Here is a 57671-nt window from a genome sequence, read left to right on the forward strand (position 1 = left end):
ACCTGAGCAGAACGCAGCCATCATCGCAGCCTTTCCCGGGCGTAAGGTTGTCTATCTGGGAGACAGCGAATAGGCCCACGGGCCTATTCGGCCGCGTGCTGATTTTCACTCGGTACGAAGTTGCGCCGGAAATCCTTGGCAAACATCGTCCGGGTGAACCGGCCCAGCCCCGAAGCATGTTCGCCAAAGGTCTCGATGCGGGTCAGCAGGGTGGCTTTCACCCTTTGATCAACCTGGGTCTGGAATTCGCGGGGCGCATCGAACTGATAGTCCTGCAGCACGCCCTCATATCCCGAATTCCGCCAAGCCTCGAGATCGAAGGACGAGCTCCAGACCGGTTCGTGTTCAAGGGTTTCCGAGAAAGGCACATGCAGCATCACGGCGCTGTAGTAATTGATGATCGTGCCGAGCATTTCGTGCGCTTCGTGGTCATCCTTGTCCAGAAGGTCGCTGATGGCCCGTTTCAGGAAATCAAGTGCTTCGTCCAGCACGATGAACCGGCCAATCATCGAATATTTGCTGAGCAGATTGCCCCCCAATTCGCCGCTGATCAGATCATCATAATTTTCCTGCGCCCAGGCGACACAATCGGCGCGGGTTTCAAACAGCTCCTGCTGGTTTTCCTCCAGATAACCGGCCACCGCATCCCGGAAGGGTTTGGGGGCCTGATCGAGAATGTCCTGCATATGCTTGACGATCAGGAAGGGTCGGATGCCGCGGGAGCGCGCCAGCCGGAAGGCTTCTTCGAAATTGTCTTCGTAATAGAAGATTGTCAGCAGCAGATGGAAAACACGGGTGTCCAGATAATCCTGGAACGAGAAATTCTCGGACTGGACCACCATTTCCTCGGTCTCGACCACGGTTGGGCCGGTATATTTGCCCAGGCATCGGGCAACCACGCGATGGAGGGTTTTGAAGCCGAATTTCTCGCGACTGTCGGGGTTGGCCAGCGGTGCGCCGTGCAGCAGCATCAACTGGTGCGCCGCGACCCGGCTGACGCCGGTTTCGATCAGCTGATCGACGGCATCCATGAAGGATTCCCGGGTTTCACCGGGCATGCACAGGATCAGCTCGCCATAGGATTGCATGCCTTTTGAATGCAGCTCCTGCTGTACCTCGGCATAGGTGTCCAGGCTGATATTGTCGCGTTTGATGTTCTTCAGAACTTCCGGATTCAGAGACTGAACCGACGAGGTCATCGGCAACCGGCCCTTGGCTTTGCGCATTACCTTGATGATCCGGTCGCCGCGGTTCTTGCCCGTGGTTGTCCGGATGTATTTCGGCCAGTCGTACCGTTCCATCAGATGGCCCAGGTAATCGGCCACCTCTTCGTCCTGCACGTACATGCCGAAATTGTCGTCCGCGAAACAGAGCGGGCTGGCATGGTTGATGCGGGCGACGATGTAATCCAGATCGGCCTTGGTGCGTTCAAACGAATGGCGGAAGACCTTCGAATTCGATTTGACCGCCGAATTGCAGAATGCGCAGGTGAACGGGCAGCCCCGTGCCAGTTGCATCAGTGCAAACAGGCCGGTGTCGAAGAACTTGTCCATCAGCCCGGCCAGATAGGGCGAGGGGATTTCATCCAGATCGCGGATGCGGGGCGGTTCGTCCCCGCGCAAAATCTCTCCGGTTTCAGGGTGCACATAAAGCGCGCCATCGACGGCTTCCTCCCACATGCCTTCGCGGCGGGCACCGACATCGATGAACCGTTGCAGCGTGCTCAGGAACGCGCGCTCGCCCTCATACGTGGGGCCACGCACATGCATGTCGATCTGCGGCATGGTCCGGATCCAGCTGTCCTGCTCGTCTTCGGTCAACGGAAAGTTGGGGCCACCCATCAGGGTCAGGCTGTCGGGGTTCACTGCCTTGGCATAGTCGGCAAAGGACAGGGCCAGATGGTGGTTCCAGGAATAGCTGGAAAAACCGATCACATCCGGGGCGGCCGTGTCGATGGCCGTCTTGAGCTCTTTCGGATCACGAAAGATCGCGACCTCGATCGCTGTCGGGCTTTTCGCATAGGCCTGGGCGAAAGTCGCAAGATTTCCGACACCCAAGGGGTAGGTGTCCGATGTTGCAGTAACGAGGTTATGGCCGAGATCGGCAAGGTAAAGACGCATTAGTTAACTATCCTCGCGGTACAGTACTTATGTCAAATTTCAGACTCCATGGTCAGTTCGGTCGTCAGTGGCTATTGAGCCAGAATATTATATTTGAGCATTTTTCACACCTCCTGTTGCCAGGGAAAGCGATCTGTCAGCACCCGGGAAATCAGGATGAAGGCCAAGACTGCGGCCGGTAGGACGATTATCCCCTGCGCAGTGATTGGTTGAACCCCCATGGACAACAGGCCCTCCAGCGATAGGGCATTGAATGCATAAACCACCAGATAGGACAGGATATAAAAGGGCAACCGACCCAAACCTCTGGTGTCGAACACAAGCCGCGCATGGGTCATGAAATTCCACAGAACCCCACCGGAAAACGAGATAACGAGCGCGACTTGTGGGGGTAAGCCAGACAAGCTGAGAATGGTGAAGAGCGCATAGCCGAACGCCGTGTTCAGCACGCCCACCATAGCGAAGCGCATGAAAGACTTTTTTCGGGGTACAAGCAGTTTCTTCATGTTTGCGCCCCTTCGGATCTAAGAATGTCGGCCACGCCTGAAGTGATGTCATGTTGCGGTACAAAGCCGGCTTCATGCCGCAACCGACCCACATCTGCTGCCAGCCGGGCCGGGTCATCTGCTGCTCGGGCGATCGCACCCAGCCGGATCAGATCAGGGTGGGACATTTGTTTCGCAACCTCTTCAATCAGATCCCGGACCGGGATTGCAGTGCCGCTGGCGACATTGACCGGGCCGGTTACATCAGTTTTCAGCACGCGTAACAAGGCGCGTGCCAGATCGTCGACATGCAGGAAGTCGCGCTCCTGCAGGCCATCGGTGCAATCTACGGGTTGGCCCGCTTTGAGGTTCGAAATCAGGTCGCCGAACAACCGCCCCGGCGGTTCGCCCGATCCGTAAACAAAAAAGATACGGGCCCAGGCCAGGGACAGGCCAAGCGCGTCCTGCCCCGCGCAAAGGGCCAGCCCGGTTCCGGCTTTGGCCGCCCCGTAAAGGGTGCGGGGGTGCAGAGGGCTGGTTTCGGTCAGCTCCGGCACCGACCAGTCATATTCGGCGCAGCTTCCGGCGCAGACCGCGCGCTGGCCGCCTGTACGCGCGAATTCCCGCACCAGATGCAATGTGGCGGCCATCCAGTCCAGATTGGCCCCAGAGGTCCAGCGGTCGCGCGCCCCGTCATGCCAGGCCAGATGCACCAGATGACTGGCGCGGGCTGTTTCAAGGGCTGTTGAGGTGGCGTTGGGGTTCAGCAGATCGCAGGGGATGTCGCTTGCCGGGTTGCGGCCCAGCGTCACCACCTCATGGCCCGCCTCTGTCAGAGCCGTGGCTGTCGCGCGTCCGATCAATCCGGTTGCGCCGGTCAGCAGAACCCGTGCCATCAGCTGATCCTGACCTCCGGCACGGCGGTCACGAACCGGGTGCCATGCGCCTTCAGGTCGGACAGTTGCCCGATGACCTCGTCCCGGATGTTCCAGGGCAGGATCAGCACGTAATCCGGCGGCGTCTCGCGCAGGGCTTCGACCCCATGTACGGGGATATGACTGCCGGGCAGCAGCGTGTTCTGCTTGGCCGGGTTGCGATCAACGCAGTAAGAGATCAGGTCGGGGCCGATTCCGGCATAGTTCAGCAGCGTGTTGCCCTTGGCGGCGGCACCATAGGCGGCAATGGTGTCCCCCTTGGCATTTGCTTCGCGCAGAAAGGCGAGCAATCCGTCGCGCAGCGCTTCGACCTGAATGGTGAAATTCATATAGCCCTCAGGCCGGTCGAACTGCGCCGCAGCCTCATCCGCGCGGACCTTGGCCAGACCGGGCCCTTCGGGATGGCTGGCACCCTCAAGGCAGGCGAACACCCGCAGCGAACCGCCATGGGTGGGCAGTTCTTCGACGTCAAAGACGCGCAGGCCCGCCTTGGCAAAGATCTTTTCCACCGCCAGCAGCGACAGATAGGAGTAATGTTCGTGATAGATCGTGTCGAACTGCACTTCTCTGATCAGGTTCAGAAGATGCGGGAATTCGACCGTATAGACCGCATCGCCGGTCAGAAGCGTGGCGATCCCGGCGACGAAATCGTTGATGTCAGGCACATGCGCCAGCACATTGGCCGATGCGATCAGCACCGGAGGTTTCTCGGTCGCAGCCACCTTGCGGGCCAGCGCCTCGCCGAAGTAATCGACCAGCGTACGCACGCCTTTTTCTTCGGCTGCCGCCGCCACGCTGCCCGAAGGTTCGATCCCCAGAACGGGGATGCCTTTCTCGACGAAATACTGCAACAGATACCCGTCATTCGAGGCGATCTCGATCACCAGATCATCCGGTCCCAGATCAAGCCGGTCGACCATCTGTTTGACATAGGCCCTGGCATGGGCCAGCCAGCTGTCCGAATAGCTCGAGAAATAGGCGTAATCGGCATTGAAGATCTCATCCGCCGGTACGGCGTCTTCGACCTGTACCAGATAGCAGTCGTTGCAGACCCAGGCATGCAGCGGATAGCGCGGACAGGCCGTGCCCGCGCGCTCGGGCGGGACATAGGAATTGGCCAGCGGCGAAAGCCCCAGATCGACCAGCGTCTGGGTCAGGGCTGCGCCACAGCTCCGGCAAACGGGGTGTGTCATTGCGGCATCCTCCAGCGCAGATCCTCGCTCAGCGTGCCACTGCGGATATGCTCTTCGAGCGCTTTCAACCGCATCAACGGAGATGACCTGAAATCGGCATCGCCAAAGTTGATGTCGTTCAGCAATTGCAGCAGATCCCGGATGGTGCCTTCAAGCGTCTGAACCGGCTGATGTTCGGGTGCCAGCTGTTTGTAGAGCGAAAAGTCGACCTTGTAGGAACGGTTGTCGGGTGAGGCGTCGGGATTGATCGAAAAACTGGCCCCGGGGACCGCCTCGGCCACGGTCTGCGCCAGATCGCGGATCTGATAATTCCACACATCCGACCCGGCATTGACCGCCAGCCATTGGCCTCCGGCATCCTCGGTTCGGGTGATGGCCCAGTCGATGGCTCGGGCCATGTCGCGCACGTCGATCAGCGGCCGCCACGGGCTGCCGTCGCTCAGCACCGTGATCTTGCCAGCGGTGACCGCACAGGCGGCAAAATCGTTCAGCACCAGATCCAGCCGCAGCCGGGGTGACGGCCCGCAGGCGGTGGCGAAACGCAGCGCTGTACGCAGCATCCCCGGCGTGTCCATGGCCGCCAGCGCGCGCTCGGTCCCGATTTTGCTGCGGGCATAGGCGGTCAGCGGGTTCAGGGGCGCGTCCTCGGATCTGGCATCGCCTTCGGCGAAACCATAGACCGAACAGCTGGAGGCGAAGACAAAGCGCGACACCCCGGCTTCGGCGGCCAGATGAGCGGCCTGCACGATGGCATCCTGATTGATTTCCGTGGTGACTGTTTCGAACCGGGCACCCATCGGGTCGTTCGAGATGGCCGCCAGTGCAACAATCGCATCCGCCCCCTGGAACAGTGACGCATCGATATCGCGAATATCCGCGATGATCTGCTGGTTCAGAACCCGCTCGGGCCACGCATCATGCGTGGTCAGCCGGTCCGAGAAAAACCCGGGATCAAGGCCGATCAGATTGGCGTTGGGATAGGATTTCCGCAAGGCCGCTGCCACGACCGGACCAATATAGCCCAGATTGCCAAGCAGGATGATTTTCGGAGCGGAACCCAGCGTCATTCCCAGACCTTCCATGGAGCATTGCCTTCCTGCCAGCGGGCTTCGAGTTGACGGCGGTCGCGCAGCGTATCCATCGGTTGCCAGAATCCCTTGTGGCGAAACGCCATCAGATCGCCGTCTGCGGCCAGCGTTTCAAGCGGAGCGCGTTCCCAGATTGCGCCGTCCCCGTCCAACAGATCACCAACCGAAGGATGCAGCACGAAGAACCCGCCATTGATAAAACCACCGTCACCGCCCGGTTTTTCGGCAAAACGTTCGATCTGATCGCTGGCCAGCTCCAACGCGCCGAAACGCCCCGGTGGCACGACTGCGGTGAGCGTGGCACGTTTGCCGTGGCTTTTGTGGAACGCGACCAGCGAACTGATATCGACATTCCCGACCCCGTCGCCATAGGTCATGCAAAAGGCCTCTTCATCCTTGAGCAGATGCATGACACGGCGCAGCCGCCCCCCGGTCTGGCTGTCCTCGCCGGTATCGACCAGCGTCACCCGCCAGGGCTCCGATTTGCTGTTTGCAATCTCAAGCCCGCCATTGGCCAGATCGATCGTGACGTCCGAGCTGTGCAGGAAGAAATTCGCGAAATATTCCTTGATGACGTATCCCTTGTAGCCCAGGCAGACGATGAAGTCTGTGATGCCATGGGCGGCATAAATTTTCATGATATGCCAGATGATCGGTTTTCCTCCGATCTCGACCATGGGTTTTGGAATCCTGACGGTTTCTTCGCTGAGCCGGGTACCTAAGCCGCCGGCCAGAATAACGCACTTCATAAAATCGCTCCCTCGTTAACAACGAGACTGGCTACCAATTTACTCGTTTTAACCCAGACCCGTGACATCTGAGTTACTGCAAACATTCGCACGCATTAGGACGGCAGCGTTGCCACCCTGTCAAGATTCACAAAGCGACGAGTCGTGAGGTGCTGAATTTCCCGCTGCTGTGGCGCTTAACCATACACAATGCGGTCGAAGCCGCGACATTGTTGATGCGCCCTTATGGCCTGTCGATACAGTGAAGGACATCACAGAGGTGGTCCTTAAAAGCGGTCATATTGTCGGTGGAATACGCCGCACCCGAGTTGCGCGTGTCCCATGTTGCCTTCACATCCGGAAGGGGCGTTGGGGCCGTGCTGCGTCAGTCAGAAAACATCTTTAGGATTCAGGCCGTTGAGGAAAGTACATACTGCTTCAGACAGTGTGAAAGAGCAAAGGTTTCACACAGGTGATCCGGTTTTGGTCTGCCGCGGGTTTACCGACAAGGGCGTGGGTGCCGCGCGTCAAACCTGGCGGCTGATCGTTCCGTGCAGAAGGAAGGGACCTCAAAACGCAGAGGGTCCGTTTCGGGGACTGACAGGATTTTGTTGTGAATCTCGGATAACCTCTTGTAGCTTTAGGTCAGTGTTTTGGTATGGGTGTTAGTCATTTGAAAAAAGATATTGTTCCCGTTGTCGTCATTGGTGGTGGTCCAGCAGGGCTGACAGCAGCCTATGAACTTCAGAAACTGAGCGACACGCATGTTCCCCGGGTGTTCGAAGCCTCGGACATGGTTGGTGGCATCTCGCGAACCGAAACGCACAAAGGCTATCGCTTCGACATTGGCGGGCATCGGTTTTTCACCAAGGTGCGCGAAGTCGAGGATATGTGGCACGAGGTGATGGGGGATGATTTCATCACCGTGCAACGCCTGAGCCGCATCTTCTACCGCAACAAATTCTACGATTACCCGCTGCGTATCTTCAACGCCCTTGGCAATATCGGCCCCTACGAGACCTACAAGATCATCGGCAGCTTCATCAAATGGAAGATTCGTCCACGCCAGCAGGAAGACACGTTCGAAGACTGGGTCGTCAATCGCTTTGGCGGGCGGCTTTATATGCATTTCTTCCACAGCTACACCAAGAAGGTCTGGGGTATTCCGCCGTCCGAAATCCGCGCCGACTGGGCCGCGCAGCGGATCAAGAACCTGTCTTTGCCCAAGGCGGTCTGGAACGCGATTTCCGGGGCCAATGACACCGCCAGCCTGATCGAGGAATTCCAATATCCCCGCCTGGGCCCCGGCATGATGTGGGAAAAGACCCGTGACTTGATCCGGGAAAAAGGCGGATCGGTCGAAACCCATTCCGAAGTGATCCAGGTGAACCGTGATGGCAATCGCGTCACTTCGATCGATGTGCGCCACTGGACTGAAGATGGCGAAAAACACACCGAGCGGGTGGAGGGTGAAGAGTTCGTCAATTCGATGGCCGTTCGTGATCTGATCCATGCTTTTGATCCGCCGCCACCACCCGAGGTTGTCGAGGCGGCAGACCGTCTGCGGTATCGTGATTTCCTGATCGTGACCCTGATCCTGGATCACGCGGATCCGTTCCCGGACAACTGGATCTACATCCACAGCCCGCAGGTGAAGGTGGGTCGCATCCAGAATTTCCGCGCCTGGTCCGCGGAAATGCTGCCAGATCAGAACACCGCATCGATCGGGATGGAGTATTTCTGCCAGAAAGGTGACGGGTTGTGGTCGTCAAGTGACGAGGATCTCAGGCATCTCGCCAGTGAAGAGCTTGAAAAGCTGGGTCTGGCCAAGGCCAGCGATGTCATTGACCACGCGGTTATCCGGCAGCCCAAGGCCTATCCGGTCTATGACAGTGAATACAAGGACGCCCTAGACACGGTCAGCGACTGGCTGAAGACGCTGGAAAACTTCCAGACCGTGGGTCGCAATGGTCTGCACCGCTACAACAACCAGGATCATTCCATGCTGTCGGCGATGTACGCCGCGCGCAATATTCTGGGCGAGGATCATGACGTCTGGGATGTCAATGTTGAGCGCTCTTATCACGAAGAGTTTGAAGCCAAACCCAAGAAAAAGGCGGCGCCGCAATCCGCCGTCCGCAAAAGCACGGCTCTCTGAGGAAGGGGCAGCCCTTCAACTGTGGACCGCAGCGCCCACAGGTTTGTTGGCAGAGGACGGTCGGGGCCGGAATCTGTCCGGCCGGATGCTGACGTGATCGCGTAATCTGTTGATTTCGCGATCTTCATCCTGATGATCCAGCCGGCATCGCAGCCAAACCTCGGTCAGCAGCAACCGCAGCCGCAGATCCGGACCGGCCTCTTCGATGGTGTTCGCCATCTGTGTCCGGGTCAGGCTGAAAAGATCCCCCAAATGGGCGTTCCTGAAGTATTCCGGCCGGATCTCAAGCCGCTGAAACACCGTCGTCCAGAACCCGATCTTGATGCGCTGGCTCAGGGTGTTGGGGATGTAGCGGTTGGCAACCTCGCGGACCACCCATTTGTCGCGGATGAAGGGGTGTGCCTTTTCGAAAACGAACGGAGAGCCCCTGAGTTTGTAGCGTGCCGGCAGATTGATCCCGAACCGGGCAACCTGTGTGTCCAGAAACGGGAACCGCGCCTCGATCCCGGCAGCCATGCCCATTGTATCGTTGCGATGCAAAAGCGTTCGCAGATGGTGGTGCATGTAATCCAGGCTCCATTGCCGGCCTCTTTCCTGAAACTTGCGAGGCAGCTGTGCCAGGCTGTCGGCTACGGCCCGCTTGTCCTGCGCCATCTCGCGACCATTCAGGATGTCGCGGACGTTTTCCATGTTTCCCATCCGGTCAGGTGCCAGGATCGGGCCAACCCCCGGTATTGCGCGTATGGCCGAGCCCAACCCGCTGATCATCCTTTCATACCCGTCTGTCAGGCGTTTGCGGCCAAGCCAGGGGTAGCCCAGAAACAGCTCATCCGATCCTTCGCCTGACAATAGTCCCTTGATCCCTGAATCCGCCGCGAGCTGGGCGATCATCATCAGTGGCGCGCAATTGGGATGATAGGAAAACGGGTATTCGTAGTGACACATTACGCGCGGGATCATGTCGACGAAATTCTGCTCTTCAGCCTCGATGACATGCAGATCAAGTTTCAGGCTTTTGGCCAGTTCCGAGGCGGCGTCCACCTCGCTCCAGGTGCCTTTCACATTGGCGTGGAACAGGGCGATATTCTGGTGCTGGGCCGCTGCGATGGCAACGATCAGGGATGAATCCACCCCGCCTGAGCAAAACGCGCCAACCGGTGCATCCGCGAATAAATGCGAGGCCACGGATTTATGCATGAGATCCGCATATTCATCGACGATATCGGCAGCCGACAGGCCATCGAGGCGGGTCATCTCATCAAGGTCGAGAAAGTCGGTCAGGTGGAAGAAAGAGGCGATGTCGATATTGCCCGATCCGTCATGCCACAGGTAAGTGCCGGGCGTCAGGCTGCGGATCCCCTGATAGAAGGTCGGGCCGCTGGTCGGGCCTCCGAATTTCATCAGGTAAGCCGCGATCGAGTTGACATCGGGTTTCAGGGTTATCCAGGGTTCGAAGGCCTTGATCTCTGAACCGAACAGAAAGGCGGGGCCTTGTTCGGTCATGCCTTGCATCCAGTAAAGAGGTTTCATGCCAAACCGGTCCCGGGCCAGCAGAACCCGGTGTGTCTGCCGGTCGATAAAGGCAAGTCCGAACATGCCATCGAACCGGGCAAGCGCATCTTCGCCCCATTGGATCAGGCTGTGCAGCACCACTTCGGTATCCGAGGTGGTGCGGAACGGGATGCCCAGTGCCTCAAGTTCAGCGCGCAGGGTTCTGAAGTTATAGACTTCGCCATTGTAGACAAGGATGTAGCGGCCGCTTGGGTCCGTAAATGGCTGATCCGACCGGGTGTCGGTATCAACCAGAGACAGGCGTTGATGGGCCAGGCCAAGACCGGGCTCGCTCAGAATATTGCCGGCATCGGGGCCGCGGTGCCGAATGGCGAAACCGCTTTGACGAAGCCGTGTGACATCAGGGGATGAGGTTGTATCCTCTGGGAAAATTCCAAACAGACCGCACATCCGGCACCTCAAATCGCTAAAACTAAATTTTGGGTTCTGAAACGGATCGCTTTCGACAACCGATCAGGTCAAATATATAAAAGGTGGGGTGAACGCCGCATGTCGGGTCTTGTCATGCTATGTTCACGTTTGGGCCGTTTGTCCCGTATGAGGGGTTATGAAGGTACTGGTTGCGGAAGATGACGATACGCTGCGCGGTGATCTTGAATGTTTGCTGCGCGCCCGGGGTGATATCGTAAGACTGTCAGGAAACGGCAATGATGCGCTGTTTCTGGGAGAGACCGAGGATTGGGACGCGATCGTGCTGGACCTGGGGCTGCCGGGGCTGGACGGGTTGTCGATCCTGCGGGAATGGCGCAGCCGCAAGGTTGCAGCACCGGTTCTGATCCTGTCGGCGCGTGACAGCTGGAACGATATCGTTTCCGGGCTGCGCAGCGGGGCTGATGATTATCTGTCAAAGCCTTTTCATTCAGAAGAACTTCTGGCGCGGCTTGAGGCCTTGGTGCGCCGTGCAAGCGGGCGTGGCACGCCCTCGATCGATGTCGGAGATCTTTCGGTTCTGCCGGATGAAAAAGCTGCCTTTTTCAAAGGGCGCAGCGTATCGCTGACCGCTTTCGAGTTCCGGGCGCTGGAGCATCTCGCCCGACATGCGGGATCTGTTGTCAGCCGGGCAGATCTGATCGAACATATCTATGCCGAGGATATGGATCTGCAATCGAACGTCATCGATGTTCTTGTCTCACGTTTGCGTCGGAAAACTGCGGCGGGAATGGTGGAAACCGTGCGGGGGCATGGGTATCGGATTCCGGTAGATGACGCATAATTGGGCTACGATCCCCCGTCGCGTTTCGATTGCCACGATAGCGATCTGCTGCGCCATACTGGGTATCGGGGCCATGATCTGCATTCAGGTCTACCGGGCTCATGAAATCGGCGAAATGGATTTGCTGCTTGGGCAGGATTTGTTGATCGAAGCCCGGCGGGTCGCCTATGACGGGGCACAGGCTGAACTGCTCGAGAGCGTTGGCCCGAGCTATTATGACCTGACCAATGAGCAATGGTTCTGGCAATTGACGCGTGACGGGTCTGACGAAATCCTGCTGCAATCCCCGTCACTTGGCCCTGTCACCGCAGAAAGCTGGGTTCTGGACGTCCCGGAAGCCGGGGGGAATTTCGTAATCCCGGGCGGAGATGTTCTGCGTGGAAGGCGGGCTGCGTTTCCCGGGATGGTACCGGATGAGACATTGACCTTCCGGATTGCGGCCCCACTGATGCATGTCACGGAAGAGACCAACCGGGCTGCAAAGCTGATTGCATTGATTTTCATTGGTCTTGCCATAGTGGTTTCGGTTTCGGTCTACATCACCGTGAACAGGGGGCTGATGCCGCTCAAGCGGCTCAGCAATTCCGTGAAGGTCATGCGTAAAAATGACACCATCATAGACGATCAGAAATGGCCCCCCGATCTGGTTCCCGTGGTCGAGGAACTGCGCGAGCTGCACTGGCGCAACGGCACGATCATCGAAAAACACCGTCGAAAAAACGCAGAGCTGGCGCATGGCCTGAAAACACCGCTGGCGGCATTGGCGCGCGTTGCCGAAGAGCTTGAGGGAGATAAAGGAGATCAGATAACGGATTTTGTGGGGCGTATGACCGGTGTCATCAAACGCAACCTCAGCCGCGCGCGTACCGAACGCCCCTATGGAAAATCCTCTCCGGTGCATGCCTGCGCCGAAGATGTATCGTTTGCACTTGGCATCACACTCCGAAACAGGATGCCGCATATCGAAAACGCCATAGACGCCGGAACCACCTTTTGGGGCGAGGAGGCCGACATTCAGGAGATCCTGGGCAATCTGCTTGAAAACGCCTGTCTCTGGGCCAAGAGCCATGTGCGCATATCAGTGACGGCACCCGAACCGGGCATGATCACTCTGAGTATTGAGGATGATGGTCCCGGCATGGAAGCGGATAAGGCAAAACAGGGAGCGCCCGTTCAGAGAGGTGATCAGGAAGAGACCGAGGAGCATGGTCTGGGGCTTTTGATTGTACAGGATATCGCCGAGCTTTATGGCGGCGCGGTCAATATCGGGACATCACCTTTGGGAGGAGCCCGAGTATCGGTCATGCTTCCGGGGAAGATAGAAGCCTGAACATTTTCTGTTCACGTTGGATCATCAATACGAGAAAATTTGCTGCATTGATGTCGCATAATGCGCGCGATTCTCCCGATCGGCAAAAAACTGGCAGGGTGATAAGGCTTACATGTTATCAGTGAATTGGTTGGTCAAATGAAGCGACATTAGGTGAGAAAACAGGATATCTTTCGCCGGTTAACCTTCGCTTGCCTTGTTTTAACGAGTTTATTCAAGACGTGATGATATTGCGCCTTTCTTTGTTTCTGATTGTGTTGGCCGGTCTTTTGCTGGCCGGGCAGGATATTGCGGCAACAATATCTGCAAAAGCCGCGTTGGCGGACGGGGCATCCCCTTACTTCGTGGCGGATGATGCGTTGTTTCTTTACATCTGGGTTCCCTTGATCGCCTTGTCGGCTTCGGCGTTTTTTCTGGCCCCGGGCATGATTTTGGCATGGGGAATTCGTACGTCCGGAGATCGGTTTGAACATTGGCTGCTCAAGGGATTTACGTTGTCCCTGTTTGGTGTCCCTGCCATGGCGGCATTGGTTCAGGCTGTCAGCGGTGTTCAGATAACGGGGACGGCCTTCATCGTGCTGATCCTGCTGCTCTGCCTGATGGGCCTTTACCTGTTTCCGGCCCGTTCCGAGCCCAAGGTGTTTCAGGGCAGAGGCTGGGATATAGCAGGCATGGTCCTGCTGCCTCTGGCCGTCCTGTTGCTGATGTCTCCGAAATTCTATTGGGAGGCGCTGAACGATGACGGCGCGCACAGCTTTCTGAACGCAATGTTGTTCATAACCAGAGGTCTGCCATTCTGGCCTCCGGACTCCGGTGCAATCGGAGGATATCCAACCCCGAAAATGATGACAGAGACCTTTCTTCAAACCGGGTTTGTGCGGTTCTTTGGACCCTATGAAGTTTCCATTCGCCTGGCCTATCTGCCTGGCCTGTCGATCCTGTTTGGGGTCATTCTGGGGTTTGTACGCGCGTCGCCGGACGGGCGCACTGATGTGCGCTCTGTTCTTGGGCTTGGGGCTGCCCTGCTGCTGTTTTCCTTCGTGATGGCATTCAATCCGTCTTACAATCCGTATTTTGCCGATATCGCCCTGCCGATGACGCGCGAGCCGATGATCCTGTCGGGGGTGCTGGGCTATATCCTGTTCTTTACCGAACGGAAGTTCGGCTGGATGGCGGTTGTGTCCACGCTGGCGTTGCTGACCGCGCCGAACGGTATTCTGCTGATTGGCTTCTTTCTGATCTCCTATTTCCTGCTGACACGGCCCTTGCCGTTCCGGCAGGTGATCACAGGAGGGGTGATCGCCGTTGGCGTCGTGGCCCTGGCATCGCTGCTTGAAATGGGGCTGCAGTCGTCGGGACTGACAAATGTGTCCAGTGAGTTCAACACAGGCAGCATCCTACGCCGCTTGCGGTTCGTCACGATCTTTGACACCGGACGAATCCTGTTCTGGCTGCTGCCCTGTGGAATATTGCCTGGTCTGGCTCTGCTGGCGTGGCGGTGGCAGGACAAACTGTCCAAAGCCCTGACCCTGACTGTTATTGCCTATGTTTTGTTTTTCTATATTCAGGCCTATCGCATCCTGCCGCATCATTTTGCGCCCGCCGCAGTCATTCCGTTGATCATTTTCTGGCGCCTGCGCCCGGTTCAGGCCGCACCTGCACCGGCGTTGGTCTGTGCTTTGGCCGGGGTGGCGGTCAGCGCATGGATCAGCTGGCCGGAAACACTACGCCCCTTTACACAGACGCGGGACTTGGGACATCGCATTGTCATTGAGACCGAGGCCGCCCCGTTCCCCGATCTGGACGAGATGCGCGTCGTGCAGGCACTGCTCGAGAAAGCCTTCCCGCCGATCTGGACACAGGCCGAGCTTGAAAACCGCTATATGGCCGGTGAGCTGTCAGTTTATGTGCATGCTGGGATGCCGGCACCGGACAACACCGTCGCGGATTATTTCGTCCGCCCCGCATCCGAACCTTTGCAAGACGGAGAGATCATGATCGGCGAAGTGGTCGAAGATCGGATCCTGGTGGCGCGTGATCGGGCAGCTTACGAAAGCGACCTTGGAAACACCGACGTTCCGATCAGCATTGCGCGTGTCTATCACGTGCCATTTGACACAATTTTCGGACGTGGAACGCGCGGAACGCTGTACCCGGTGTGGGATATCGCGAAAATTGCAGGGTTAAGATAGCCGATGTCTATGCAACAATGTTTTTGCCCGAAAAGCCAAGAGCGGGCGGTTAAGTGGAGAACTTTATGAAGCAGAATCTCACCAAGTTGGTTGAAGCCTATCCGCTCCTCCAGAAGCCAGCCTATTTCGCTTATATCGGCGTGGTCAGCACTCGGAATTTCAGCCGTCGGTTTGCCATGAACAATCTTGGTTACCTGCCCAAACAGGTCTCGGACCGCGGGCAGGATATGTGGGTGATCAACGAAGTCTATAACGGCAAGCGCAATGGTTTTTTTGTCGAACTGGGTGCTGCGGACGGGTTTTCAGATTCCAACACCTTTGCTCTGGAAAAGCATTATGGCTGGACCGGATTGTTGATCGAGCCCAACCCCGTCAATTACAACAAGATCATCAACTGGCATCATCGTTCAGCCACACCAGTCCCGCTGGCGGTCGACCCCGAGCCCGGCCAGCTGGAATTCATGATCGACGGCCAGCGCAGCAGCCTGCTGGTGGATGAAGCCGATAACATGACCGAGCGCCGTGCCGCGAAGCTGGCTAGGTTCCGTGAGAAAGGCAAAGTTGTCACGGTAGAAGCTGTGCCTCTGGATGAGGTGTTCGACCGCTATAACGCGCCCAAGGACATCGACTATTTCAGCCTGGATGTCGAAGGGTCAGAGACACGGATTTTGCGCAACTTCCCTTTCGACAAGTACCGCTTCCTGGCGATGACAATCGAACGCCCGACGCCGGAGCTCAACGAACTGCTGTTTGCCAACGGCTATCATTTCGTGCGCAATTCGCTTTACGACTCGTTCTATGTGCACGAAAGCAATCCGCGTTTCGATCAGATCGAGAAATTGCCGTTCGAGCAGCTGCCTGCCAAGCAGTTCTGATCCCGGCCCGATTAATCAACCATGTCACGCGATCTGTCAGTTTCGCGTGACGCGCAGTTTCTGCTTTTGCCCCAGCATGTGATATTCGAACAGGCACCAGACATAGATGGTGGCCGAATAGACGTAATAGACCTGGTGGTAGAGCAGACATTTGAACGCAAACCACGGCCCGCCATGCCCGGACATGGCGCGCACCAGATCCAGATTGGCGACAAAGGCCGCGGCCAGTAACACAAAAGGCAAAGGCCAGCTTCCCGGCCAGAACGGCAGGGCCAGAAGCGACAGCAGCAACAGCCCGGCGATTGCGGCCCGTGCCCGCTCGGCCATCGAGGTGTTCAAGTCATCGGTCAACCCCTCGCGCGAGATCATCAGCCGGGCCCAGGGCAAGGCGCGGCAGAAGATATCCGTGCTCAGGCTGTTGCGGATGGTCCAGACCTTCAGATGTTTGCCCTGCAAAAGCGGCTCGACCAGGATACGTCTGCCGGTGGCCGCGATCCGGTAACCCAGTTCGATATCCTCGATCGAAGGCACCTCATAGGTTTTGACATCAAAGCCACCGACTTCAAGAAACACGTCGCGCCGGATGGCGCCACACCCGGCCCAGAAGGTGCGCGCCTCGCGGCGGGCGCGTTGATGGTGATAGCGGTGCAGAAGGTTCTTGTAGCGTGAAAACCAGGCCTGCCCGTCCGGGGCGTCATCATAGGATCCGAACACGGCGCCCACATTGTCTTCGGACATCGCCCGGCGAATGTGATCCGGGCCGTCCGGCCAGGCGATGACATCGGAATCCACGAACCACAGGATATCGCCCGTGGCCTGCTGGGCGGCCAGGTTGCGGGCCGCTCCGGGGCCGCCATTGACGGGCGTGGTCAACACGGTTGCGCCCATTTCCCGTGCCAGCGCCGCGGTGCCGTCGGGGGATTGGTCATCCACCACCAGAACCTGCTGCACCTGACCGGTATTCAGCATTTCAATCAATGGCGGCAAAACGCGCGGCAGCAGATGTTCGGCATTGTAGGCCGGCATGACCACGCTGATGGAAAGGGGGTGATCTGAACTCACGAAGGATCTCCGGCAATGATACGCGAAGCGCCTGAGCGCTGAACAAGGAAAAGAAAGGCGGCTGTAAAGGGCAACAACCACATCACGCGCGCGCCGTAACGATCCGCGGGTTGTGATACTCCTCCGCAGACCAGAGCGTTGACCGCTATTCCGATCAGGATGAACAGCGCAAACAGCTTCATGTCACGCGACACACTACCCGGCCGCAGCAGAATGAAAACGATAAAGGCAAAAGAGACGGCATAGATCACGCCGTGCACGATATCGGCCGTTTCTATCCAGCCCCTGTCCTGAGACAATGAACCGCCTTGGAACATATCGGGCCGGATATCTTCCATTCTGGCCAACCAGCGGGCGTTTTCCAGCTCCACATCCGTTGGGATCGTCATGGCAATGCTATAGCGCAATACCTGCTGATAGCCGTTCCGGGCCAGTGCCAACGAGGTGGAAAGAGGCCGGGACAGGAAAACCGCCTTGGCGAATTCCCGTTGGGACAGGGCAACCCGTTTCTGATCTTCGGGTGACATGAGCCGGAATGAACCCAGGTTGGGGGAGCGTTCGAAAATGATATGGGAGGGTGTCAGCCTGTAGGGATCATCTGACCACGACAGCGCTTCGTGTAGTGCGCAGGTGGGCACTTCGGCATTCGGACAGACCTCGTCCAGATAATCCATGCCCGGCCCGTCAACGATGAGCCGCGCAGTGATATGCGGCGTATAGACGACCTCTTTGTTGGTGGCGATTTCCACGGTGACCTGAAAGGCCTTGCGCTCGGCCAGTGCCAGCGCCAGAACCATCATCATCAAGATTGTCGCGCGCCAGCGCCGTGGTCTTTTCCCCCAGAGCGCGGCCAAAGCGACAAAGGGTATCATTAACGCCGCAACCGCCAGATGAGACGGGTGCAGAAGGGCGCTGAACAGGGCCAGAGCGGATATCAACAAAAGTTCCCAGGTCTGCATTATCCGCCCAAAAGCCGTCAGCAAGGCAATCACGATCAGCAACATCGGGGCAAAAATATCCGGCATCATGTAGGCAATATAAAACGGCAAAGAGGTACTGGCCGCCAACAACAAAGGCACCGCAGTCATCGTGATTGTGTTCTGCATACCGCCCAGAGACCGGCCAGCCGTTCGCGCCAGCATCCAGACAGCCAGCAGCGTAGCAGCCAGATGCAATACCGGAAGGGTGGACAGGGCATCGACCCGAACAAACGCGGCCATGATGAGGCCATAGATCAGCGACCGCGATCCGGTTGCGGTATTATCGTCATCGGCAGAGTGGGTTATACCTACTGCAGCACTTTCAGCTGCCGGTGGCAGGAAGCTGCTCAGGGCCACATTTCCCTGCCGGATATAACTGCCGGTGTCGAAGTAATAAAGCGGCCCGCCATTGATCAGAAATACGGACAGACAGACCAGCAGCGCCGCAATCAGCAGGAGGAATGCCCTGACCCTCCAAGATGGTTTATCTGAAGGAACCGACACAGTCATATCCGTTCTGCAGCCTGTTTCGCCATAAGTACGGTGTGCTGAAAATAAGCAATTATCGCCTTCAGCCCGTCCTCCAACGCCATTTCACTGAGATCAAAATCAGACGCGTTCATCAGCGTTCCCAGCAGCCTCCGTCAATCGGCCATAAAAAGTGGCGCCCCACTCCGGTCTCTGCCGGCATGGCGTTAAGCAATCATTTGATAGCAAGAAAACCTTCAAAACAAATATACTTCTGAATACTCATCACATCCTTGAAACCGGCCCGGCCCAGCAGATCCAGATTGCCCTGGGTGGAAAACGGCTCCAGCACGCTTTTCAGGCTGCGCGCCTTTTCGACGATTTCCTCGCTTGAGAATCCGTTACTAATTTTGAATTCGTTGTAGAGCTGAGTCACAAGATCCTGGAACCGCGCATCCGGCCCCCGGACTTTTTCGAACATGACAAACGCACCGCCCCAGTTCAGGGTGTTGTAGATCTTGGTGAACAGTTCCTGCCGGTACCGCGGTGGGACGAACTGCATTGTATAATAACTGACGATCATGTCCGCCTTTTCCATCTCCATATGACGGGCGTCGTCATGCAGAATGGAAATGTTCGGGACATCCGCACAATGCGCTTCGGCAACCTTCACCATTTCGGGTTCGACATCGATGCCGATCCAGCGCGCATCCGGCTTGCCGACATTATGTTCGGCAAGCTTGCGGATCAATTCCCCGGTCGATGTGCCGATTTCATAGCACAGGCTGTCATTGCGGACGAAAAAATCCGAAACCTGACAGATCAGGCCATGACCCATTTCGTAAAGAGGTACGGATAATTTGATGTGATCTACAAAAGTATCGGGAACATTGCCCCCAAAGGTCCAGTTCGCATTCTCTGCGGCTATGTTCTGGCCAACACCCATGCGCAACGTCTCCTCGCTAATAGGCAGGCACTATGAACAAACGGCGAAACAGCAACTTCCGATTGAGAATATGTGCCTGAACTTGATACAATAACACACCAAGGCTACACGAAACTCCTCGGTCGTCGAAGGAGAAATATGGAAGAGTCTGGGTTTCTGATCTTTTTCCTTTCTGGCGCGGTTTGCAGGTCCCCTGAGAAATACTGCGAATAGACAGTGCGCGGGAATGAGGGGGACTGTTTCTTATCTTTCACATCCAGTTAATGTGACAACACCGTCGAAGTGGTTTGGCCCACTCAGCCAGCTTGCTCAATTTGCTCGGGAGTACGATCTATCTGAGGGGTTCGCATCTCGGTTTCCGGGGTTATGTGCCGGAGCTTGCGCCAGACATCGAAATGCAGAATTCCGCGAAGAACCTGTTGGGCCAGATCGAACCCGTATTTCAACGGTCCCAGCGTCGCCACAAGATCGGCCTGAAAATCAAGCAGGTCGTCGCGGTCAGAAGCATCATATCCCAAAAGCCCCTCATAAAAGAGGCTGCCTTCCAGCGCGACTTTCTCTTCTATCAAGCTGCGGTTGAGCCAGCGCAACCCGCTGGGCACGTCTCGGCAGGACATGGTGTCATGCTTCCAGTAAGGCGCAGAGGACAGATGATCGAGCTGTGTGACAAGCCCGAAACGTCGCCGTTGATCGGGTTGCAGTACGGGCATGGACACCATGCGGGTGTTGAAGCCTCCGCCAAAGAACAGGTCCGGCGGCGCTTCTTTCAAACGTTTCAGTGTTTCGCGCAGGCTGGCTTTTGTCTCACCCGGGAAACCGACAATCAATGTAATGGCCGTTGTCAGCCCCGCTTCGCGGCAATTGATCAGCGCCTGAACATTGTGCCCGACATCGGATTTCTTGTTCATGTTGTCCAAAACGCCCTGATCGCCGGTCTCGTATCCGATATGCACCAGCTGGCAGCCTGCCGCTTTCATCAGCGCTGCGGTGCCCGGTTTGGCAAGATCACCCGCGCGCGCATAGCAGGTCCAGCCGACCGGGCTGCCTGCTTCGATCAACAGCTCGCACAGTTCCTTGAGGCGCTTGGGCGGGATGGTGAACAGGCTGTCCATGCAATTGATGATCTTTGCTCCTCCCTTGGCGTAGATCATCCAGTCGTCGAAAATCTTGCGGGCGGATTTGACCCGGAACATGGTGTCTTCGAACAGGAAGGGGAAATTGCAGAAAGAACACCGATAGGGGCAGCCGCGGACGGATTCATAATTGATCATCTCGAAACTGCGGCCGTGATATGCCTCGGCCAGTTTCCAGTCCGGAGTGGGCAGCCAGTCGAGGCTTTTTCCGGATGGGCTGCCGCTGTAGACCAGCGTATTGCCCAGACGTTCCACAACGCGACCGTTTTCAGGGGGTTCAATGTCGCGATAGCCGCTTTTGATCCAGCGTGCCAATACGGGAACAAGCATTTCCCCATAGCCGATGGCGACAAGATCGGCACCCGGAACATGTGTCCAGTCATCATGCAAAAGTGAAACCAGGGCACCCCCGACAACAATCTTGTTATGCGGTTGTTTCAGCATCTTAACCAGCGGTATGAGCTCGCTCATATCTCGCATCAATGTGCTTGAAACAAAGACGCATTTGCATTCACCCAGAAGTCGGTTGCGTGTTTCGGCATCAGCAAGCCCGGCAAAAGTGGTCGCTTCAAAAGCAATCCCTTCCTTGCGCAGATCGCCTGCAAGCACGACTTCGGTCAGTTCAGGAGCGCTGACATAGGATTGAGATGAAAAATACCGCTCGACTGCGGCGCGGTAAGGCGCCTTCTTGAATTTAGATTTCCGTCTGAACAGGGCACGGGCCAGCAGCATTTCGGCGCTGACCGCCTTCAGCGCCACATCCTGCCAGATGGCCGATGATGTGCGCATGATGCCCAATTGCCGGCCAAGCGCATCGACGATGGTGCTATTGCTATCCACCATGCTGCCGCCAACCGTCGCCCCACCTGTGACGAGAAGAACCTTGTCGGTTACGGCTGTTGCATTTCTTTCAATAATATCTTCGCCAGCAGACTGGCCAATCGCTTCGTACATTCACTCACCCTTTCGACGTATCTATTGTCGGGGATGCCTTTGACGTACTGCGCACCTGCCATATGGTGGCCATGTTTCAAAATGGCTCAGCTTCGCACAGTATCAGATCAACGGTGCTGAGTCTGTAATCGATTTGATCAGGCCTTCCCGGGGTGGTCGGCTTGTGGCGACCGCACCTTTGGAACCCGCGGTGATCATTTTTTTGCCGAAAACCGGCCCCGTAACAAAAGAAGCGTCTTGAAAAACCGGTGTTAAGTTGAGAGTAGAAACCTCAATTTACTGGCAAAGGTTGTTTGATCGTGTCCATCACTCCTGTTCTTCTCTGCGGCGGTTCCGGCACCCGCCTTTGGCCGCTGTCCCGGAAATCCTATCCAAAACAGTTCGCCGCCATTACCGGGGAAGAGACCCTGTTTCAGGCCTCGGCCCGGCGCCTGTCCGGAGAGGGGTATGGCGTGCCCTTGGTGGTGACCGCGTCTGATTTCCGGTTCATCGTGACTGAACAGTTGCTGGCAGCGGGTATTGATCCAGGTGCGATTCTGATCGAACCGGAAGGGCGCAATACCGCGCCTGCGGTTCTGGCTGCGGCCCTGCATGTGGCGGCATCCGACCCCGAGGCCCTGTTGCTGGTCGCACCATCCGATCATGTCGTGCCTGATGCAGATGCGTTCCGCGCCGCTGTGGCCGCAGGCGTGCCCGCGGCCCAGGCCGGGCAATTGGTGACCTTTGGAATCATGCCGGACCGCCCTGAGACCGGATATGGGTATCTCAAGCTGGCGGGGGCGCCTGACGGCACCGCGCCCGTCAAGCTCGACAGTTTTGTCGAGAAACCGGATGTGGATACGGCAACGGCGATGTTGGCCGATGGCAAACATCTGTGGAATGGCGGTATCTTTCTGTTCCGGGCCAATGATGTCATCGCCGCCTTTGAAACCCACGCGCCGGCGCTGATGGCCCCGGTCAAGGCAGCTTGCGAGGCAGCCACGACGGATCTTGGTTTCCTGCGGCTGGACCCTGAGGCCTGGGGGCAGGTCGAGGATATCTCGATCGACTATGCCGTGATGGAGAAAGCCGACAACCTGAGCGTCGTGCCGTTTTCCGCTGGCTGGTCTGATTTGGGTGATTGGGACTCGGTCTGGCGTGAAGCGGGCCCCGATGAAAACGGGGTTGTGGCGGCGGGCAGCGTTACGGCTATTGACTGCAGCGACACGCTTTTGCGTTCAGAGGCGGGCAATCTGGAAGTGGTGGGTATCGGCCTGAAGGACGTCATCACCGTGGCAATGCCTGACGCGGTTCTGGTGGCGGATAAATCCCGCGCGCAGGACGTGAAGAAAGCCGTCGAAGCGCTTAAGGCCAAGGGCGCAAACCAGGCCACTATATTTCCCAAGGATTTCCGTCCGTGGGGCTGGTATGAAAGTCTGGTTATTGGTGGACGCTTCCAGGTCAAACGCATCCATGTCCACCCCGGCGCGGCCCTGTCCCTGCAAAGCCATCACCACCGTTCCGAACACTGGATCGTGGTCGAGGGCACTGCGAAGGTCACGGTCGACGGCGACGTCAAACTGGTCACCGAAAATCAGTCTGTATACATCCCGCTTGGCGCTGTGCACCGCATGGAAAACCCCGGCAAAGTGCCAATGGTTCTGATCGAGGTGCAAACCGGAAGCTATCTGGGCGAAGATGACATCATCCGCTATGAGGACGTTTATTCCCGGGTCTAGAACGCTCCGGGAAGACAGCCTCAACTGAACGGATGATCGAACGGAAACGGGAATGGTGAAAGAGCTTAATGCAGCCGAAAAGCAGCAGGTTGTCTATGACCTGACTGAGGTTCTTTTGGCCTCAACCGGTAAGCTGCGCTACTACGGGATTGCCAGGGTCGTTGCCGAGATTGGCGCAGAACTGAAAAAACAGGGCACCGCCGTCAGGTTCGCCGTTTTCTCACAAGGTCATGATGAGCTGTTTGAAATCTTCCCAAGTCTGCGGGCAGATGGCGGGGTGGACCTGAACGTTCCCAGCGGAATCCGGCAAGTGCGTGTGCGCAGTCACCACTATACCAAATCCGTGTTGCGGGATCTGGCGCTTGCAGCTGTCCGGCCGCTGGTCATGCGCAGAAACCGCAAGGCCTGGGAAGCGATCGCACCGGGCATGACGCCCATAGACATGTCCGGCAAAACCCTGGTGAGCTGCGGGCGACCCAAGCTGATCGTCGAGATTCTGTGCGCACTGGATCGCAAGGGCGTGTCTTGCGACATCATTCCCATGCTGCATGACATGATCCCCTTGCACGATTTTGAACACCGGCTGGCAAGCTTTCCGCGCAACTTCATCGGAGACAACCAACTGCTGGTTTCGCGGTCCAAAGCCTTGTTGGCCAATTCCGAGTTCACGCGGCAGGAGATTCTGGATTTTTCCCAAAAAGATATCCTGCCTGAAGCGCCAGAAACCTTTGCTGTGCCTCTTGTGCATGAATGTCCGGAAGGAACCGAACAGGCTGAGCAGGACGCCCCTGAGCAGCCCTATATTCTGACCGTTGGATCAATGCTGGGCCGTAAGAACCTGGATGTGGTCTTCGAGGCGATGCGTATTCTGAAACGGGATGGAAAAGACGTTCCCACGCTGGTTCTGGCCGGGGCGTTGCGCCACAAGACCACGGCCTATCTGCAATCGGATGAATGCAGCACAATCCGCGATCATGTGGTTTTTCGCGAAAACCCCAACCAGACGGATTTGGTAAATCTATATCAAAATGCACTGGCGCTTATCATGCCCAGCCGAATGGAAGGTTGGGGTTTGCCCGCAGGCGAAGCGTTGTGGTTCGGCACGCCAGCGCTCTGCTCTACCGCGGCCGCTCTGAAAGAAGTGTGCGGAGACCTTGGCGTTTATTTCGACCCGGATCGGGCCGATCAGCTTGCAGATCACATCACAAGGTTGCTGACGGACCCGGATTTCACCGAACAACTGCGCACGCGCATTACCGCACATAAACCGCAGCTTCGCACCTGGACGGACGTTGCCGTGGACTTGCGCGGGGTGTTGCAAAAACTGGGTTACTGAAACCGCCCGGGGCGGATGCTCTGGCCCCCATATGCGGCGACCCAAACCACCACCTCGGCAATATGAATTCCGAAGCTCAGGACAAGATCGCGTTAGTTTATTGCACCCGGCACACCTTGGAAAAGCTGCAAAACTATCCGAAAAGAAGAAACCAATTCATCTGCGTGAATGCATGGAGAGTAAAAATGAATACCCCTACGTTTAACACAGATGGCAACAAGGTTTTTTTCGATATTTCCGGCTTGATCAATTACATCAAAAAAGTTGACCGCTACTCTGGCATTCAACGTGTCATGGTGGAATTGATCACGGAATTCACCAAACTCAGCGACCCGAAACTTATCTACCTGAGTTGGTGCGAGCCGCGTTCCGGGACACAGCGCTGTGTGCTTCTCGAAGAAATAGGGCGCGATACACTCGCTTCACCGGCGAAATTGCGGCAACTCTTCCATCCCAGGAAAGCGGCGCGGTCCAATCTTCCGGTTCTGGACAGATACCGGCGCAGCCCTGTGAAGTATTATTATCACCGCACCAGGTTAGATGTGATGAGCTTGCTGCGGAGCGAGGCGCCGTTTCGCAAAAAGGACATGACATCGAAAATGTGGCGTGCAGTCCGATGGGGGAAAGCCCCCAAAAGCACGTCGGGATCTCGCCGAACAGAGCAGCCTCTATTCGAAGTGGCAGCAAAGGGTGATCATCTTGTGCTTCTGGACAGCAGCTGGCAGGCGCATCAGAGCCAGGGGTTCAAAATGGCCAAAGAGCATGGGATGGAAGTACACACGCTTGTCTACGATCTGATCCCAATCGAAGCGCCACAGCTTACAGCTGGAAGCATGCCTTACATATTCTATGACTGGCTTTTGACCTCTCGGGAATATACGAGCCGCTACATGACGATTTCCGAAGCCACCCGGCGCGATCTTTTACGCTTTTTTCAGGCGCATGACATTCAGCACACCGCAACGACTGTTCCTTTGGCGCAGGCGGGACTGTCCAAAACCGAACCCGCAGAGAACGAGGTGCATCAGCAAGGCCCCGTGTCTTCCCGGATTTCGTTTGACGCATACCCTCAGCTTGAAGATGCTCGCCACCTCAATGCCCATTTGCGGAAAATTGTTGGTGAACCCTACGCCCTTTGTGTTGGCACGGTGGAACTGCGCAAGAATATCTGGCGCACGGCGATGGCATGGAAATATCTGGTTGATCAGGGTCATACGGACCTGCCAAAGCTGATATTTGCCGGTCGCAGGGGCTGGGTGACGACAGAGTTTGATCTTCTGATGAAGGGGACGGGCGATGTGTACGGTTATGTCAGCGAAGTTAAGGGCCCAACGGACGAAGAGCTTCACGTTCTCTACAAGAATTGCCAGTTTGTATTGATGCCCAGTGTCTACGAAGGTTGGGGCCTGCCTGTGGGCGAGGCGTTGGCTTACGGAAAGTCCGCAGTTGTCGCCGAGAACAGCTCGCTTGTCGAAGTTGGAATGGATCTGGTTGAATATTGTGATGCAATGAGTGTCAAAAGCATTGCCGAAGCTGTCCTGAGGCTCAATGATCCCTCTCACCGGGCAACCCTGGAAGACAAAATCAAAGTCGCGGATCTGCGCAGCTGGTCTGATGTGGCTCAGGATATGGGGCAGGCTATGTACGCACCCAGATAATTCAACGCATATTGGAGAGTTTCAGGCGTTTGAGCCGGTCAGCCCTTGATCGAAAAGTTCGCCCCCCGGTTCAAAGTCCGGCTCAGAACGGTTCCCCTCCGATGCAAAATTTTGAAGGTCGCTTGTTCCGCAACGGGAGTTAAGCGAAATCACACCGCAGCGGCCATGTAGACATGGCGAAGTTGACAAAAAAGAGTATTGCTCATGTCGAGGTGTCTCATCCGATGGGCAATCGACAAAACAGAAAGGGATTAGGAGTGACAAAAACTGCGATCGTTACAGGTATCACCGGGCAGGATGGTGCTTATCTCGCACAGCTGTTGCTGGACAAAGGATACAAGGTCGTTGGCACCTTTCGCCGGGTTGTTTCCACGAATTTTTGGCGCATTGAAGATCTGGGAATTCGCAATCACCCCAATTTGGTTCTGTCCGAGCTTGATCTGACGGACATGGGGACGATGATCCGGCTTATTCAGCAGGTAGAGCCGGACGAAATCTATAACTTGGCCGCTCAAAGTTTTGTGGGCGTTTCGTTCGAACAACCGCACACGACGGCGCAGATTACCGGCATCGGTGCCCTGCATCTGCTCGAAGCCATCAGGATTGTGAACCCCAAGATCCGGTTCTATCAGGCGTCCACTTCCGAAATGTTCGGCAAGGTTCAGGAAGTGCCACAGCGCGAGACGACCCCGTTCTGGCCGCGCAGCCCGTATGGTGTTGCCAAGCTTTATGCGCACTGGATGACGATAAACTACCGCGAAAGCTATGGTATCTTTGGCAGCTCGGGCATTCTCTTCAACCACGAGAGCCCTCTGCGGGGGTTGGAATTTGTGACCCGCAAGATCACCGACGCAGTCGCCAAAATCAAATTGGGCCAGCTTGACTGCCTTGAGCTGGGCAATCTCGACGCGAAACGCGACTGGGGTTTTGCCCGGGATTACGTGGACGGCATGTGGCGTATGCTGCAAGCCGATGAACCCGACACGTTTGTGCTGGCAACCGGTCGTACCGAGACCGTACGGGATTTTGTCTCCATGGCATTCAAGAGTGCGGGAATCGAGCTGCGTTTCGAAGGCGAGGGCGAGAAGGAAGTGGCCGTCGACGCCGAAAGCAACCGTGTTCTCGTGCAGATCAGCCCCAAATTCTACCGGCCTGCCGAAGTGGATTTGTTGATTGGTGACGCAAGCAAGGCAAAACAAGAGCTTGGCTGGGAAGCCTCGACGTCCCTGGAGGACCTTTGCCAGATGATGGTTGAGGCAGATTTGGCGCGTAACGAGAAGGGCGTGTCCTTCTGATGTCTGCGCTCCGAGTTTTGATTACCGGACGCCACGGGTTTACCGGACGCTACGCCGCGAAAGAGCTTGCAAGGGCGGGATGGGATGTTTGGGGGACTGGGGCTCATCCGGCCCCTGAACCCGATCCCAATTACCTGGAAGCGGATTTAACCGATGCTCGCAGCCTTGAGCGGGTTATCACCAATGTTGCGCCGGACGCAGTGCTGCATTTGGCGGGGGTCGCTTTTGTGGCGCATGGGACAGCAGAGAGCTTCTATCAGGTCAACCTGATGGGGACGCGGTGCTTGCTTGAAACGCTGGCCAACACCGGGCACGGAAGCAAGGCCGTTGTTCTGGCCAGCAGCGCAAATATCTATGGCAACGCCACAGAGGCGTCCATCCGGGAAATCACTCGTCCGGCGCCGGTTAATGATTACGCGGTTTCAAAACTTGCCATGGAGCACATGGCCCGGCTGTTTGACGACCGCCTTCCTATCGTGATCGCGCGGCCATTCAATTATACGGGCAACGGGCAGGACCCCAAATTCCTCGTACCGAAGATCGTTTCACATTTTCGTCAAAAGAAGCCGCAGCTGGAGCTGGGTAATCTGGACGTCGCGCGGGATTTTTCGGATGTGCGCGACGTGGCGCGGATATACAGGTTGCTGCTTGAAACCGCGCCTCGGGGTGAAACCGTGAATGTCTGCTCGGGCAAGGCGACGGCGCTGGGAGAGATCTTGGATATGTGCCGGACCATCACCGGCCATGAGATCGAAGTGGTGTCCAACCCTGCTTTTGCGCGTGCTCAGGAAATAAAAATTCTGATGGGCGATCCAACACATCTGGAAAGTCTGATCCCGGTGGGCGTTCGCCACAAGCTGGAAGAGACGCTGCAATGGATGCTGAATACGTGATCCGTGATACCACCCTGAGTCAAATGAGGCCGGGCGCGGATATTCACCGGGCGTTGGCCATCCAAGACAAGGCTGTCGTTGCAGTGGGCAAAAGGACTGGATGAAGATGTGCCGCTGAGTGCGAAAGTATCAGCGGTGCGCGGCAAAACCGATGAACTGCAAAAAAGAACTGAAGGCACTGTGAATGCAATCTGAGCGCAACATTCTGGAACGCCTGCTGTTCCGACCCTCAAACGGACGTCCAATACGTGCTTTGCGGAGGGTACTGTTTCACACCAATGGGAAACCGCGTGGGGTGTTTCGAAACTGGATTCTTGAGAGCGACGGATCCCCGAAGCACCCGTTCCGGCAGTGGATGAACAGCCCGGATTATCTGATGTTGCCCTGGCCTGCGAGCCAACATCCCGGCGCGTCGCCTGAACCGGCAACAGTGGCCAGCAACGAGACATCCTCTCTTTCGGAAGGCACAGACATCTCTGCACCATTCGAGCCCTTCGTGCAGAGCTCGGATCTTGTCATATCCCGTGGCGCGGCGGGAGGGTATTGGATCACGCACCGCAGTGATGCCGTAATTGGCTGGTCTATGCGTCAGGAAGGCCGTTTCCAGGAACAGGCCATCGACGATGTGATTCAAATGCTCAGGGAAAACGGACATGATGTTGCAACATCATGTTTCGTGGATATCGGCGCGAATATCGGATCCCATTCGATGCATGCGGCGCGACGCGGCTTTGACCGGGTTATTGCCTTCGAACCTGATCCGCAAAATTTTCGCCTTTTGCGCGCGAACGCGCTGCTGCATGACGTAGAGCATAAAGTAACCTGCCATCAGATGGCTGTGTCGAACCGGAACGGAACGATGCAGATGGAACTTTCTCCGTCCAATTTCGGAGATCACCGTCTGCGCGTTTCCGACGACACAGCCGCAAACCTGCATGACGAAGGTGACTGGAACCTTCAGGATGTGCCGGTTCGTACCTTTGACAGCCTGGTACAAGACGGCCTGCTGCCCGAAAACGGGCCAGACCTGATCTGGGTCGACACGCAGGGGCATGAAGGTCACGTGCTGAGCTGTGCACAGAGCCTGACCAGAATGCGTTGTCCGGTTGTGCTGGAGTTTTGGCCCTATGGTCTTGAGCGTTCAGGTGGCTACAAAATGCTGCGGGACGCGCTCGCGTTACGCGACGACGTGCAGATCATCGACCTTGGTGCCTCCGGCCCGGGACGCTTGGCTCATCGTTCTCTTGAAGCGCTTGATCAGATGTATGACGATTTGCGGCAAAGTGAATCCAAATCCGGATCTCCACATACTGACCTTCTGCTCATGCCAATCCACTCAAGCTCCTGATTGATCTTGCTGCTGTTTTCAGCCCAGCGAATACGAGTTCATTGAGTGGCTCGTCTCGCAGGGCAGGGCACTTGAAGTGGTCTGGCTTATATGACGGCACCTAAACCCCCTGAAAGGCGGGAAATCCGGGCGCTGCTGCATTCATTCCCCTTTATCGACGTCCCCAATGCCGACGATACCTTTGACGTATTGCGCACCTGCCATATGATGGCTGTGTTTCAACATGGCTCGGCCTCGTACCATATCAGATCAACGGTGCTGAACCTGCAATCGATTTGGTAAAACCTTTCCGGGTGGCGGGTTTGTATGACGTCCGCATGTGCCCCGGACAAGGGGGTAAGGGGTTTCGTCCATGGCCTATGTTTCAGGGCAACCAGAGCAGGATCTGGATATTGCAACCGGACGTTCCACCCGGCCGCTACGCGTTCTGCAATTGGGGCCAGCATTCGAACGAGGTGGAATTCAGCGCCATATTCTCGACCTGACGAGTTACCTGCGGGATCGGGGACATCATGTCGAGTTGGGGGGATCGCCTGGTCCATGGGGCCAGGAAGGGCGCGATATCGGGTTTCATGCGTTGAACCTGAAACATGTGTCGGAAGATGAAGGTCTCAGTATGATGAGGCGGCTCGGAACCGCCATGGGCTGCGCGCAAAAACTGCGAAAGATCGCCGCCCGCGGTCGTTTCGACCTTGTTCACTCTCACGAAACTGCCCCTGCGCTTGTGGCCCGGTTGGCGCTTGCCGGTCAGCCGGCACGCCGTCTCTTTACCTTTCACGGCTCGACGCCCGAACGATATGGTGGGGTGACGCGCAGTGCTCAGTTCGCGGCGCATGTCACCGCCTGTCCCAGCCGTAAAACCCTTGATGAACTGATTGCGCGTGGTCTGCCACGGGCGCGCACAGCCCAGCTTGGGCTTGGTGTGCCGGCACCGCCAGATCAGGACCCCGCCGCCGTTCTGGCGCTGAGACAGAAGCTTTTGCGCGACCAGGAAGGTGTGCTGATATTCAGCCCGGCCCGGTTGGATCCGCAAAAAGGTATCGACGTGATGATCGATGTTTTGGCCCGGCTGGTGAAGGTCCGGCGCGATATCGTGATCGCATTGGCTGGTCACGGTCCTTTGGCGGACGTGCTTTCGGACTGGATTGCTTCGGCCGGGGTGCGTGACAACATCCGGGTTCTGGGGCCGATCGATACCGTCCCCCTGCATATGGCCGCCGCGGATTTCATGCTGCTCACGTCCCGGTGGGAGGCTCTGCCGATTTCAATCGTCGAGGCCTTTCACGCCGGTTTGCCCGTGATAGCGACCGATTGCGGCGGTGTGAGTGAGCTTGTGTCGGACCGGGTTGGGCGGCTTTGCCCTGTCGGTGATGTCGAAGGGCTGACCGCTGCCGTTCTGGAACTGGCAGGGGACGAGGGGCTGCGTAAAACCTTGGGGGCCAACGCCCGCGCATTGGCACGTGAGGACCGTTTCGACCCAACCCATGTGCATGAACGGATCGAACAGATTTATCGGCAGATGCTGGATGGGGTGGCCTGACAGAGCGCAGGAAGTGGAAACAATAAGGGGATGTTTTGTATATTATCGAGTATTTGGGCTGCTTTGAGGTGAAACCGCCTGCATCCGAGCCTTGTGTCAGTATGCGCCCCGGATACGGTGGGATGCGAAAGAAGGACCGGCACCTGCATGCGCCGTGTCCAGGCCGACGATTTTGCCGGGTGCCTGACCTGAACCGAGTGGACTGGAGAAGCCCATGAAACAGCCTTCCCCCGCGCTTGACCGCAACGATCTGGCAATACTCCTGTTCATTCTTCTTCTTGCCGCAGTCCTCAGAAGCGCCGGGCTGAACGCGCCCCTGTGGTATGACGAAATCCGGACCGTCGATACGCATGTCAGCCTTCCGTGGAATGAGATGATGCGCGAATATTCGATGAACCATCATTACTTTTTCAGCATGAAGGCAAAGCTGGTTTCCCAGATCTTCGGAGATCAGGCCTGGGCATACCGGTTTCCGGCCGTCCTGTTTGGCGTCGGTCTAGTCGGGGTAATCTGGTGGCTGGCAAAAGAGGTTGCAGACAGCACGATTGCGCATGTTTCTGCCTTGCTGGTGGCCCTGTCCTATCATCAGGTCTGGTTCTCTCAGAACGCGCGCGGATATACCGAGCTTGCATTCTGGAGCACGCTTGGCTTCATTTTCTTTCTGCGGGGGATGCGCCAGCCAGCGACCGGCACCTGGGTTGCATTCGGCTTTACCGCCGCGGCCGCTGTTTTCACCCATCTGACCGGTGCATTTTTCTTTGTTGCACTGGGTCTCATCTGGCTGCTTTCCCTTGTGACCGGGTTCGGCCGGGGCACTTTGACCCGCGAATGGGTGCTGCATCCGCTGGTGGGTGTTGCGGTTGCGCTGGTTCTGGTCCTGTTCGCGTATCTGCCGATCTTGCCAAGCATAGCGGGCACGGTGAGCGAGGTTTCGGCGACATCCGCCGTGGACCCCATGCAGGAATACCAGAACCCGCTCTGGACAATTGTCGAAGGTTTGCGGACCGCGGTTGGGGATACCGGCCCGCTGATGTTGTTCATCGCGATCGGTGGGCTGGCCGTCATCGTCTTCGGTGCCGTGGGGGCGCATGCGGCGCAGCCGTTGTTTTTCCCGTCCATCGCCATGCATATCGCCGTGACGCTGCTGCTTCTGCTGTCGCTTGAGATGCGGATCTGGCCGAGGTTCTTTTTCGTCGATATCGGGCTGATCATTATTCTGGCCGTTGTGGGGTGTCGATACGGTGCTGATGCGGTGGCACGGTGGGCTCAACAGCCCCGGTTTGGATCGCCGCTCTTTGCGTTGGGCGTTCTGGCGATGATCGTGGTGTCCGTGTTCTTGGTGCAGCGGAACTATTCTGCTCCGAAACAGGATCTGGCGGGGGCTTTTGCGCTTGTGGAAGAAACCCGCAGCCCGTCAGAACGGGTATATGCGATCAACCCGGGCGGCCCCCTTTTCGAAGACCACTTCGATGCCGACTGGGGAACCATCGGGGATGCGCAGGACTATTCCGAGGCCATGGCCCAACCTGGCCCTGTGACGCTGGTTGTTCTGTTCCCAGACCGGATGTTCCGTGCCATTCCTGATCTGCAACGTGATGCGGAAGGGCGGCTGGAACGCGTGCATGCGTTTGCCGGGACGCTGGGGGACGGGCAGGTTCTTGTCTACCGGCGCAGATGAGGCCGAGGGGTCAGGATGAATGACCGTCCAGGGGCTCAAACCCCAGGCTGCTTTCGACAATGTAAAGCGGGCGTTTCTGAGCCTCTGCATAAAGCCGCCCCAGATATTCCCCGATGACGCCCAGCACGACAAGTTGCAGGCCACCGATCAACAGCACTGCAACCATCAATGAGGCATAGCCGGGTACATCCACCCCGTAGACAAGGGTGCGTGAGATCAGGAAAACACCATAGATGATCGCGGCCAACGCAGTCAGCATGCCGACATAGCCCGCAATCCTGAGAGGCACGGTGCTGAACCCGGTAATACCGTCCAGCGCAAAGTTCCAAAGGCGCCAGTAGTTGAATTTGGTCTGCCCCGCCGCACGCTCGGGGCGGTCATACGCCACCTCGGTGTGCCGAAACCCGACCCAGGCAAAAAGGCCCTTCATAAAGCGGTTGTGCTCGCGCAGCTGCCCTACAGCCTGAACCACGCGCCGGTCCATAAGGCGGAAATCGCCGGTATTGGCGGGTATCGGTACCCCCGAAAGCCGGTTGATGACCTGATAGAACTTCCGCGCTGTCCAGCGTTTCATCGCGGTATCGCTGTCGCGGTGGCGCCGGACGGCATAGACGACATCGAACCCTTCGCGCCATTTTTCCAGAAATGTCTCGATCAGTTCAGGCGGATCCTGCAAATCCGCGTCTATGGGAACAACGGCTTCACCCGCAGCTGCATCCAGCCCCGCCGTCAATGCGATTTCCTTGCCGAAATTACGTGAAAAGTTCAGCACCTTGATACGATCATCGCGCTCATGCGCCGCAGCCAGAATCCTGGCGGTCGCGTCTGTGCTGCCGTCGTTGACGCAGATGATCTCGTGGCTTTCCCCAAGCTGATCGAGGAATTGCCCCAAACGTTCGAACAGAACCGGCAGAACTTCTTCCTCATTGAACATAGGTACAATGATGCTGAGTGTCGGGACGTTTTGGTCCGGGGCTGTCCCCCGAGATAGAAATGTGGGGGTACTCATGTTTAACGTCACCATGACGCAGGCCTTTTTTCGTTCGTTTGAGCACAGGTGATCATGGTTTTACCTTAGGCTCAAAAAGTTCTGCCTGCGCGCGTAGTTTTTCGAATTTCTGTGTCTTTTCATAGTCACTCAACGCCTCACGCCGTGCATCGGTGATGACAAGCTCTCCTTCGTGGGGCCACGTGATCAGCCAGACGCGGGATGTGGGGTTGGTGCGCAAAGAGATATCGTATTCGGAGACGACGAAATTCGCATCATTGATGTAATAGAACAGCGGTGTATCGACCCAATCCCGGTTCCTCAGAAAAACAAGATCGCTGGGCTGCATTTCAGATAGCACGGCTTGCGCAATGCCTTGATAATCGTTGGGCGCGCCGGGCTTTCGGGTGGCGTAGGGTACGCTGGCAGCAAAGACGAGCAGGCACAGGCTTGTCGTTGCCAGCCTGAAGCGAATGTTCTGAAACAACCAGACCGCCCCGGCCGCGGAAAGGATCAGCAGGTAAGGCACAAAAACCAGAAAAGCCCGCGAGGCAAGGACGGATACCACATGGGACGCTGCAAATAGGATCAACGGTGCGGCAACCGCCAGCAGCCACAAAAGCAGTGCCCGTTCCTGAGGGTGATGCAGGGTGCGCGATGGAAGGCGGGGGACAAACCTGCCCCAGACCGCGCCCAAGGCAGGGATGAGCAATGCCAAAAACGGCAAGATGGTCATTGCCATCAGGGCTTCGTTCCGACGGTGTGCGATTGAGGCGAGCCAGAATATGAAGCTGGCTGAGCAAACAGCCAGCAGGCCCGGAATCCAGACGGGAATCCGAGGGGTCGTGGCGAAAATCGGTGCCTCGCGCTTGGGGGCTTTCAGGCTGGCTGTCAGCAACAGCAGGGCAAAGGCCAGAAGTAACCAGCTCCAGATCACATTGATCTGTAGCTGTGGAATGGAGAATGCGTCTTTGGCGAACAGAAATCCGAAAGAGAAGTACTCGACCAGAAAACCCGGGTATGGATCAAACGCTGCGCCTTTGCGCGCGCGATAGACGGCATGCAGCAGCGCAGGGGCGGCAAGGATGAAGGCAAGGGATTGTATCTGAAACAACCGGGCACCCTGCCACAGGCCGATCCTGTGTGAAAAGCGGGTCGGTACCAACTCGGACCGGGGCAGAACCAATGCAGTCCACAACAGGTGGATCATGATCAGGGGCCAGAAAAACTCGACTGTCAGCACTCCGGCCACAACTGACGCGACATAAGCAAGCTCAAGCCAGGGCCGTGGTCTGGGTGTTCTCACCAGGCAGAGCAAAAGCCAGGTCGCCAGTAGGGAGAGGAAGGCGCCGGCGACATACATACGTGCCATTTGGCTCCAGAAGATGTGGAAGCCGTGAAGCGACAACAGCAATGCGGCCAGGCAGCCGATGGACGATCCGAATATGCTGCGCGCAATCAGAAAAATCAGCGGCACCGATCCCATGGCAAACAGGACGCCCGGAAACCGCAGTGACAGATGTGAGGTTCCGAACAGCTTTGTCCAGCCCAGCATGCTGACATACCACCCCATGGGATGCGGTTCGTCATGGAAATGCCACCAGATCGTTCCGGCAAGATCATGGCGGGGCGGTGGCTCGGAAATACCCGGAACCAGCTCGATACCGGGGATATAGATTTCCGGATGGGACATGCTGCGTTGCTCAATCCCCCAGAGCCGCAGCAGGACAACACATATAAGAGCAACACCCAGGACACACAGGACAGCATATGTGCGGTATTCACGCCCGATTAGAAAAACGCTTTTCTCATCTGATGATATCATTGCAAAAAACAGCCACTCTGAAACACATCTACTCGGACCGATAATCCGGGAATGATACTACAGGATGTGGCTCAAGTCACTCTGGCGCGTTGCGTGGCCTGGCTCGGGCACGCCTTATTCTGCGCTATCGAATGGATATCGTACCGCGCTGAGCGTCAGCTTTTCGGACCAGATGACGGCACCATCCCCGCCGACCATCGACACGTCGGTCACGTCCGGCACTTCACCGTTCCAGCCTGCGGTATAGAAACACCCGCCATGTATAGTGTAGCCGCGGCTCTCGACGTCGTGAAATGCGCTGCGGACGGTTGGCATCGCGACATGTATCACGTCAATTCGGTCCCCGCGAATAGGGCGCACGCGGATTTCCGAGAACCGCAGAACTGCTGTGGGCGTGACACAGACACGACCGATTTCGGGCTTGTCGCTGTCAGCGCACATGAAGTTGCCGGAAAAGCCGGGGCTTTGTGACAGGCAGATATAGGCGGCACCATGATACAGATAGACGGAATTTGCGGCCGGGAAGGCGTCACAGGCTTTGGGACCTTCATACAGCCCGCCGTCAGCTTACCAGTCCAGATCATACATGTTCTTGAAGATACCGGGACGAAAGTTTCCGGCGTGAAATACGGTCCAGCCGATCATGTCTCCTCAATCCAGATCGGGATAGTCTGTATGCCCGACGATGCGGAATGGCGCACCGTCGTAACCTTCCAGGTCTGAGAGCCGTGTCATGATTTGTTCGGCAAGCGCCTCATCACGGCCTCCCATTTCGGACTGATCGTACCAGACGAACCGCGCCATGACCGCGTATGTAAGCGCAACGATCAGGGGCAGACCCAGAATGGCCGGTGACTTTAATCCCTGTACCCGTATTCCTGCACCAACAGCCAAGTAGAAAACCGTAGCCGGTAAACCTACATAGGCGACGGCCCGTGACGGTATCCACTGCCCAACGTAGGAGAACCAGATCAGTAAGGGCAGCAAGAGAATACCGGTCATGCCCGTCAGGATACGCAGGACATTCACCCAGTTGTGCGGGTTCCGTATAAGGACTGAAATGCTCAGCCCAACGCCCAGCAAGAACCCGATTCCGATATAGGCGGTGTTCAGGATCTTGATTGCCCAGGGTATTCTTTGTAGCGACCCCCGCCAGATTTGGCCAAGCAATTAAAGGACCGTTTCAAGCTTGCCCTGCAACTCGTGGAGAGAGGGCATCGCGATACGGTTGGTCGTGGGGACGTGGTCACGCAGCTGGGCCTGCGCAAAGCGCAATGCATTGCGCACCGATCAAAAGCCAGATCACCCGCGCGCCAAAACCTTGCAAAATGCCCCGTTCAAAACACTTAAACCCCGCAACGGAAAGCAGCAACGCCAGCGGGAAAGCAAACACGTGGCTCGAAAAAGTAAGGGCGTTGATCATGTAGATGTGATGAACGCCAAGCGTGAAAATCAGGAAGGTCGCAAAGGGTCGGTTATCACGATCGCTGGATTGCCGCGCCAGCATCCATGACAACAGAAGGAAGACACCTGCCGCCAGACTGGCCTGCGAGACAGGCAGAAAACGTTCCTGTAAAACATGAAATAGAGAACCTCCATCGCCCAGCGACCTTCCTCGGTCGTCCAGTTAAGAGGCATCCCATCTTCGGGTGCGCCAGTCATCCGGGTTTCTGCCATCCTTGACCAAGCCCGGTGCGGTTGTGAACGCATAAACAAGTAGGCTGACGGAATTTGACTGGTAGCGCGAAGCTCATGTTACTCGTTTTCTGCAGATACATGGCGCACGAGTGCCCATCACCCGCTCAGAAATACTCTTTCAACTTGCGGGCGCGTTTCATGTTGGACGGCAGAGACACCGTCGCCCGAACCAGTTTCGCCACTGCACGCATGCCCGGAACCGCCTTGAGCGCGGAAAGCCCCTTGGATGTTTTCAGCAGGGTTTCGTAGGTCTGATTATCTGCATGCCTGAAATCCTTGGCGTGCAAATCTTCACCGTTGTTCTCGGTCGGGGCAGACACAACCGAGGTCGCTTTGCGGTTAACGTCAAACACCACAAAGGATTCAAAGAAACTGATCCCCCAGGCGCGTTTTTCTGCAGCATTCGGTGTCAACCTTGCGAAACGGTGGTTGATACGATCAACCATGTTCATGGCATATTTGATAAAGGATCGGTTCCGAAGCCCGAACCCTTCCATGTAGGATGTATGCGTGTCCTCCACGACAAGCATCCCGCCATCCTTGATGTGTGGCAACAGGCATTCCGTCGTAATGATCTGTTGTTCATAGGTGTGGCCGCCATCATCCAGAACGATGTCGATATCACCGACTTCCCTTACAATTTTTTCAAGGAAATCCGGATCGCTCTGGCTGCCGATGAAAATCTCGAACCCTTCCTGTTCCCAGCGCTTTGCATCGGGGTTCAGTTCAACGCCGATGATGCGGGCCTGAGGGCCAAAGAACTCCCGCCACATGAAAAGAGATCCACCACCCAGAACGCCGATCTCAACAAACGTGATATCCTTTCCGATGTAAGGAGAAAAAAGTTTGTCATACACATCGAAGTAAGTGGAATGCTTACTGCTTTTGTATGGGCTGTTCATATAGGCCTGATAACTTTTCGACTCTAACATCTCTACGTCCTCGGATCTCAACTTGTCATGCGCTCCACCTGTCGAAGCGGGTATTCATAAACTGGGGCGTCAATTCCATTACTTCGTCTGTTTGGCTGTTTTGTGGCTCCGCTCTTTCCACAGCCTCAGGCCTTGGTGGCTTCCTGTCAAACGCCGTGGGCCCGGTCTGGGGCACTTACTTGCGCGTTACGATGATGGCATAGGAAGAATAGACCGCCCATTCGCGCCGGGCGCACAGGCGCGCCAGCCCGTTATCCAGCTGCCGCAGGCCGAAAATCTTATCATAGTAATGGTGCCCGTAATATTCATGTACTTCGATGCTCGAAAACCCGACATCCGCCAGCGCCTTTCGCATGTACGGGGTCGAGCCGCGACACAGTGAGTAGTAGGCGGGGAATTTGCCGGTATTCTGGCCATCAAAGCGCCGGGGCTGCAACAGTTGAACCGCCTTGCGTGTCAGTTGTTCGGGAAACAGCCAGTTGATCAGGAACGGCGAGGCGAAAATGGTTGGCACCAAGTGAACAGCAACGCCACCATCCGCCAGAAGGTGATGCATGTTTTTGTGGAACTGCTTGCCGTCGGGCATATGCTCGCCACAAAACTTGGACATGATCAGATCGAACCTCTGATCCACATGGCTGACATCGCCGCAGGCGTTGATCTGAAGGGTGTCGAACTCATCGGAAACATGGGAAAGCTCTTCGGCACTTATGTCACTGATCGTGAAGGATGTGACATGATCAGGCAGTGTCTTGTCGCCGGTCGATCGGCTGGTCGTGCCACCGATTTCCATGATCCGGGCCGGTTTTTCATCTGTTATGATGTTCCAGACCGTATCCAGATAATCCTGTCTGCAATCCGTGTGCCAGCGTATTTCTGACTGTACCATTTACTCTCCCAAAAAACCCGTAACCTTGCGCGGCGTTCGAAACGGGGCCAATCGCGATAAAAAGATTTTTGCAATACGCCTTTTAAGGCAGTGACATGGCTGTTTGACCAATCTTTAGATGAATGCCGACAGCATTCAAAGAACGTATGCACCCAAGTTTACATGACTGGCAATGCCAGGGGGCGGAATAGATATGGGCGGGTCCGAATTTTCGGTACCCGCCCATGCAGTGGTAATCAATAGGCTGTATTTTCAGCGATCTTTGCCGTTACGCGAACAAATCAGAATACGGCTCGACAAACGGGGCTTCTTCGCCGACCGCAAAGGTGTCAACGCTGTCACCAACGTACCAGTCTCTTTCCTGTCCGTCGGCGAAATCGAAATCCGTATTGGTTTCGTCCAGGACAACGGCACCATCGACCAGAATCTGAAGGCGGTCGGTGTCCTGATCAACCATCAGGGTGACCTGATGTGTTTCACCGTCGTTCAACTCGACATCCTTGACCTTGAAGCCTTTACGGAACCCGTCATCATTGTTGTCGACTTTTGCGACCAGATGCCCTTTCTTGTTCAGCTTCAGACCGAAATTCGAATGGTTCCATACAAGCCGTTCAGCACCCGTTTCACCTTCGTCACGGGTTATGTCGACCGAGAAGCTAACCTGCGACGCGTCAGAAATTCCGTCCAGGGTTCCGATGTTCCCCCGGCTATTCTGATTGGATATGTCGATCATCGACAACTCGCTTTGCCAGCCGCCACCATGGGCAGGTTCAGAGCCGGTGTCAGGCTGCTCGGCGCTTGTATCGCCTTCGGCCTGCGTCTCATCGGCCGGAACATGGGTTTTACCAACGTAAGAAACCTCGTCCAGGCGTCCGATAGTCTCCGGGCTGTCCTGATGGGTTATGTCGATCATCAGTTCGCCCTGCGGGTCGGCACCAAGAACAGGCTCGGACTCGGCGTCGGGCTGCTCGGACCCGGTATCGGGCTGCTCGGACCCGGTGTCAGGCTGCCCGGACCCGGTATCGGGTTGCCCGGATCCGGTATCGGGTTGCCCGGACCCGCTGTCCGGTGGTGTGGGGTTGGTGTTGGGTTGTGATCCCCCGGGGGTAACCTGCTGCGGAGGGGTGGATCCCGTGGCACCGTGCGAGACGGCAGAGCCGGCGTTCAGTGTGTCAGCCAGGCTGCCCGGGACGACGACATATTGGTTGTAGCCATTCCCCTGTGCCGTTGCCTGATAGGTGAAGTTCTGATCGTACTCACTGGGCTGAATCAGGGCGTTGTTGGCTACGTTCCAGTCAGCCTGCCCGTTATACCCCACGATCTGAGACGTAATGTTCTGATCGATGGTGACGTTTTTGGAACCGGCGGAAACGTTGATGGCCGGGATTTCGATCCCGCCTGTCAGCGTCTTTTCGTCTACGTGCAGGACCGAATTTTTGGTGATCGTCAGCCCATCCACACCATAAAGAGAGATCCCGTGGAAGTGACCGTTGTAAATCGTGTTCCCTTCGATCAGTACGTTGTGGTGGATCACGCTGGGATCGTCGATGTTCTTGCCGTCACCGCCAGCCCAGATGGTCTGAGTGAAATCCCCGTTGGCCATGTCAAAGAGGTTGTTGCGGATGGTGATGTTGTCGCTGCCGCTGCCATAGGCGCGCTGAATCTGGATCATGTCACGGTGATCGCCCGAGCCAGCCGCGCCGCCGAAATCGTGCAGGTGGTTGTTCTCGACCAGGATGTTGTCGACATTGTCAAAGACCAGACCATCGGAGCGGATCGTGTGGATGTCGTTGCCGGTGACATTGATCCCGTCGGAATTCACCGCAATGACAGCCTTCCACCATTGTGAGAATTCGGTGTTGTTGATGTTGATATTGGTCGAGCCGGCGATGTTCAGACCTGTGCCATAGCCGGTACCGTCTGCCGATGTTCCGGTGCCGCTGGCAACATCGCCGTCGAAGATCGAGTTGTTGAACGTAATGTTCTGGCTGTCGTAGACGCCGAATTTGCTTTGAAAGTGGTGGTCGCCACCACTGAAGCTGTAGTCAAACTTGATGCTGTCGAACGTGATGTTCGAAGATTGCTTGAGGTGCACATCCGAGAAGCTGGCTTTCGCATTCGGATCCGCGGACTGGATCGTCACGTTCGATGCGAAATTGGTATTGTGGAGGTTCAGTGACCCGTAGTCACCTGCAGTAAGGAGGATCGTCTCACCACCGCTGGCCTGTGACAAAGCCTGGTTCAGCTCTGCGGCGGAAGTTACAATGATAGTCGTCGACATCTTTCACCTGTGTTTCCAAATGCGCTTATCCCAAAGCGCTGAAGATCCCGCTCACCCAAGGGGTATGGAACAGTCGCACAAGGGCGACAGATTGGCCGGAATATGGCTATGTTTGGAAACTGTTGCCTGTATGAGGACAATTTTGCCCTTTTGCAGTCATTTCCGAGTGAACTCGATACTCGATACCGGGAATTGTTCCACTTCCCTTAGCGGTTGCCTAGGGTTTGGCGAATTGATTCCTCCAGGGCAACAATGGCCACAAAATAGCCATCATTCAGGCGTGTCCTTGCGTATGGGCGATAGGCATCGGCAATGAATTGCCCGGTGCCGTAAGGGAAACCTGGGCGTTGCAAGGGCCATTCGGGCGTGCCATGGCGCCAGACGGGCAAGCAGGCGCGATAGACAGTGGAACCCGCCTTGCCTACACTTTCCTGCAAGTGTGGTTATCAGAAAGGTGCGTTATGGCCGGGTCCCGGATTCTCGTCTTGGCAGGGGCGCTACTGCTCATGTTGGGTTTTGATGTGGCGGCCCAGACCCCCTGTCAGGGGCGAGACGTGCGAACGCACCTTCCCGCAACTCAGACCAAGGGGCAGCCGGTCGCAAATGCCGCCGATCTTGGCGCAGCCCTGCAAAATGCCCAGGGCGGGGAAATCTTTCTTCTGGCGCCGGGGAATTATGGAACCCTTAGGATGAACACAGCATACCGGTCACCCGTGGTGATCCGGTCCGCCGATCCTGCCGCGCCGGCCTGTTTTACCCGTCTGGTTCTGGAAGGAGCCAGGAATGTGCATCTGGATGGTGTCTATTTCGATTACACCTACAATGCGGGCGACCCGCATTTCATTGCCTATTTCGTCATCCTGAACAGTACGGACATTGTGATATCGAATTCCGTGTTCGACGGTGGGACTGCAAGGGGAACAGGGTCCGAGGCGGACGGGTACAGTATCGGGATCGGCCTGAAAATCGAGCGGGGCGGGAACCTGACCCTTTCAGGCAACGAGTTTCGCAGATGGTGGACAGCAGTTCTGTCCGTGCAATCGCGGCAGTTTGTCTTTACGGGCAACAACATTCACACGATTCGGTCCGATGGGGTTGATGTGGATGCCGCAGATGGCCTGACAATCGAGCGGAACCGGTTTCACGATTTTGGCGGTGCGGCTGGATCCCAGGATCACCGCGACATGATCCAGATTATGCGGGTATCGCCCCGGGGGTCTTCGGACATAGTTATCCGTGACAATATATTCGACATGGCCGGTGGCGATTTCACCCAGACCATCTGGGCTGGCGGAGACGGCAAGGACCTCGGCAACCCAGTCATGCGACACCGCAATGTGCTGGTTGAAAACAACATGATCTACAATGGTCATATTCACGGCATTTCGATCCATGGCTCGGACAATATCTCGATCAGAAAGAACTCGGTGATCCATGTGCCCGGCGGTCATTCGGTTCCGGTCATCAACATTTCTCCGGATTCGACCTCGGTGGTCATTGAGCAGAATGCGGTGGCCAATATCATCGGGCACGAGAACCAGCGCGATTGGGTTGTGCTCAACAATGCGTTGATTCAGGATCAGACCCCCTCTCAGGGTGGGCATTATGACAGCCAGTTCATCTATTACGCGCAAGGCAGGAAAGACGGATACAACGAATACGGCGTGCGCCCCGGCAGCCAGATTGATCGCCTGAATGCGGGGTCCAGCTTGTCGCAATCCTACCCCTCGCGATGAGGACATTGCGGGCAATGTTGTGGAAAAGTGATTGGCTTCGAGCGCACGGCCAGAATACTGACAATATGTTAGTGCAATCTGTAATGTGTTATCCGTTTAAAGGCAGGAATTTTAGATGACAGCCGTTTTGTCAGCGAAAGCCAGCGCCCCGGCGACCAAGCCGATCGTTCTCGCCTTGCTCATTTTCTCCTTTGCGATGCCGTTTTATTTCCACTTGGGGGGGCTCAAGCTCAGCGGGTATCGGGTGATCCTGCTGTTGTTCATGTTTCCTGCGATTATCGGATGGCTGAGCGGCAAGGCTGGAAAGATCAGGCCGATTGATATTTTGGTGATTTCATTCAGCTTCTGGTCGGCTCTGTCCTTTTCAGTCAATCATGGTTTGGCATCGATGTGGCAGTTCATCGGAATGTTCATGATCGAAACTCTGGTGCCTTATTTCATTGCCCGCACCTATATCCGCAATCTGGAATCGTTTCGGTATTTTGTGAAATGCCTGTTCCTGCTCATCCTTATTCTTCTGCCTTTTGCTCTGTTCGAATCCTTTACGGGCAAGACCCCGCTGTTGAACCTGTTCGGCAAGGTTTTAAGCGTCTATCAGAAGTGGATTTTCGAACCTCGGCTTGGATTGCTGCGGGCGCAGACAACGATGCCGCATCCTATCCTGTTCGGCGTGTTCTGTGCGCCGGCCTTCGCGCTGACCTGGTATGTGCTGGGATGGCATAAATCGTTCTTCAAGAAGGTTGGCCTGACCTCGGTAGTAGGGGGGGCGGTGTTCTTTTCCCTTTCATCGGGTGCGTTTCTGAATGTCGTCATTCAGTTGGCGCTGATGGGATGGAATTGGGTCTTTCAGTTCCTCAGGAAAAAATGGAAAGTTCTGCTGAGCATATTTTGCGTCCTGTATTTCATTGCCGAAATCGGTTCGAACCGGAGTATGTTCCAGATCTTTGCTACTCATTTCACGCTGACACCTGGCACGGCATGGGCGCGAATCCACACATTCAACTTTGCGTCTGACGATATTTTACGGAACCCGATATTCGGGATCGGCCTGCATGACTGGACCCGCCCCCACTGGATGGTGCTGCTGAGCAGCGTCGACAATTTCTGGCTCGTGGTCACGTTGCGGCACGGCTTTCCAGCCTTGTTTCTGCTGGTGGGGGCCGTCATCGTCACGTTCTTTCAACTGGGCAGCAGAAATTTGACCGGGGCAACGGCAGATGCGCGCCTTGGATACCTGATTTCGCTGCTGGGCCTTTGCGTGTCGGCCGTCACCGTCCACCTTTGGGATGCCACGTTCTGTTTTTTGATGTTTCTGCTGGGGGCAGGGGTTTGGTTTCTGGATGCAGATGACGGGTCCGGTCAGGATGGGGACCAGGCCCAGGCCGAGGAAGGAGGGCGAAAGATGCGGTATACCCGGTTTCCCAGGGCCCTGCCCGGAGAACTGTCTATCGGGCGCGTTGCACGCACCCGCTAGCCGGTCGTCGTCCAGCGCCGTCTGGCCATTCCCAATGCACGCCGAAGGCGGCGTAAGGGCGCGACCCTGCCAGACAGGACCGCTTGTATCTGGTGATCAGTCATATCCTCGCGCAAGGATGTTCGGGGGCGCAGGAAAGCGTTCTTTTGCCAGGTTCCGCCATCGCTTGACCAGGCGGCCGTGTATCCGGCCATGCGCAGGGCGCGCAGTACACGAGCATCATACCGTCCAAAGGGTATGCCTGCCTCGGTTACCGGGAGTGCGCATATCATTTCCAACTGCGTGCGGGATTCGCTGAGTTCCCGGACCAGTGCGGCGTCATCCAGCGTCGGCCAGGCAAGATGGTCGACCCCATGGCTGCCGATTGTCATGCCGGCGACCTGCAACGCGTGCAGATGCCCGGTATCCAATGACCCGGCCTGCCCGATCCGCCCGGTCAGGACAAAGAACCGTGCTCGAAGCCCCCGTGCCGACAGCGCTGGCAGGGCGATGTCATGATCCGAAAGATTGCTGTCATCGAAGGTGATGGTGAACCGGTTCGGATCGGGGTCTGCGGCGATCCGGTCCAGAACCCGTTCGAATTGCTCAACCGAAAGCCAATAGGGGGCCTCGCCCGGTTCCAGAGGGCGTTTTGGTGTTCCGATGCCGTGAAAGTTGATACCGATGGGCTTTGTCATGAGCGCAGTTTCTTCAGGCGGGCGTGAATGGTTTCGGCGATGCTGATCAGGGCAGAGCTGGCGCCGGCAGGGCGGAACTCGTACGGGCCCGCTGCGCGCAGCTCTGTGCCGCCCGTGCGCAGCTTGTAACGTGTGACGGAAGGGTTGGCTTCAGGATCTATCCCGCCCAGGTCGAAATACTTCAGGCCCAGGTCGCGACAGCGCAGCATGGAATGCCACATCAGATAATGCCCGGCATTCAGGCGCCGCCCGGTGTCCAGAGTGGCCCCGAACAGATAGACGGCATTGGACCCAGCCCGTCCCAGCGTCATCGCGGCAATGTCGGCCCCGTCCTTGCGGGCAAACAGAACCTCATGAGCAAAGTCAGCCCCCTCAAGGCCATAATAGAATTCTGGCGGGATATCCGGCCGAAAGCCTTTGGCTGCCTGAACCTCGGTATACATCGGATGAAACCGGTCGGCTGCCTGTGCAATCGGCACGATATCCAGATCAAGACCGGCTTTCAGCGCATTGCGCAGGGGGTTGCGCCATTTTCCGTGCAGGGTACGCATCAGTGTGTCTTCGTCCTGGGTACAATCCACGACCACGGTTCGATAGGTCGGGGATCGATCGGTGGGCAAAAACGCTTCGCTACGGGCCAGCTGATCCAGCAATGCAACATCATGCCAGGGTGTGGCCGGAAACCGCAGGCGCAGGATATGCCCGCTCTCCTGAGCATACGTACGCAGTGCGGCCAGCACGGCACGCAGTGTTGCAGCGTCGGGATCAGGCCGATCGACATGCTGTACCAGTGGTCCGGCGGCAAGCCATGCAATGCCGCGCCGCAGGCCGGGAACATGTTTGATGCGCAGACATGCGGCGGCAACAGGCTGCCCGTCCGGGGTGGTGAGCATCAGGAACTGTACGTCTGCCCCGATCCGGCGGGCCGCCGCGCGGGCATAGGTCAGGCTGTGTTCAAGGGTCAGGTCGCGGAACGACGCGCTGAGGGCGGGCCACTTTTCTTCAGGCAGAACCCGTGCGGAGAGCTGATATGCGATCATATCCGCCTCATATTCTTGTTTTGATCCAGCTGGACCACAGCGATTTGTTTTTCAGCGGGATCACGGCCCTCAGCCGGGGTGCAACCCGCCCGAACCAGAGCCTGTAATAGACCAGGTGCAACACACGCGCCCAACCAAGGCAGAGCTTCAGCAAGACAGGGGATATTCCTGATCGCCTTGAGACGATCAGGCGATGAGTGGGCACCGATTCACCGCCATAGACCAGCTTGTAACCATATGCGCCAACCCCGGCTTCGATCCGCGTCACGCCTGCGGCGATCAGCTGTTCGATCATCTGAACCAGACCGATTTTCCCAAGGCTGAGGCGTTCCAGTTCCGGGTCGGTCGATCTGGCGGGCAACCGCCAATGGCAGGTCTGCCCCTTGACCAGGCAGAATTGGGTGGCAAGGGGGCCGTCCTGGCCCTGCTGTTCGACAAACCAGGTTTCCTGCCCCTGCTGGGTGGCGTCTGCCAGATCGCAGTAGAAGGCGGCGCTGCCAGGCCAATCCACGAAATGGCCTCCTTTTCCAACCTCCTGCCATTGCCGGTTGTGGAAGTCGACGAAATCCCCGAATTGATGCGCATCAGGATGGACCATCCGTGTTGTCAGGCCGTGGTCATTCTGTAGGTGTTTCAGATCCCGCCGATACTGACCCCGCCGTTTCTTGGACAGGTTGGCAAGATAGCCCTCAAACGTATCGGGCAGTTCAAAAACCGTATGGGTGCCAGCCGGCGTGTCGATCAGCGCCAGCCCCGGTGCCACCCCATTGCGGACGGCTGCCAGCATGGTGCCGTGTTCCGAGGCGGGGGTGAAACTGACCAGATGCGCCCGGCCATCGTCGAGAAGGCCGTTCAGGGCCTCGGCGCAGCTGTTCTTTAGCGCGGTTTCCGTGGCGGCCAGTTGGAAAATCACCGTGTTGGGATCGGTTGCGGCCAATTTGGCGATACGGATCCTCACAGGCCCCAGCCAAACCGGATAGATCATGAACGGCAGCAAAGCGACCAGCTGCCCCTGGGCGTCATATGCCACAAGGGTCCGGAGCGTTTTACCGCGCCCGAAATGAGCCCACCAGGTCAGGACCCAGACCGGAGCGGCATAGATGTCCGCGCCGGTCTGTCGGGCCAGTGCGGCCCACGCATCGGTCATGTGTTCAAGGCCCTTGACCCCATCAACCCATTTGAATGTCAGCCGGACGTCTGTGTCGGTCACTCTGTCGGCTCCTGGCTGGTCAGGTGATAGCGCAGCGAGGCCCGGGCCAGACGCCGCCGCGCGGCAGCTTCTTCCCGCTGATTTGCGACCGACATGACAAAGCGCAATACGGATGACCCCACAAATACCATCCGGCCGCGGAACAGGCCCCAAAGGCCATAATGTTTGCGCAGATAGATCATCTTGCTTTTCTGCATTTGAACATACATGCGCGAGCGGATCTGGGCGGTGCTTTTGCCGCCTCCCTCAAGGTGCAGGATGCGCGCTTCGGGGGTGAACACGCATTTCCAGCCTGCATCGCGGATGCGACGGCACCAGTCGGCCTCTTCCGAGTAGACGAAGAATGCCTCGTCCAGAAGACCCACGGCCTCGAAGACACGACGGGGCACAAGCATGAACATGCCCGAGACGACGTCGACCTCGCGTTGCGAACACCGATCCCAGTCTCCGTACTCGGCGCGGGCCAGAAGCGGATTGCGCCGAGACAGGCGGTGCAGCCCAAACTCGATCAGCGCCAGGTTTCCCGGACCCGGGTCGGCAAAACAGGTGCGCTGAATGGTGGTTTCATCTTCCAGGACCTGACATCCAGCGCAGCCGACATCCGGGTGCTGATCCAGCCAGTCCAGCATGGTATCGATCGCACCATCCAGAATGATGGTATCGGGATTGAGCAACAGCAGATTGTCACCCCGTGCGATTTCCAGACCCTGATTGTTGGCGGCGGCAAATCCCCGGTTCGCGTCATTGGCGATCAAGCGAACATCAGGGAATTCGTCACGGACAAGATCGACAGATCCGTCGCTTGATGCATTGTCGACGACGATGACCTCATGCGGCTTCCGGGTCTGCCGGGAAATGGATATCAGGCAGTCCCGAAGAATGTCCCGGGTATTCCAGTTCACGATGACAATGGAAACAGCGCACTCGCTCTGCGTGCCGTGTGACGGTGAAGTCATGAAACCCTGTTCTCGTTACTCGCTTACATTTTCAAATTGTTTAGCCATTGTTCTGATCTATGAATACACTCAACGTCATTAAGCGACGGCTGTTGTTAAATAGTAGCTGTGAAATTCAGAGCGAATAAACCGGTATATTGAGGTATTAGTTTGGCTGTGCAGGAACTTGAAGGGCAAGATAGTGTTGCGATTGAATGCACTGAAACCCTGACCGCAGACCGGAATGCCGAATGGATGACGTTTCTGAATGCGGCCCGGCATCAGCATCCGCGGCAATCTCCGTTGTTTACGAATTCGGAACAAAGATTGAATCGCAAGGTGATTTATGCCTCGGCGCGCCGGGATGGGGCGCTTGTGGGTGTCGCTCTGATCTCACTTGAACCGCACCCGTATCTGCCCGGCGCCTGGGCCCGGGCCCACTGCCTGAGCGGCCCGGTTTGCGACGATGCCGCCGACATGGTGGCGTTTCTGGATGGCCTGTGCCGACAGCCGGGGTTTTCAAGGGTCGGCAGCCTGACTGTCACCCCGTTCTGGACCGAAGAAGAGGCCGACACACTGGATGCCGCTCTGTCTTGTGCGGGTTGGCGCGTGGCTGAAGAAGATCAGTTTCGTGAAACCGGATGGGTCGACATATCGGTCACGAGCGAAGAGATCATGGCGGCGTTTTCCAAAAGCGCCCGTCGCGAGGTCAGGCGCGCCGAACGGCAGGGCGTGACGTTCCGAAGCGCGCAGACCCCGGAAGAGTTCCGCATTTTTCTCGAGAGCATGAACCGGTTGCGCGTTTCGCGCAGGCTGCCCGAGCTGAGCCTTCCTGCATATGAGGCGATGTTTGAAGATGTATTGCGGCCCGATGAGATTGGCACCGTGATCATGGCCTGGCAGCAAGAGGCCTTTCTTGCCGGGCTTTTGGTGTATCGCAGCAGGGACATTGTGCACGGCCGGCATTTCACCACCGAGCCGGATCATCTGCGGGCGGCGGGCAATCTGCGTATCGCCCCGGCCTTGTGGTTGGAGGCCATGAGATGGGCCAAGGGCAAGGGCTGTAGCACCCTGGATGTCGAGGGCTATCACGTACCGGTTTCGGGCGAGAAGAAGTTCAACATTCACAAGTACAAGTCAGAGTTCAATCCGCGCGTCGTGCAGCGGATTTCAGCACGTGAAAAGGTGTTGAACCGGTCTGTGTACCTGACGGGAAATGCGCGTGATCTGATCCGGGGGCAGTTGAAAAAGCTCAAGAGGGCAGCTGCGGGTTAGGTCCCTGAACGATTGGTAAGGCGAAGTATGAATCTGGCTAAGAAAGGCAAATTGCAACTGATCCGGGGGGCCGCGCGACGTGGGCCGGTTGTTCTTGTCCGGCAGCTTTGGCTGGCCCTGATGGACAGCTTTGTGCGCAAACGCCATCTGGTATTCCGGCTGGGCGCGACCAGTTGTGCTGCCCAATCACAAGCCGGGCAGGACGCGCAACAGGTGCGGGAAATCCGATCACGCGAAGACCTTACCAGTGACGAACTGGCCAGCCTGATGGACCCTGAGGCGGCGCATGACTGGGGAATGCTGGAATGGCTGGACGCCGGGTGGCAGCTTTGGGTGCTGACGGAAGAGGGGCGCATCCAGGCGGTGGCCTGGGTTAGGGATGCCGCGCATAGCCGCGATTTCTTTGTGCCCCTCACCGACACAGAAGAGCTGTTCTGGCATGTTTATGTCCTGCCAGAATACCGCGGCAGAAATTTGCAGGGCCGGCTTTGGGACACGATTGTTGCCAACAAAATATCCGCGGGAATCGACGGGTTTTATACCAATTGCCGGGATTACAATTTACCTTCCAGGCTCAATATCCTGAAAACGGGGTTTTCACCGGTTGGGCACTGCAATGAATACCGCCTGACACATCATCGGACTTGGCGGCAGTACTGAAATGCGGGGGTGGCATGAGCAGCGACACACATGAGACCGCGCTTTATTGCGGCGACCCGCCCATGCAGTTTGCCAATCTGTTTCGCCGGGACCCGGCAGGCGGATATACGGCCCTGTTTCGGAAACGCCCGGTTTTCTGGAGTTTCAATACCCGCGTGGCGATCCGGGCGGCCTGTGATCTTTTGGCCTTGCAGCCCGGGGACGAGGTTTTGGTGCCAGCCTATAATTGCGGCTCAGAGGTTGATCCGCTGATCGACGCGGGTCTTTCGGTCCGGCTGTATCCTGTCTCGGACAATTTACTGGCTGATCCGGATCGCATTGCACCGCTTATCACGGAGCGCACGCGGGCGATTTACGTGACGCATTACTTCGGCGTGATCCAACCCTCACTGACCGGGCTGCGGGCGCTGTGTGACCGGCACGGGTTGCGGTTGATCGAAGATTGCGCGCTGAGCCTGCTGAGTGGTCAGACCCCCGCCGAAGGCCGGGTGGGTGACGTTTCGGTCTTCTGTTTTTACAAGTTTGTTCCGGTTTTGGGCGGCGGCGCCTTGGTGATCAACGCGCCGGATCTGCATGCTGAGCATCCGTTTACACGCCCGCCCCCCCGCAAGATGGTCACCAAGATGCTGCTGCGGGCCGGGCTGGGCAATGTGCTTGGTACAGCGCGCCTGAAAGGGCTGGTGCAGGCGTTGCGGGGCGGCGAACAAATCCCCGTGGACATGTGCCCTGAGAGAGAACTGGAAGATATTCCAAGCCATTACTACTTTGATCCGGCTCTGCGCAGCACCCGCATGAGCGCGTTTGCGGCCCGCCCCTTGCGGGCGTTTTCCGTATCCGAGGCCATCGCAACGCGCCGGGCAAACTGGGAAAGGTACCGTGAACTTCTGGCTGATGTCGCGGGTGTGCGCATGCTTGTGCCCGAGCTGACGGTCGACACCTGCCCGCTGAACATGCCGGTGTTGGTGGAGGAGCGCGACCGTGTCGTGCAGGCTTTGCAACACGGCGGGATCGGGGCAACACCTTGGTGGGCGGGATTCAACCGTAATCTCGACTGGACCGGACAGGCCGAAGCGATGGCGCTTAAGAATGACGCCGTGTCACTGCCGCTGCACCAGTATCTTTCCGAGGCGCATGTCGATTACATCGTCTCGGAACTGAAGCGGGCATTGCAGGGGTGAGTGTGACTCAGGACACCCTGGCGACAATCCTGTTGCGCAGTTTCGATGCGAGTTCGAGCGTCAGGCTTTCAAATCCCTTTGGGCGCCCTGACAGCTGCCAAAGCAACAGGTGGATCGCGATATAGGTGAACACGCCGACGATGACCTTGACGGCAAAGCGGATGCGCAGCAGGGGCAGGTCTTCGGCTGAATCGTAAGCCCAGCCGATTGCGTCGCCACTGCCATAGGCGCTGCTGACGATGAGAACCGCAGTGACCATTGCGATGGCCGCGGCGAATGTGCGCCAGGCCATGAGAATGGGTGTAAGAAGCCCCCCGGTTCCAAAATCCTTGGCCATGACCAGCGCCAGCCCAATCGCGAACAGGCTGGCTGCGCCGGATCCGAGGATCGCGCCCACAAATCCATAGTTGGATCCCAGCAGCACCAGTATGGTTGTTACGACCAGCAGGATACTGTTGCGCAGGAACAGCCGTTTCGTGTCGCCCTGCACATAGCTTGCCGAACGGACATTGGCCTGTAGCGTTTCAATGGCCTTGAGCGGGGCGAGCACCCAGATGACCTGAGAGGCTGCCAGCCATTCATATCCGGCCACCACGACGATCAGGTGATTTGCAACCAGCGCCATTCCGACACTGACGGGAATGATGATTCCCAGCAGAATGGCATTGGCCTGTTCAAAGGCTTCGCGGTCGTTGCCCTGAGTTCTGGAGATGCTGGCGAGCCCGGGATAGATCACCCGCTCAAGTGGCCCGATGACCTGGCTGGTGAACAGTGACACAAGGCGAAAGCCGATTCTGAAAATACCCGCATCCGCCAGCCCCAACGTGGCTCCGATAATGATTTGCGGCATGTTGGTCGTCAGGAATTGCGTGATCTGTGCGCCCAGTGACCATGATGATACGTCGATACAGTCATGCCAGCATCTGAGCGTCAGCCGGGGCCGCATCGGCGCGACGGAAAAGGACCAGATGACGCGTGCGACCTGGGTCAGGAAATTGGCTGCCACAATGGCCCAGAAATCGCGCCAGAACCAGGCAAGGCATACTGCGAACAACGTATATGTGATGCGGCTGATGGCTTCTTCACCAGCCACGAATCCAAACCTGAGATCCCTTTCCAGCAAGGGAAACCGTGTGCTTTTGAGTGAACTGACGATGGCGATCAGACATAAGGCGGGTATCAGCTCGGTCAGGGCAGGCAAGCCCAGAAACCCCATCAGGGGTGCACTGATCCAGATCAGACCAGCGGCGGAAGTACCCAGCAGCAGCTGCATCGTGAAAACTGTATTGAGGTGCGCTTCGGTTACCTCGGGTTGCCGGATCAGGGTCATGGAAATCGCCCGCTGCGCGATTTCAAGCAAGGCCACTGCGATGACGAAATAGGCGATTACACCGAAATCCGTCGGGGTCAGCAGGCGGGCAGTGACGATAAGTGTCAGCAGGCCAAGAATCTGGCTGAAAACACCCGACGCAAACAGTGCTGCGGCCCCGACGACAAGGGGTGAGCCGCGCGGGACTGCGGCACCGGTCGGTTCGGATTTAGGCGAAGGCTTCAACAGCTTTGTCTTTCCACATTCAAAACAAACAACAGAATAACGGGTTAGTGTTTCCTTTTTATCTCCTCTCCCAAGTATTCCAACCGGATAGAGAAGTGCCGTTCTGGCAATTGGGCGGGGTCGCTGTTACTCAAGGAAAACCGCGCTTTTTTATGTCGAAATCACATGATTTTCTTTCAATGTCAGAAGGTTGTTTCATACTCGGTGATACCTGCGGGTCTAGTGTCCGAAAGTTATCTGCTGTTTCAAGGAGAATTTCTGGCCCAGTGTCTCAGATCAGGCTCCTCATGGGCAAGCGCGTCAAGTATGTGATGCCTGATATGTGTCCGGTGGCGGCCAGTGCCCGGAAGCCGGGGTTCAAAACGGTGTAATGGTATGAAGATTGCGATTTTTGGTCTGGGTTATGTGGGGTTCACGGCAGCATGCTGTCTGACCCGTGAGGGGCATGAGGTGATCGGCGTCGATGTGAATGCCGACAAGGTCTCGGAAATCAATGCCGGGCAGCCTCCGATCAAGGAACCCAAGGTGGCCGAGCTGCTGACCGAGGCATTGGGCAAGAACCTGATCCGCGCCACGGTTGAAATCCCCGACCTGTCGGATGTGGATCTGGCCATCGTTTGCGTCGGCACGCCCAGTTCCACTGACGGCTCGCACAACATGAATTTCGTGGCCGAGGTGACGCGGCAGATTGCCAAAGCCGTCTCGCCCGACCGCGCGCGACCGCTGACCGTGGCCTATCGGTCCACCTTCCGGCCGGGCACGGTGCGCCAGCTGATTGAGCCGATCTTTCACAGCTATCTGGGCGATCGGATGGGTCAGGCGATCGAGATTGTCTATAACCCCGAATTCCTGCGCGAGGCTTCGGCGGTGGATGATTTCTTCAACCCGCCCAAAATCGTTGTCGGCACGGCCGATGGCAACCGCTCGGCGGTGATGGACGAAATGCACGAAGGCCTGGACGCGCCGGTGTTCTATACCGCCTTTGAAGAGGCCGAGATCACCAAATTCGTCGACAACACCTGGCACGCGACCAAGGTGGCCTTTGCCAATGAGGTAGGCCGCATCTGTCACAGCATGGGCGTGTCGGCCAAAACCATGCACGAGATTTTCGTCTCGGACACCAAGCTGAACATCTCGGCCTATTACACCCGCCCGGGGGGCGCGTTCGGGGGGTCCTGCCTGCCCAAGGATGTGCGCGCATTGCAGCATATTGCCGGTGAGGTGGGTGCGCATACCCATCTGATCGACAGCCTGCTGCAGACCAATCAGGCGCATAAAACCTATCAGGCGCAGGACATCATGGCGCGGCTGCCCGAAGGGGGCCGGGTGCTGATGGCCGGGCTGGCCTTCAAGGCCGGAACCGATGATCTGCGGGAAAGCCCCAATGTCGATATCGCCCGGCGGCTGTTGCAGGCGGGCTATCAGCTGTCGGTCTATGATCCTGCGATCAAACCGGCCGATCTGCGGGGGCAGAACCTTGGTTATGCCTTTACCCACCTGCCCAACGTGGGCAGCCTGCTGGTGGACCGCGCCACGGCCGAGGCCGGGCCCTGGGATCTGGTGGTCGGTTCAAACCGGATCGTGAATGATCTGAACCTGGGTGATGCAGAGGTGGTAAGAACCTATGAATATGACTAGCCCTGTGCCCGCCGTTCAGCCGATTTCGTTCGAAGAGCTGCGCCAGAGCCAGCCCCTGAAGGGCCTCAAGGTTCTGATCGTGGTGGAAAACCTGCCCGTCCCCTTTGACCGCCGCGTCTGGATGGAGGCGCGCACGCTGGCCGCAGCCGGCGCGTTGGTCTCGGTCATCTGCCCCACCGGCAAGGGCCATGAGGAACGCGTGTGGGAAGATGAAGGCATCAAGGTCTATCGCCACCCGCTGCCGCTGGATGCCAGCGGGGCGCTGGGGTATCTGCTGGAATATGGCGCGGCGCTGTTCTGGGAAAGCTGGCTGTCGCTGAAGATCAAATTCACCCGTGGCTTTCACGTCATCCATGGCTGCAACCCGCCCGATCTGATCTTTCTGGTGGCGCTGCCCTTCAAGCTGTTTGGCGTGCGCTATCTGTTCGATCACCACGACATCAACCCCGAGCTTTACGAGGCCAAGTTCGACAAGCGCGGCTTTTTCTGGAAGCTGATGAAGACGTTCGAGCGGCTGACCTTCGCCTCGGCCCGGGTGTCGATTGCCACCAATGAAAGCTATCGCAAGATCGCCATCGAACGCGGCGGCATGGCGCCCGAGGATGTGTTTATCGTCCGGTCCGGCCCTGATCTGAGTCGGCTGCAGCACCTGCCGCCGAACCCGGCCTGGCGCAACGGGCGGAAATACATGGTGGGTTATGTCGGCGTCATGGGTGATCAGGAAGGGATCGACCTGCTGCTGGAATCCGTGGCGCATCTGGTCAAGGTTCAGGGCCGCGACGATATCCAGTTCTGCCTTGTGGGCGGGGGTCCCAGCCTGGACAAGCTGCGCGAACAATCTGCTGAAATGGGCCTGTCGGACTATGTCACCTTCACCGGCCGTGCCCCGGATCGGGATCTGTTCGAGATCCTGTCAACCGCCGATGTCTGCGTGAACCCGGATCGGGTTAACGAGATGAACGACAAATCCACCATGAACAAGATCCTTGAATACATGGCCTTCGAAAAACCCATCGTTCAGTTCGACGTGACCGAAGGGCGGTTCTCGGCGCAGGAGGCCTCGCTTTACGCCAAGGCCAACGATCCGGTGGATATGGCCGACAAGATCACCGACTTGCTGGTCGATGACGAACGTCGTGCCGCCATGGGCCGCTATGGCCGCGCCCGGGTCGAGGCGGAAATGGCCTGGCCCCATCAGGTGCCTGCACTGATCGCGGCTTATAAGCGGATCTGGAAGGGCTGAGGTTCGTTATTCGGCAGCTTGCTTGGTTTCGATGGGTTTTGGCACTTTGGTCCGGCGACGCAAGCGCATGGCCGGAGCTTCAATGAAATGCCATGACAGCACAGCGCAAATCAGCGTGAAAGGAAGCGATATCGCCATGTTGACAACAGGTGTCGTGACCCCCGCCTGCGCCACCAGCTGCTGGATCGGAAAGGCGTAGATGTAGACGCCATAGGAATAGTCGCCCAGTTTGTTATAGCGCAAAAGCAGCGGGGTTTCGGCGTAGCCTGCAAAGAACGTTGCATAAGACAAGCTGACGGCGAAGACCGGCAGAAACAGCGGCGTGAACCAGGCCATAACGGCCAGCGCTGCAGAGGCGGCCAGCAGGGTCCAGGACAGCGGGATGTACTGGCGCCAGATATAGAACACCATCCCTGTCAGGAACGGCAGTCCAAGCCGTGTGAGCTGCTCGATGCGCGGGTTCAGCTCGACAACCATCGCCACCGCATAGACAGCCAGGAACAGCAGCGCCATTGTGGCGAATATCTTCTTCCGGCCCAGCAGGCCAAGAACCCCGCAGATCAGGACGCCGGTATAGCAGGTGACCTCGTAAGACAGCGACCAGAGTGAACCGTTGACTGCGGGTCCGTAGGGGTTGGATTCAAAAACACCAGGCAGCACGTACTGGATTCTGAACAGCAGCATGTTGCGAACGAAGAACTCCCCCGCCTGCGACCAGAAAACGGCAGGTGGCGCCTGTGTCAGCAGAAAACCGGCAACCAGAAGGGTAATCACGGTCACCATCGCAAGGGCGGGAAACAGGCGCAGCGCGCGTGCGGTCAAAAACGAGGTCGCGGATCGTTTCCGATCGAAGCTGCGCGTGATGAAAAAGCCCGAGATCGCAAAGAATATCCAGACGCAGACCATGCCAAGCGACAATCCGTGCAGCGTGGATTCGAATGGCTGGCCGACCGCGCCGCCCCAGCTCAGCGGATAGGCATGTGATACCAGCACCCCACCAGCAGCCAGGATGCGGATCAGGTTGAAATTGTTGTCGCGCCCGTCTGACCGGTCCGCGATAAGCGGCGCAGGCTTCCCCGAGGTTGCACGCGCATCATGTTCTTTCATCTGCGGGTCCTTGGGCTGATGGCATATTCATACTACACGCAATTATTTAGAGGCTGATCTTTGATACAAGGCCCACGGCGCAGTTGACGCAAGTATATTGAAACCTTGAATTTCGGGTGGAAACGATTCCTTCGAACAAACGACGATTGTATCGGCTTTGGCCTTTGATAGCACGGCCGCAGCGGATGGTAATGTATGATTGGTTTCCAGTGCAATCTGTTGAACTGCGCCTTGCACGCCGGCTAACGAACCAACTATGCGCAGCGGTTGCTGTGTGGGGTTGGCAAAGGTCGGAACTGCCGTACCGTTGAAGATCATAAGAAAGGACAAGGGTCTGCAACTGGGCTTGAAAACCCACGAGTCCTTGGCATCTTCCACATAAGCCCCGGCGCCCAGGCTGCGCGTGTCGTGGAGATTCAACGCCTCAAGATA

48 protein-coding genes (1 of these 48 running past the window's edge) are annotated in these 57671 nt (G+C 57.1%); 21 read left to right on the plus strand and 27 right to left on the minus strand.

What is annotated here, in order from left to right; translation table 11 throughout:
* Positions 1-83: 83 nt before the first annotated feature.
* From GOW56_RS19360 to rfbF, 6 genes are all read right to left on the minus strand, one after another.
* Positions 84-2120, minus strand: coding sequence for a B12-binding domain-containing radical SAM protein (locus GOW56_RS19360; protein ID WP_171120400.1), 2037 nt, complete (start codon positions 2118-2120; stop codon positions 84-86).
* 104 nt (positions 2121-2224) lie between these two features.
* A complete protein-coding gene (locus tag GOW56_RS19365; protein WP_171120402.1) occupies positions 2225-2626 on the minus strand; it encodes a GtrA family protein in 402 nt (133 codons plus the stop codon).
* Positions 2623-3501, minus strand: coding sequence for an NAD(P)-dependent oxidoreductase (locus GOW56_RS19370; RefSeq protein WP_171120404.1), 879 nt, complete (start codon positions 3499-3501; stop codon positions 2623-2625). Before GOW56_RS19370 ends, GOW56_RS19365 begins: the two co-directional genes overlap by 4 nt.
* Entirely contained in the window at positions 3501-4733 is a 1233-nt protein-coding gene (locus tag GOW56_RS19375; RefSeq protein WP_171206910.1) for a class I SAM-dependent methyltransferase, read from the minus strand. Before GOW56_RS19375 ends, GOW56_RS19370 begins: the two co-directional genes overlap by 1 nt.
* On the minus strand, positions 4730-5815 hold the full coding sequence (locus tag GOW56_RS19380) for an NAD(P)-dependent oxidoreductase (protein WP_217358843.1): 1086 nt from the start codon (positions 5813-5815) through the stop codon (positions 4730-4732). The genes GOW56_RS19375 and GOW56_RS19380 overlap by 4 nt, the downstream gene beginning before the upstream one ends.
* Positions 5797-6570 carry a glucose-1-phosphate cytidylyltransferase gene (rfbF, locus tag GOW56_RS19385; RefSeq protein ID WP_171120408.1) on the minus strand — a complete coding sequence of 258 codons (774 nt, stop codon included), beginning with the start codon at positions 6568-6570 and terminating at the stop codon, positions 5797-5799. Before rfbF ends, GOW56_RS19380 begins: the two co-directional genes overlap by 19 nt.
* A 652-nt stretch (positions 6571-7222) precedes the next feature.
* Here rfbF and GOW56_RS19390 point away from each other — a divergent pair.
* Positions 7223-8707, plus strand: coding sequence for an NAD(P)/FAD-dependent oxidoreductase (locus GOW56_RS19390; protein ID WP_224859183.1), 1485 nt, complete (start codon positions 7223-7225; stop codon positions 8705-8707).
* Between the two features lie 15 nt (positions 8708-8722).
* Here the strand turns inward: GOW56_RS19390 and asnB are convergent, their stop codons facing one another.
* The gene (gene asnB / locus GOW56_RS19395) at positions 8723-10669 is read right to left on the minus strand and encodes an asparagine synthase (glutamine-hydrolyzing) (RefSeq protein WP_171206912.1); all 1947 of its coding nucleotides are present in this window, start codon (positions 10667-10669) and stop codon (positions 8723-8725) included.
* A gap of 157 nt (positions 10670-10826) precedes the next feature.
* Between asnB and GOW56_RS19400 the strand changes: the two genes are divergently transcribed.
* The 4 genes from GOW56_RS19400 to GOW56_RS19415 all read left to right on the plus strand — a co-directional run bounded on the left by GOW56_RS19400 (position 10827) and on the right by GOW56_RS19415 (position 15889).
* The gene (locus GOW56_RS19400) at positions 10827-11492 is read left to right on the plus strand and encodes a response regulator transcription factor (protein WP_171120414.1); all 666 of its coding nucleotides are present in this window, start codon (positions 10827-10829) and stop codon (positions 11490-11492) included.
* Entirely contained in the window at positions 11482-12822 is a 1341-nt protein-coding gene (locus GOW56_RS19405) for a sensor histidine kinase (protein ID WP_171206913.1), read from the plus strand. The genes GOW56_RS19400 and GOW56_RS19405 overlap by 11 nt, the downstream gene beginning before the upstream one ends.
* 224 nt (positions 12823-13046) lie before the next feature.
* A complete protein-coding gene (locus GOW56_RS19410) occupies positions 13047-15014 on the plus strand; it encodes a hypothetical protein (protein WP_171120419.1) in 1968 nt (655 codons plus the stop codon).
* A gap of 65 nt (positions 15015-15079) precedes the next feature.
* On the plus strand, positions 15080-15889 hold the full coding sequence (locus GOW56_RS19415; protein WP_171120421.1) for an FkbM family methyltransferase: 810 nt from the start codon (positions 15080-15082) through the stop codon (positions 15887-15889).
* A 36-nt stretch (positions 15890-15925) separates the two neighbouring features.
* Here GOW56_RS19415 and GOW56_RS19420 read toward each other — a convergent pair whose 3' ends face one another.
* The 4 genes from GOW56_RS19420 to GOW56_RS19435 all read right to left on the minus strand — a co-directional run bounded on the left by GOW56_RS19420 (position 15926) and on the right by GOW56_RS19435 (position 21432).
* The gene (locus tag GOW56_RS19420; RefSeq protein ID WP_171172400.1) at positions 15926-16951 is read right to left on the minus strand and encodes a glycosyltransferase; all 1026 of its coding nucleotides are present in this window, start codon (positions 16949-16951) and stop codon (positions 15926-15928) included.
* Positions 16948-18441: a hypothetical protein gene (locus GOW56_RS19425; protein ID WP_171206914.1), complete on the minus strand. Its 1494-nt coding sequence runs from the start codon at positions 18439-18441 to the stop codon at positions 16948-16950. Before GOW56_RS19425 ends, GOW56_RS19420 begins: the two co-directional genes overlap by 4 nt.
* A 193-nt stretch (positions 18442-18634) precedes the next feature.
* Positions 18635-19345, minus strand: coding sequence for a methyltransferase domain-containing protein (locus tag GOW56_RS19430; RefSeq protein WP_171120427.1), 711 nt, complete (start codon positions 19343-19345; stop codon positions 18635-18637).
* Between the two features lie 296 nt (positions 19346-19641).
* Positions 19642-21432: a radical SAM protein gene (locus GOW56_RS19435; RefSeq protein WP_171206915.1), complete on the minus strand. Its 1791-nt coding sequence runs from the start codon at positions 21430-21432 to the stop codon at positions 19642-19644.
* Between the two features lie 299 nt (positions 21433-21731).
* Between GOW56_RS19435 and GOW56_RS19440 the strand changes: the two genes are divergently transcribed.
* The 9 genes from GOW56_RS19440 to GOW56_RS19480 all read left to right on the plus strand — a co-directional run bounded on the left by GOW56_RS19440 (position 21732) and on the right by GOW56_RS19480 (position 32898).
* On the plus strand, positions 21732-23150 hold the full coding sequence (locus tag GOW56_RS19440) for a mannose-1-phosphate guanylyltransferase/mannose-6-phosphate isomerase (protein ID WP_371807921.1): 1419 nt from the start codon (positions 21732-21734) through the stop codon (positions 23148-23150).
* Positions 23151-23202: 52 nt separating this feature from the next.
* Positions 23203-24486: a glycosyltransferase family 1 protein gene (locus GOW56_RS19445; RefSeq protein ID WP_171172404.1), complete on the plus strand. Its 1284-nt coding sequence runs from the start codon at positions 23203-23205 to the stop codon at positions 24484-24486.
* 116 nt (positions 24487-24602) lie between these two features.
* Positions 24603-26144 carry a glycosyltransferase gene (locus GOW56_RS19450; RefSeq protein ID WP_171206916.1) on the plus strand — a complete coding sequence of 514 codons (1542 nt, stop codon included), beginning with the start codon at positions 24603-24605 and terminating at the stop codon, positions 26142-26144.
* Positions 26145-26401: 257 nt separating this feature from the next.
* The gene (gene gmd, locus GOW56_RS19455; RefSeq protein WP_367397138.1) at positions 26402-27439 is read left to right on the plus strand and encodes a GDP-mannose 4,6-dehydratase; all 1038 of its coding nucleotides are present in this window, start codon (positions 26402-26404) and stop codon (positions 27437-27439) included.
* Entirely contained in the window at positions 27439-28332 is an 894-nt protein-coding gene (locus GOW56_RS19460; RefSeq protein WP_171120436.1) for an NAD-dependent epimerase/dehydratase family protein, read from the plus strand. The genes gmd and GOW56_RS19460 overlap by 1 nt, the downstream gene beginning before the upstream one ends.
* A 184-nt stretch (positions 28333-28516) precedes the next feature.
* Positions 28517-29680, plus strand: a complete 1164-nt coding sequence (locus GOW56_RS19465) for an FkbM family methyltransferase (RefSeq protein WP_171120437.1) — start codon at positions 28517-28519, stop codon at positions 29678-29680.
* A gap of 90 nt (positions 29681-29770) precedes the next feature.
* A complete protein-coding gene (locus GOW56_RS19470) occupies positions 29771-29962 on the plus strand; it encodes a hypothetical protein (RefSeq protein WP_171120440.1) in 192 nt (63 codons plus the stop codon).
* Between the two features lie 70 nt (positions 29963-30032).
* On the plus strand, positions 30033-31220 hold the full coding sequence (locus GOW56_RS19475; RefSeq protein ID WP_171206917.1) for a glycosyltransferase family 4 protein: 1188 nt from the start codon (positions 30033-30035) through the stop codon (positions 31218-31220).
* Between the two features lie 214 nt (positions 31221-31434).
* Positions 31435-32898, plus strand: a complete 1464-nt coding sequence (locus GOW56_RS19480; protein ID WP_171120444.1) for a glycosyltransferase family 39 protein — start codon at positions 31435-31437, stop codon at positions 32896-32898.
* A 10-nt stretch (positions 32899-32908) separates the two neighbouring features.
* Here GOW56_RS19480 and GOW56_RS19485 read toward each other — a convergent pair whose 3' ends face one another.
* The 9 genes from GOW56_RS19485 to GOW56_RS19525 all read right to left on the minus strand — a co-directional run bounded on the left by GOW56_RS19485 (position 32909) and on the right by GOW56_RS19525 (position 41948).
* A complete protein-coding gene (locus GOW56_RS19485) occupies positions 32909-33907 on the minus strand; it encodes a glycosyltransferase family 2 protein (RefSeq protein ID WP_171120446.1) in 999 nt (332 codons plus the stop codon).
* Positions 33908-33959: 52 nt separating this feature from the next.
* On the minus strand, positions 33960-35579 hold the full coding sequence (locus tag GOW56_RS19490) for a glycosyltransferase family 39 protein (protein ID WP_171206918.1): 1620 nt from the start codon (positions 35577-35579) through the stop codon (positions 33960-33962).
* A 246-nt stretch (positions 35580-35825) separates the two neighbouring features.
* Positions 35826-36152 (minus strand): hypothetical protein, encoded by a 327-nt coding sequence (locus GOW56_RS19495; RefSeq protein WP_171206919.1) that lies wholly within the window; start codon positions 36150-36152, stop codon positions 35826-35828.
* A 210-nt stretch (positions 36153-36362) separates the two neighbouring features.
* A complete protein-coding gene (locus GOW56_RS19500) occupies positions 36363-36881 on the minus strand; it encodes a hypothetical protein (RefSeq protein ID WP_171172414.1) in 519 nt (172 codons plus the stop codon).
* Positions 36882-36957: 76 nt separating this feature from the next.
* Positions 36958-37227 carry a hypothetical protein gene (locus tag GOW56_RS19505; protein ID WP_171206920.1) on the minus strand — a complete coding sequence of 90 codons (270 nt, stop codon included), beginning with the start codon at positions 37225-37227 and terminating at the stop codon, positions 36958-36960.
* Positions 37228-37513: 286 nt separating this feature from the next.
* A complete protein-coding gene (locus GOW56_RS19510) occupies positions 37514-38341 on the minus strand; it encodes a class I SAM-dependent methyltransferase (RefSeq protein WP_253282635.1) in 828 nt (275 codons plus the stop codon).
* Positions 38342-38516: 175 nt separating this feature from the next.
* Entirely contained in the window at positions 38517-39230 is a 714-nt protein-coding gene (locus GOW56_RS19515) for a bifunctional 2-polyprenyl-6-hydroxyphenol methylase/3-demethylubiquinol 3-O-methyltransferase UbiG (RefSeq protein WP_170346957.1), read from the minus strand.
* A gap of 268 nt (positions 39231-39498) precedes the next feature.
* Positions 39499-41511, minus strand: a complete 2013-nt coding sequence (locus tag GOW56_RS19520; RefSeq protein ID WP_171206921.1) for a right-handed parallel beta-helix repeat-containing protein — start codon at positions 41509-41511, stop codon at positions 39499-39501.
* A 206-nt stretch (positions 41512-41717) separates the two neighbouring features.
* On the minus strand, positions 41718-41948 hold the full coding sequence (locus tag GOW56_RS19525) for a hypothetical protein (RefSeq protein ID WP_171206922.1): 231 nt from the start codon (positions 41946-41948) through the stop codon (positions 41718-41720).
* A gap of 69 nt (positions 41949-42017) precedes the next feature.
* Here GOW56_RS19525 and GOW56_RS19530 point away from each other — a divergent pair, with 69 nt between their 5' ends.
* On the plus strand, positions 42018-43247 hold the full coding sequence (locus GOW56_RS19530; RefSeq protein WP_171172421.1) for a right-handed parallel beta-helix repeat-containing protein: 1230 nt from the start codon (positions 42018-42020) through the stop codon (positions 43245-43247).
* Positions 43248-43362: 115 nt separating this feature from the next.
* Complete coding sequence (locus GOW56_RS19535) at positions 43363-44721, plus strand: O-antigen ligase (protein WP_171172423.1); 1359 nt, start codon at positions 43363-43365, stop codon at positions 44719-44721.
* Here the strand turns inward: GOW56_RS19535 and GOW56_RS19540 are convergent.
* The 4 genes from GOW56_RS19540 to GOW56_RS19555 are packed head-to-tail and all read right to left on the minus strand — an operon-like array spanning position 44718 to position 48604.
* Complete coding sequence (locus GOW56_RS19540) at positions 44718-45398, minus strand: polysaccharide deacetylase family protein (protein WP_171206923.1); 681 nt, start codon at positions 45396-45398, stop codon at positions 44718-44720. The genes GOW56_RS19535 and GOW56_RS19540 overlap by 4 nt on opposite strands.
* On the minus strand, positions 45395-46438 hold the full coding sequence (locus GOW56_RS19545) for a GNAT family N-acetyltransferase (RefSeq protein ID WP_171206924.1): 1044 nt from the start codon (positions 46436-46438) through the stop codon (positions 45395-45397). Before GOW56_RS19545 ends, GOW56_RS19540 begins: the two co-directional genes overlap by 4 nt.
* Before the next feature lie 7 nt (positions 46439-46445).
* The gene (locus GOW56_RS22130; protein ID WP_171120470.1) at positions 46446-47648 is read right to left on the minus strand and encodes a GNAT family N-acetyltransferase; all 1203 of its coding nucleotides are present in this window, start codon (positions 47646-47648) and stop codon (positions 46446-46448) included.
* Positions 47645-48604: a glycosyltransferase family 2 protein gene (locus tag GOW56_RS19555; RefSeq protein WP_171206925.1), complete on the minus strand. Its 960-nt coding sequence runs from the start codon at positions 48602-48604 to the stop codon at positions 47645-47647. The genes GOW56_RS22130 and GOW56_RS19555 overlap by 4 nt, the downstream gene beginning before the upstream one ends.
* A 234-nt stretch (positions 48605-48838) precedes the next feature.
* Between GOW56_RS19555 and GOW56_RS19560 the strand changes: the two genes are divergently transcribed.
* From GOW56_RS19560 to GOW56_RS19570, 3 genes are read left to right on the plus strand one after another with little or no spacing between them, the layout of a single operon-like run.
* On the plus strand, positions 48839-49858 hold the full coding sequence (locus tag GOW56_RS19560; RefSeq protein ID WP_171172430.1) for a GNAT family N-acetyltransferase: 1020 nt from the start codon (positions 48839-48841) through the stop codon (positions 49856-49858).
* A gap of 27 nt (positions 49859-49885) precedes the next feature.
* Positions 49886-50518, plus strand: a complete 633-nt coding sequence (locus tag GOW56_RS19565) for a GNAT family N-acetyltransferase (RefSeq protein ID WP_171206926.1) — start codon at positions 49886-49888, stop codon at positions 50516-50518.
* A gap of 14 nt (positions 50519-50532) precedes the next feature.
* Complete coding sequence (locus GOW56_RS19570) at positions 50533-51696, plus strand: DegT/DnrJ/EryC1/StrS family aminotransferase (protein ID WP_171206927.1); 1164 nt, start codon at positions 50533-50535, stop codon at positions 51694-51696.
* 7 nt (positions 51697-51703) lie between these two features.
* Here the strand turns inward: GOW56_RS19570 and GOW56_RS19575 are convergent, their stop codons facing one another.
* Entirely contained in the window at positions 51704-53251 is a 1548-nt protein-coding gene (locus GOW56_RS19575; RefSeq protein WP_171206928.1) for an oligosaccharide flippase family protein, read from the minus strand.
* A gap of 375 nt (positions 53252-53626) precedes the next feature.
* Between GOW56_RS19575 and GOW56_RS19580 the strand changes: the two genes are divergently transcribed.
* Entirely contained in the window at positions 53627-54889 is a 1263-nt protein-coding gene (locus GOW56_RS19580; protein WP_171206929.1) for a nucleotide sugar dehydrogenase, read from the plus strand.
* Entirely contained in the window at positions 54876-56132 is a 1257-nt protein-coding gene (locus GOW56_RS19585; RefSeq protein ID WP_254447261.1) for a glycosyltransferase family 4 protein, read from the plus strand. Before GOW56_RS19580 ends, GOW56_RS19585 begins: the two co-directional genes overlap by 14 nt.
* A gap of 6 nt (positions 56133-56138) precedes the next feature.
* On the opposite strand, the gene GOW56_RS19590 is transcribed toward GOW56_RS19585, so the two are convergent.
* Together GOW56_RS19590 and GOW56_RS19595 are read right to left on the minus strand one after the other, a co-directional pair.
* On the minus strand, positions 56139-57239 hold the full coding sequence (locus GOW56_RS19590) for an acyltransferase (RefSeq protein WP_171172438.1): 1101 nt from the start codon (positions 57237-57239) through the stop codon (positions 56139-56141).
* 42 nt (positions 57240-57281) lie between these two features.
* A protein-coding gene (locus tag GOW56_RS19595; protein ID WP_171206930.1) for a hypothetical protein crosses the window boundary here: on the minus strand, positions 57282-57671 show its 3' end. 1158 nt of this gene lie beyond the right edge of the window; only the last 390 of its 1548 coding nucleotides appear in the window; its start codon lies off the right edge, out of view; the stop codon is at positions 57282-57284.

Source organism: Ruegeria sp. HKCCA0235A (assembly GCF_013033235.1).
Taxonomy (GTDB): Bacteria; Pseudomonadota; Alphaproteobacteria; order Rhodobacterales; family Rhodobacteraceae; genus Ruegeria.

What these genes read in the sequence shown, in the direction of transcription:
- GOW56_RS19590 (WP_171172438.1), bottom strand. Translation starts at nt 57,239, where the DNA reads ATGAAAGAACATGATGCGCGTGCAACCTCGGGGAAGCCTGCGCCGCTT.
- asnB (WP_171206912.1), bottom strand. Translation starts at nt 10,669, where the DNA reads ATGTGCGGTCTGTTTGGAATTTTCCCAGAGGATACAACCTCATCCCCT.
- GOW56_RS19515 (WP_170346957.1), bottom strand. Translation starts at nt 39,230, where the DNA reads ATGGTACAGTCAGAAATACGCTGGCACACGGATTGCAGACAGGATTAT.
- GOW56_RS19445 (WP_171172404.1), top strand. Translation starts at nt 23,203, where the DNA reads ATGGTGAAAGAGCTTAATGCAGCCGAAAAGCAGCAGGTTGTCTATGAC.
- GOW56_RS19555 (WP_171206925.1), bottom strand. Translation starts at nt 48,604, where the DNA reads ATGACTTCACCGTCACACGGCACGCAGAGCGAGTGCGCTGTTTCCATT.
- GOW56_RS19545 (WP_171206924.1), bottom strand. Translation starts at nt 46,438, where the DNA reads ATGATCGCATATCAGCTCTCCGCACGGGTTCTGCCTGAAGAAAAGTGG.
- GOW56_RS19585 (WP_254447261.1), top strand. Translation starts at nt 54,876, where the DNA reads ATGAATATGACTAGCCCTGTGCCCGCCGTTCAGCCGATTTCGTTCGAA.
- GOW56_RS19465 (WP_171120437.1), top strand. Translation starts at nt 28,517, where the DNA reads ATGCAATCTGAGCGCAACATTCTGGAACGCCTGCTGTTCCGACCCTCA.
- GOW56_RS19530 (WP_171172421.1), top strand. Translation starts at nt 42,018, where the DNA reads ATGTTGGGTTTTGATGTGGCGGCCCAGACCCCCTGTCAGGGGCGAGAC.
- GOW56_RS19460 (WP_171120436.1), top strand. Translation starts at nt 27,439, where the DNA reads ATGTCTGCGCTCCGAGTTTTGATTACCGGACGCCACGGGTTTACCGGA.
- GOW56_RS19560 (WP_171172430.1), top strand. Translation starts at nt 48,839, where the DNA reads ATGACGTTTCTGAATGCGGCCCGGCATCAGCATCCGCGGCAATCTCCG.
- GOW56_RS19510 (WP_253282635.1), bottom strand. Translation starts at nt 38,341, where the DNA reads ATGTTAGAGTCGAAAAGTTATCAGGCCTATATGAACAGCCCATACAAA.
- GOW56_RS19495 (WP_171206919.1), bottom strand. Translation starts at nt 36,152, where the DNA reads ATGTGCGCTGACAGCGACAAGCCCGAAATCGGTCGTGTCTGTGTCACG.
- GOW56_RS19380 (WP_217358843.1), bottom strand. Translation starts at nt 5,815, where the DNA reads ATGGAAGGTCTGGGAATGACGCTGGGTTCCGCTCCGAAAATCATCCTG.
- GOW56_RS19540 (WP_171206923.1), bottom strand. Translation starts at nt 45,398, where the DNA reads ATGACAAAGCCCATCGGTATCAACTTTCACGGCATCGGAACACCAAAA.
- GOW56_RS19565 (WP_171206926.1), top strand. Translation starts at nt 49,886, where the DNA reads ATGAATCTGGCTAAGAAAGGCAAATTGCAACTGATCCGGGGGGCCGCG.
- GOW56_RS19430 (WP_171120427.1), bottom strand. Translation starts at nt 19,345, where the DNA reads ATGGGTGTTGGCCAGAACATAGCCGCAGAGAATGCGAACTGGACCTTT.
- GOW56_RS19470 (WP_171120440.1), top strand. Translation starts at nt 29,771, where the DNA reads ATGACGGCACCTAAACCCCCTGAAAGGCGGGAAATCCGGGCGCTGCTG.
- GOW56_RS19400 (WP_171120414.1), top strand. Translation starts at nt 10,827, where the DNA reads ATGAAGGTACTGGTTGCGGAAGATGACGATACGCTGCGCGGTGATCTT.
- GOW56_RS19360 (WP_171120400.1), bottom strand. Translation starts at nt 2,120, where the DNA reads ATGCGTCTTTACCTTGCCGATCTCGGCCATAACCTCGTTACTGCAACA.
- GOW56_RS19410 (WP_171120419.1), top strand. Translation starts at nt 13,047, where the DNA reads ATGATATTGCGCCTTTCTTTGTTTCTGATTGTGTTGGCCGGTCTTTTG.
- GOW56_RS19425 (WP_171206914.1), bottom strand. Translation starts at nt 18,441, where the DNA reads ATGACTGTGTCGGTTCCTTCAGATAAACCATCTTGGAGGGTCAGGGCA.
- GOW56_RS19475 (WP_171206917.1), top strand. Translation starts at nt 30,033, where the DNA reads ATGGCCTATGTTTCAGGGCAACCAGAGCAGGATCTGGATATTGCAACC.
- GOW56_RS19490 (WP_171206918.1), bottom strand. Translation starts at nt 35,579, where the DNA reads ATGTCCCATCCGGAAATCTATATCCCCGGTATCGAGCTGGTTCCGGGT.
- GOW56_RS19415 (WP_171120421.1), top strand. Translation starts at nt 15,080, where the DNA reads ATGAAGCAGAATCTCACCAAGTTGGTTGAAGCCTATCCGCTCCTCCAG.
- GOW56_RS19365 (WP_171120402.1), bottom strand. Translation starts at nt 2,626, where the DNA reads ATGAAGAAACTGCTTGTACCCCGAAAAAAGTCTTTCATGCGCTTCGCT.
- GOW56_RS19570 (WP_171206927.1), top strand. Translation starts at nt 50,533, where the DNA reads ATGAGCAGCGACACACATGAGACCGCGCTTTATTGCGGCGACCCGCCC.
- GOW56_RS19535 (WP_171172423.1), top strand. Translation starts at nt 43,363, where the DNA reads ATGACAGCCGTTTTGTCAGCGAAAGCCAGCGCCCCGGCGACCAAGCCG.
- GOW56_RS19405 (WP_171206913.1), top strand. Translation starts at nt 11,482, where the DNA reads ATGACGCATAATTGGGCTACGATCCCCCGTCGCGTTTCGATTGCCACG.
- GOW56_RS19485 (WP_171120446.1), bottom strand. Translation starts at nt 33,907, where the DNA reads ATGAGTACCCCCACATTTCTATCTCGGGGGACAGCCCCGGACCAAAAC.
- rfbF (WP_171120408.1), bottom strand. Translation starts at nt 6,570, where the DNA reads ATGAAGTGCGTTATTCTGGCCGGCGGCTTAGGTACCCGGCTCAGCGAA.
- GOW56_RS19580 (WP_171206929.1), top strand. Translation starts at nt 53,627, where the DNA reads ATGAAGATTGCGATTTTTGGTCTGGGTTATGTGGGGTTCACGGCAGCA.
- GOW56_RS19480 (WP_171120444.1), top strand. Translation starts at nt 31,435, where the DNA reads ATGAAACAGCCTTCCCCCGCGCTTGACCGCAACGATCTGGCAATACTC.
- GOW56_RS19375 (WP_171206910.1), bottom strand. Translation starts at nt 4,733, where the DNA reads ATGACACACCCCGTTTGCCGGAGCTGTGGCGCAGCCCTGACCCAGACG.
- GOW56_RS19370 (WP_171120404.1), bottom strand. Translation starts at nt 3,501, where the DNA reads ATGGCACGGGTTCTGCTGACCGGCGCAACCGGATTGATCGGACGCGCG.
- GOW56_RS19435 (WP_171206915.1), bottom strand. Translation starts at nt 21,432, where the DNA reads ATGTACGAAGCGATTGGCCAGTCTGCTGGCGAAGATATTATTGAAAGA.
- GOW56_RS19520 (WP_171206921.1), bottom strand. Translation starts at nt 41,511, where the DNA reads ATGTCGACGACTATCATTGTAACTTCCGCCGCAGAGCTGAACCAGGCT.